Genomic DNA, 57671 nt, shown 5'->3' with positions numbered 1-57671 from the left:
TTTCACTCCCGCAGCACAGGCAATCCACAGGCCCGCCGCCGCTTTCCTGGGTAAGACATTGAGAAAACGCGCGAAAAATACTGCGGCCTTTGCGAATTCCGCGGTTCCCGGCCCGGTTGAAACGCCGGGAAAATCCCGCTCCGCCAATATTCCCTCTTTGCGCCTTATTGTTGCCGGTTTCTCAACAGATCAGCTTAACAAAGAATTAACGCAAGAAGCGGGCAGCAGCAGACGCAGCGGCCAGACAACATTGAGACGGGAGCAACAAAATGGCACTCAATTCGCTTGTTGAGACTTCAGTTGACGCGGATCAACAGGATGATCTGCAGCCGGGCACGACTCTGCTCCACGGCCAGTACACCATCACGCGCTTTCTGAACAACGGCGGCTTCGGCATCACCTATCTTGCCAAGGACAGCCTGGACCGGACGGTGGTGATCAAGGAATGCTTTGCGGATGCTTTCTGCCGCCGGACCAACGCGCTGGTCAGTGCCCGGTCCCGGGCGCATCAGAGCGAGCTGAAGTCGATCATCCGCCACTTCATCCGCGAAGCCCAGAGCCTGTCCAAGCTGAAGCACCCCAACATCGTCGGCGTGCATCAGGTGTTCGAGGACAACGACACCGCCTATATGGCAATCGACTATGTCGACGGCCGCGACCTGCAGGACATCCTGGATGATCAGAAAACCGCACTGACGCCGGAGCAGATCACCAGCATGACCCGCAAGCTGCTGGACGCCATCGGGTATGTGCATGACGCCAACCTGCTGCACCGCGACATTTCCCCCGACAACATCCTGCTGACCGCAGAGGGCGAGCCGGTGCTGATCGATTTCGGCGCCGCCCGCGAAGACACCAGCGAAGACGGCCGCAAGCATTCCGCGCTGCGGGTCGTCAAGGACGGCTACTCGCCGCAGGAATTCTACATTGCCGGCAGCGAACAGGGCCCCTTCAGCGATCTCTATGCGCTGGCAGCCTCCCTCTACCACGTGATCCGCGGCGAGGCGCCGGTGAACGGCCAGGCCCGCCTGGTCGCCATCGCCGAACAGCGCCCGGACCCCTATGAGCCGCTGGCCGGTGCCGTGGACGGCTATGCCGAGGGCTTCCTGGAGGCCATCGACAAGGCGATGAACACCAAGCCCTCCATGCGCCTGCAATCGGCTGAGGAATGGCTGGCGATGCTGGACGGCAAGAAGCCCGCGGCAGCGGCGCCGCAGGCGGCCAACAGCACCGCAGCCCCGGCCCATGAGGAAAAGAAGCGCAGCCGCCTTCCGGCCGTCTCCGTTCTGGCGGTTCTGGCCGGTCTGGGCGCCGCTGGCTACGTCTACTATGGCAACACCCAGGCGGATGCAGCGGCAGAGCAGCCCGCGGCGGCGGTTGAAACCGCGGCAATCGCGGAACCGGCGGCGGATCCGGCCCCGGCAGCCGCTGACCCGGCCCCTGCTGCGGCCGCGGAAGCGGTCAGCGTCGCAGCTGCGCCAGAAACAGAAGCTGCAACCCCTGCCGAACCTGCTCCGCAGGCGGCAGAACCGGTCCCCGCAGACGTTCCTGAGGAAACTGCGGCAGCTGCCGAGCCTGCGCAGCCGGCACCGGCGGCGGCCCCCGCGCCCTTTGCGGGCCACGAGGTCAGCTATGCACTGTGGGATGTCTCGATCCCCTTTGAGTATGAGGAACAGACCGTCCGCAAGGCGCAGGTGGTGTCCATCACCGGCACCGGCGGGAACAACGACCTCAGCAAGACCGGCAGCTGGATTGCCCCGGGCGTGGAAATCCTGACGGTCAACAATCAGCCGCTGACGGCGGGCTCGCCGTTCGCATCGCAGCTGCTGACCGCAATGCAGATCGACCCGGACGGCTACACCCGCGCCTCCATCCGCTACAAGGATGCAGAAAACAAGCGGTTCGAAATGGGGCTGCTGGCAGTTCCGGTGGTGCGCCGGACCGGCCTGAACAGCGGCCTGCAGTTCGAGGCGCGGATGCAGGACGGCGCCTGGGTCACCTCCGTCAGCCAGCAGGCTGCCCAGGGCTCCGCGGATCTGCAGCCCGGCGACGTGCTGCTGCGTGAAACCGCAACCGGCACCGCTCTGACCGGCGCCGAGTCGCTGGCGGAGATCCTGCAGGCCCTGCAGGACAAGGGCGCCGCCGCCGCAACCTTTGACATCCTGCGCGACGGGGCCGCGGCCTCAGCCAGCCTGGAACTGGCGGGAAACAGCTAACCCCCGCCAGCCTTTCCCCAAACACAAGCATCAGGCGGTCAGCCCCACCGGCGGCCGTCCCCGGGAGAGCTCTGCCTCTCTGACCCACGAAGGACAGATTTAATGCGCAATACTGCTAAATTTATGGGGGCTTCCCTGATCGCCATCGCGGCTGCCGGACAGTCTGCCCAGGCTCAGGAAGCCTGCCAGGTGTACGAGGTCAAATCCGGCGACAACCTGCGGGAAATCACCGAGAAGGCCTATGGGCATTCCAGGTTCCGGGTTGTCTACGACGCCAACAGCGCTGTCATCGGCCGCAACCCGAACATCATTGAAATCGGCATGCAGCTGGTCCTGCCCTGCGCCGACGGCAGCCTGCCGGGTGATGTGTCCGCAGCCCAGGAAGCTGAGGCCCCTGCTGCGGAGGTTCAGGAGGCAGCAGCTGCGGAGACCGCTGCCGCAGAAGCCCCGGCAGCAGAGACCGCCGCGGCAGAGGCCGTGCCCGCAGAGACCCCGGCGGCCACAGCCGCACCGGAACCGATGGTTCTGATCACCGGCAATGATTTCCCGCCCTTCACCGGCGAGGACCTGCCCGGCCGCGGCATGTTCACCCAGCTGATCGAAACCGCCGCCCTGCGCGCCGCGCCGGAGACCGAGGTCTCGGTGACCTTTGTCAACGACTGGGAATCGCATCTGGAAACCCTGCTGCCTGCCATGGCGTTCGAAGGCTCCTTCCCCTGGCTGAAGCCCAACTGCGGCGACTATGGCCTGCTGTCCGCCGGCGACAAGTTCCGCTGCGACAACTACCGGTTCTCCGATCCCTTCTATGAAGTGGTCGACGGCTTCTTTGCCGCCACCGGCAGCCCCTATGCCGCCGCTTTTGATTACGGCGCGCTGATGGGCACCCGGATCTGCCGCCCCGAGGGCTATTCCATGGCCCATCTGGATACCGCGGGCCTGACGGAGCAAACCGTGAAATTCTACCGCCCGGTCCAGATCGCGGAGTGCTTTACCGCTCTGGCCGCCGGCGCTGTCGATGTGGTCGCCCTCGATACCCTGGTTGCCAGCGACACGCTCGCCACCATGGGCCTGGCCGGCCAGATCAAGGAGAACCCGAACCTTGGCGAGGTGAAATCCCTGCACGCCATCGTTCACAAGGATCACCCCCGGGCCCAGGAAACCCTGGATCTGCTCAACAGCGGACTGAAGGACATGTCCGTTTCCGGCGAATGGTACGCCATCGTCTCCAAAGCTCTGCAACGCGAAATCAGAACCCTCACCAACTGACCTACCCCCCAACAGCAACCTTGACCCACTGCCAGCAGCCCCCCGCGCAACGGCGGTGCCCCATTGAAAAGGAACTAACTCTCATGTCGATGATCAAATCCCTGGTTCAATACAGCGCAACCACCGTTTCCGCCGCCCTGTTCATCTCCACTTCGGCAGCCGCGCAGGAGGCCTGTGCCCCCTACACCGTGCAGGACGGCGACAGCCTCGGCTCAATCGCCCAGGCCGCCTATGGCTCCTTTGACTATCAGATGATCTTCAACGCCAACCGCAACGCGATTTCCAACCCCAACAGCCTGGAGGCCGGCACCGTCCTGCAGATCCCCTGTGAAGACGGCCGCCTGACCGCCGACAGCAATGTCACCGACATCATCGCGCAGGAAGAGGAAAAACAGGCCAAGCGGGCCAAGTCCAGCATCTATGAGCCGCCGATCAAGATGGTCTCCGGCAACGGCTGGGAACCCTTCACCGGCGAAAGCCTCAAGGGCGGCGGCATGCTGGTGCGCCTGGCCACAACTGCACTGAACCGCGGCGGCAACGACCGTGAATACAACCTCAGCTTCGTGGACGACTGGAAGGCCCATTTCGACACCCTGCTGCCGCTCGGCGCCTTCGACGTGTCGATCGCCTGGTACAAGCCGGCAGATTGCTCCAACCTCGAAAACACCGACGCCGACACCAAGTACCGCTGCACCCAGCTGAACTTCTCGCTGCCGATCTATGAATCGGTGTCCGCCCACTGGACCATGGCCGACAACCCCTATGCCAACATCAAGGATTATGCGGATTACGCCGGCGCCAAGATCTGCCGCCCCGAAGGCTGGTCCCTGGCTGAGCTGTCCGGCGAGGGCCTGGTGGAACCGGTGATCTCCCTGGTGCATCCGTCCTCTGCGGTTGAATGCATCCGCAAGCTGGTGACCGGCGAGGCCGACATGGCGCTGCTGGACCTCGAAGCAGGCGATGCCGCGGTCCGCGAAGTTGCCGAGGCAGAAGGTAAGGTGCAGCTGAACTCCAACCTGTCGCAACTGCAGGCGATCCACTTCGTGACGCATAAGACCAACCCGCGCGGCCGCGTCTATCTGACCCTTCTGAACAAGGGCCTGAACGAGATGCGCGAAAGCGGCGAATGGTACGCGATCATCGCCGACAGCCTGGCCGAGTTCAACAAGATCGGCAGCTGATCCGGGCAACCGCCATGCCCCCGGTAGCGGGGGCATGGCAGGCCGCAGGGGCCGCGGACGGGCGGCTCTCCGCAGATAGGGAAAACCGGGCGCCTGCCGTGACTGCACGGACGCCTGTAACAACCAAAAAAGGCAGACGACATGGGATTTTTCGGAAAACTTATCGGACGGCAGGACCCGCTTTCTGAGCCCGCCCCGATGGAAAGGCTGCAGGTCGCAGACGAGACGATGCAGCAGGAAGTGCTGAAGGCCGTCGCCCAGCACACCCGCTCCGTGGAACTGGATCTGGACCCGCAGGCAGGCCCGGCCGCAGACAGCCAGCCGGACACAGCCGCGCCCGCCGCGGCGGATCCGGCAGCCGGCATCTGGGACCTGGACCCGGCCGCCGCCGCCCCGGCTGCCCCGCCCGCTGGCGCGGCGGCGCAGATGCCCCAGCCCGGCGGCGACCTGCCCGACCTGACCGCGCATGTCAGCGCCGCCCCGGCCCGCAAGCGCCGCGCCAAGACCCGCCTCCTGGGCTTTGACACCTCCGACGGCGATGTCGTCAACCTGTTCGACAGCACCGGCGCCGCTGCCCCGGTCCGCGACACCAAGTTCCCGGTGGGCTGGATCGTGGTCGCTGACGGCCCGGGCTATGGCGAGAGCTTCACGCTCAAGGCCGGCATGTCGGCCATCGGCCGCGGCGAGGATCAGGCGGTTGCGCTGGATTTCGGCGACACCGCGATCTCCCGCAGCAACCATGCCGCCATCGTCTTTGATCCCGAAAGCTCGCAGTTCTACCTGGGCCACGGCGGCAAGAGCAACATCGTGCGCCTGAACGGCCAGCCGGTGATCAGCAACGAGGTTCTGCAAAGCGGCGACCTGATCCGCCTGGGCGAAACCACGCTGCGCTTCATGGCGCTCTGCGGCAAAGACTTCAACTGGACCAGCGCTGGCGGGCAGGAGGCGGACCATGTGGAAATCGCCTGAACCGCGCTTTGACGTTGCCGCCGCCATCTGCCAGGGCGCGCGCGACTACCAGGAAGACGCCATCATCACCGACTTTCCGGCGGGCACCGACATCGGCATGGCCATCCTGGCGGACGGCATGGGCGGCCACGCGGCCGGCGATGTCGCCTCCAAGATGGTGGTGACCGAGGCCTTCAGCAAGCTGAAGTTCGAAAGCGTCAACTTCGCCGAATACGAAAAGCAGATCCCCTATCACCTGACCCACGCCGCGGCAGAGGCCAACACCTGCGTGCAGGAATATGTCCAGGACAATCCCAGCGTCCGCGGCATGGGCGCGACCCTGGTGTCGGTGGTGATGATCGAGGACCGCCTGTACTGGCTGTCGATCGGCGACTCGCCGCTCTATCTGATGCGCGGCGGCAAGCTGCAGCAGCTGAACGAGGACCACTCGATGGCGCCGCAGATCGACATGATGGTCAAGGCGGGCCTCTTGGACGCCGAAGCCGGCCGCGACCATCCCGACCGCAACTGCCTGACCTCTGTGATCCTGGGCGACCGGGTGACCCGCACCGACTGCCCCAAGGCCCCGTTCCGGCTGGAGGTCGGCGATCTGGTGGTTGTCTCCAGCGACGGGCTGCAGTTCCTCGAGGACGCGCGCATCGAGAAGATCCTGCACAAGTACCGCCGCCGCAAGAGCGCGGAAATCGTCGAACGGCTGCTGGCGGCGCTGGATGATCTGGCGGACCCGGATCAGGACAACATTTCCTTTGCGGTGATCAAGCTCAACCACAACAAGCCGGTGACCCGCAAGATGCGCCGCAAGCCGGTTGACCTGGTGGGCGACCAATCGGCCAGCGCAACCCGCGTGGTGGCCATGAACAGCAACTCCTATGACGGGCCGCCCCTGCCGGAGCAGGATGCCAAGGTGGTCCGGTTGGCCGGGAAAGGGCGCTAGGCATGACCCAAGCGGAAACCGCAGCCGCGGCCGCATCGCTGCGGCACGCACTGGCAGAGGGCCGGATCCCGGCCCGCCTGCAGGCCGGCACCGGGACGCTGCTGGAGCGGCTGGAAAAACCGGTGGCCGTCACCCTGTTCGGCCTGTCCGGTTCGGGCAAGTCCAGCGTCGCCAACCTGCTGCTGGGCAGCCAGGTGATCCCGGCGGGTGTTGCTCTGCCCACCCTGCAGATCAGCGGCGGCGGAACCGCGGCCTGTGCTGGGGTGCTGGCGGATGGCAGCCGCTTCAGCCTGCCCGGCTTCGACACCGGCGCGCTGGCCGCCCGGGGTGCGGTCTTTGCCGAGGCGCAGCTGCCCCTGCCCGCCCTGAACCAGATCAGCCTCCTGGAGATTTCCGCTCCGGATGCCGCCGCACTGGAACGCGCAGTGCCCTGGGCCGCGGGGCGGACCGGCATTGCCCTGTGGTGCACCCAGGATTTCACCCCGGCTGAACAGGCCGCCTGGGCGCGCGCGCCGGAACAGATGAAGGACGGCGCTTTCCTTCTGGTGACCAAGGCGGATGCGCTGGCGGCCCAGGACCGGCTGGCCCCCGCAATGGCAGCTGTTCAGGACGCCGCTTCCGAACACTTCAACGGCATCCTGCCGCTGGCCGCGCTGGAGGCACAGGCCGCAAGGGCGCCCGATGGCACGGTGGACCGCGACCGGCTGCGCCGCTCCGGCGGCCAGGCGCTGATCTCCGCCATCATGCATGAGGTGAAGCTGCGGCGGCAGGCGGCGCTGGATCAGGCCGGTGTGCTGCTGGCGAAATACGCCCCCGCGCCCGCAGCCGCCGCTCCGGCAGAGGACACCGCCGCACCGCCCCCCCCGGCGGCACTCCAGGCAGAGCCGGACGCTCCGCTTGCGGCGGAAACACCTGCACCGGACCGCCCTGCCCCGGTGGCAGAGGCGCCCGTGGCGGCCGCAGACTCCGCGGAACTGCAGGACGCGGCGCTCAGCACGGACACCCGGCAGGCCTTTGATCAGGCGCTGGACTACCTGTCCGCGCAGGGGCGCAGCATGGGCCAGGCCCTGCAGGACGGCTCCGGCAGCAGCAGCAGCCAGCTGATCCGCACCGCTCTGAAGTCGGTGCAATGGCTGGACAGCCATTTTGAGGAGTATGGCGGCAACGGCGGCAACGCACTGACAGAGATCCGCGGCGCGGTCTCGGAAGCGGAAGACCTCATTCAGCTGATCCAGGTGGAACAGGACGGCACATCTCTGTTTGATGCCACCAGCATCCTGCTGCAGCTGAAACGGGACATGCAGGCGCAGCTCGCCGCCTGAGGACGGCCAAGCTGCGCGGCAACAGAATGGGTTTTCACCTTACAGGGTGAAAACCCGCTGCCAGATGCCGTGCAGCCCGGCCAGATCCGCCTCGCCATGGGCGAACAGGGCGCATTCGCCATCGGCCCAGACCACGGACACGCATTCGCCGCCGTCCAGAACCGGACCCAGCGAGATCAGCCGCGGCGTTTCCGTCAGCGCTGCATGTTTGGCATAGGACGCCTGGAAACGCTCCCACTGCGCATCGGCAATCTTCTGCAGCGCGGCCAGCACCGCTGCATCCTCGCCGCCGCCCAGCCAGGCACTGCCCGCGTGCAGCAGACAGGCGGAATACATCCCGGCGGCAGCCTCGATGAAAAATTCCATCGGCCGGTCCTGCTCGCCCGGGTCCAGCTCCATCACCTCTTCCAGCATCGCGGCCGGCAGTCCCAGCCCGGCCGGGCTGCTGCCGGGCGCGGCAAAGGCGGTCTCCACCGTCAGCGGGTCTTCGGCCTGCGCCAGCCGCACCATGGCCGCGGCAACCGCTTCCAGCACCTCCGGCTGGTCATGGGACAGGCCCTGGCCGGCCAGATGCTGCACCTCTTCCAGATCGCTGCTGGCAGAGACCAGCGCCATCAGCCGCCGTTCGGACACCACAAAGGACAGCGCGCTGGCCCCGGCGCGGAAGGTCAGCTGCCGCTGCAGCACCGTGGTGCCGATTTCCTGCAGCAGGGCGGGCAGCGGCGGCGGGAACAGCCCGTTGGACAGAACCCGTCTGCCATCCCGGAACACGGTCTGCCGGGCGCCGAGGGCCGCCAGGTTGCCGGCAATTGCGTCGTCGTGAGTCACTTTGAAATTCCCGTTCGAAGGTCGTGGTGCGCCGGTCCGTCAGCCATCTGCGGTGATCCGGGCCAGGCAGTCGCGGGCGGCGGCCTGAAACGCGCCCAGATCCAGATCCGGCGCGGCAAGGCACAGCAGCGCATCGGTCGGCTGTAGGGGCGATTTGAAGGCCAGCATCACCCGGCCCGGCTCCCGCGCCAGCGCAAAGGCAGGCGCCCCGGCCCCAAGGGGCGGCGCGCTGTTTTCACCCAGCAGGCAGCCGGCCTGGGCACAGAGCGCATCCAGCGCATGGCGGTCCAGCGGCGATTGGCTGTTGGCCACCAGCACCATGCCCGCAGCCAGGTCCGCATAGGCCACCGTCCCGCAGGCGGGAAACTGAGCGTGCAGACTGTCCAGTTCTTCCGATACCGTCATAATGCGCCCCTGCCTGATGGGCCGGTTCCGCCCGGCCCGCAGGTCAATTCACAACCGCAACGGGCCCGGGATTACAAGCCTCTTTTTCAGCTCTCCAGCAATTCCCTGCGCAGGGCGGCCAGATCCGCATCCCGGCGCGCATCGGGGCGCGGCGTGCGCTTGGCGCCTTGCGGACGCACCCGGCGCGGCATGACGCGGCCGGGCTGCCCCTCCTGCGGGCTGGCCGCCTGGGGCGTGCCTTGGGCGGCTGGCGCCGGCTCCGCCGCTGCGGGTTGCTGCACCGGCTGCACCAACTGGGCAGCGGCAGCGGGGACGGGTGCTGCCACCGCAGGCGCGCTGCCGTCGCGGGCGGCTGTCACGATGGTCTCCAGCGCCGCGGCAAATCCTTGCGCGCCCGAAGTTTCCCATGCGGCGCTTTCCGGGTCCGCGTCCAGCGCCTGGGTCAGCGAGATCGGGCAGACGCCGGCAAACTGGCCTTCGGTCTCCCGCGACACCCTTGTCTGCACCCGCAGCTTGTCCAGCGGCGTCGTCAGCTTGTCGAACCGGGTGATCAGCAGCAGGCTGCGCTGGCGCACCATCTCCGGCACCAGCCCCCAGGCCGCCGCCTCCGACTGGCGCCAGGCCTGGGTCGCATGGGTGCACCACAGCACGCAGTCCACCTCTGCCAGCATCCGTTCCCAGACCTCGGGCGGCATGTTGGGGTCGGAGATGCCGGGAAAGTCGATCAGGTCGCATTCCTCCAGCACCGGCGCCTCGCAGCTGATCTGCACATAAAGCGTCTCTTCCAGCGGCACCGCTTCCAGCGCCTCCAGCGAGACCGGATGCAGGCTGCCGTCCAGCGCCTTGCGCTCGGGTGGCGCCTCTCCTTCGGTGATCCAGACCGGCGGCAGCCGGGTTGCCGTCACTTTCTCCGGCAGGATGCGCCGCCCCAAGAGCAGGTTCGACAGGGTGCTTTTGCCCGCGCTGAATTCGCCCATGATGGCGACCCGGGGTTTGCGGTCCAATGGCTGCGGGTTCGTCATGCCGCGGCTCCTTTACGTGCTGCCCGGGCCGGTTCTGCGACCGGCTCCGCGTCCTCTGATGCCAGTTCCTTGAGCAGAAGCTCCAACAGCTCCGCCCGCTCCTGCTGGGCATTGATGCCGAACAGGTTATTCAAGTCATTCATGCTGATCCGGGTCTTCTCGGCCACGTCCATCAGCAGCTCCCGCTGCTCGGTGAAGAACGCCATCAGCCGCTCGCGGGCGTCCTGCCGGATCTCCGCCGCCTGCTGTTCCTTCAGCTCGTGGATGATCGGCGCCGTCTCCGCCTTGATCAGGTCGTAATAGCCGCTGGCATAGGCGCGGTATCCGCGGCGGCGCTGCCACCAGCCCTTCCACCAGGAGGTCTGCAGGTCCAGCGCGATGGTGGCGCCGATCGCCACCGGCGGCGGCACCTCGGGCACCGCCGCGGGCGCAATGCGGAAATCGCTGACCTGAATGGAAACCGCCTGCTGATAGGTGTCATGGATCGCCGAGGCCGCATCGCTGTAGACCTGGGTGCAGGCCGCCATCAGGTTCTTGCGCATCACCTGGTAGCTGGAGCGCAGCAGGATCCGCAGCCCGTCCGGCGTATATTGCCAGGTTTCGTTCTCGCCGTAGTTCTCCAGATGCTGCAGCAGGGAGGCCACCGCCCGCTCCAGAAACTTGTTATGCGCCTGGTCCACCCGCGAGGAGAAGGTGGCGAACACCTGGTCCAGCGCGGTATCCATCTGCGCCATGCTCACGGTCTCCAGCCGCCGCAGCAGCTGGCTCAGCGCGGCGGGCTCAATCACCGAAATCCGGTTGCCGTCGATCCGCATCGACGCCACGGTCGAGGCCGCCTTCATGCTGGACACCTGGTTGGCGGCCCGCTGGCGCACCTCGGACAGCAGCCGCGCGCCGGCGCCTTCGGCAATCCGCGCGCCGATGGTTTCGAACAGTTCCGGCACGCCGGACAGCTGCCACATCCGCGCCGCATCGCTCAGCACATCCTGCCCGTCGGCGCCTGCCTCCGGCCCGGCATACTGCCGCAGCACAGCGGCGCTGTCCCCGCTCAGCGGATGGGTGTCCGGCGCCAGCGCCGCATTGGCCCACAACGCGCTGCCGAAAACGATCCTGGGGTTTTCCGGCCCGTTCATCTTTTCCAGCGTCGTCAGGATGCTGTCGCGGATGTCCGGGATCTGGGTCGCGGGGTCCGACAGCTCGTCAATCCGGTTGACGAAGATCACGATCCCCTCCGACCGCACGTTGGAGATCATCCGGATCAGCCCCATATCGACCGAGCTCAGCGCCTGCGAGGCGGACAGCACCACCACACACAGGCGGCTGTTGCGCAGCGACTTGATGGTGATCTGCTCGCGCATCAGGAAGGTATCGTTGACGCCGGGCGTGTCGCGCAGGCACAGCGGCACCGGCAGCGAGGGCAGCGGCAGGAACAGGTCGGCGGATTTGGTGATATCGGCAAAACGGCCCTGCTGGTCGCTGCTGCCCGCCATCTCGAAATCGTCGCCCAGGCAGACATAGCGCTGCATCAGGTCGTCATCCAGATGCCGGTAATCATGCTTCTGGCCCAGCAGCAGCTCAAACCGCCGCCCCAGCCGCTTGCGGGTCTTTTCGCGCATTTCCGCAATCTGCAACTGGATCTTCTGCAGCTCCTCATCGGCGCCCGCCCGCATCGACAGTTCGCCGATCCGGCCGCCGTTGGAGACCAGATGGTCCCACTCGTCACCGTTGAAGAACTGGAAGGAGGCCACCGGGTCGCCCTCCTTGCGCGGGGCATTCAGATGCAGCGAGGTGACAACAGAGGTCCAGGGGTTCACATCAGCAGGCAGCAGCCCGGGCCGGGCCACCATCGCATTGACCAGCGAGGTCTTGCCGGATTTGATCTGCCCGATCATCGTGACGCTGGGCTTGAACTCGTCCAGTTCCTTCAGCTGCCGGGCGATCTGGCTGCGGCTGCCTTTTGCCTCCAGCGCCTGAATGTCCAGCAGCAGGTCCTTCAGCTCCACAATCTCGCCTGCAAGCCCGTCCAGGCTGTCATGGCCGTTACGCAAAAAGGGAAAACGTCCAAGGCCAGCCGGCTGGCAGTCGGGTGTCTCATCCATAGTGGTAATTTCCTTGTCGGTCTGTGCGTGCAACGAATGAATTCGCGGTCAAAGCTGCCTTCTTTGTTTTCTGGTTAACGAACAATCAGCCATCAAAGGCAAAATTGCGGCAGACCGTGGCCGACAACTTGTCTTTGCGTAAAATATTCAGACTTTTTTAACTTTTTACGGGAGTGCCGGGCGGATTATGAGCCTCGCCAGTGTGCTGTGCCGGCCATCCGCAAGGGACGCGGGGCTATTCGCTCCCGCTCCCGCCTTGCTGCACCGATTGCAGGTAGGTGATCAGGCTGCCCAGGGCCTGCGGCACCATCATCGGCTGGCCATTCGGCAGCGCCAGGGCCACATACTGGTTCTCGTCCAGCGACGGGCCGAACACCGGCATGTCGCCATGGGCGGCAACCGGCTGGCGGCCGTCAATCTGCTTGGCCACCGCCTCAACCGGGAATGCGCCGTTGTTGCGCGCCGCCAGCCCGGTCAGATCCGGCGGCTGCAGCGCCATCATTTCCGCCATCGGCCCCTGGCTGGCCGCGTCCTTGCCGTGGCACTCGGCGCAGAAATACAGGAACAGGTCCCGCCCCTCACCGGCCCCGGACTCCTGCGCCCAGATCGGGCCTGCTGCCATTGCAAATGTTACTGCCAGCCGCATCAGCATCGCCGTTCTCCCTTGCTCCGGATCCTCTGCGCCGCCCGGTCCGAATCCGGCACCCGCAGCCCGTGACGTGATGATAGCGGCAAACCGGCGGCGCAGACTTGACCCAGAGCAAGGCGGGCCGTTCCGGACCGGACTAGGCTCTGCAGGTGCCGCAACAGGACGGGAGGCCTTGCCATGACCAAAACTGCCGGTGCGCTGCTGGCTGCGGCTGCCATTCTGCTTGCGGCGGCCGCCGCGTATCTGATCGCCGCGGACAACGGCGCGGGCCTGCCCGATGGTTTCGTTCAGGGCAACGGCCGGATCGAAGCCGAACAGGTTGAGATCGCTGCCGCCCGGGCCGGCCGGGTGGCCAAGGTGCTGGCCGCCGAGGGCAGCCTGGTGGCGGCGGGCGACATTCTGGTCGAAATGGACACGGATGAGCTGGCGGCGGCGCATGACCGGGCCACCGCCGAAGCCGCGCTTGCGCGCCAGACCAAGGCCGAGGCAGAGGCGCTGGTGGTCCAGCGCCAGAGCGAGCACCGCCGCGCAGAGCATGAGCTGGACCGCGCCACTGCCCTGCTGGCCGGGCACAACATTTCCGAAACCCTGTTTGAAGAACGCGACACCGCCCACCAGGTCGCCGAGGCAGTGCTGGGCGCGGCCAAGGCGCGGGTCGCCACAGCGGAGGCCGGGATTGCGGCCGCTGAGGCAGAGGTCCGCCGGATCGCCGCGCAGATCGAGGACAGCACCCTCACCGCGCCGGTGCCGGGCCGGGTGTTGTACCGGCTGGCCGAACCGGGGGAGGTGGTCGGCGCCGGCGGCCCGATCCTGACGCTCCTGAGCCTGGAAAACATCTATATGGAGGTGTTCCTGCCCGCCCGCGAGGCCGGTCTTCTGCCGATCGGCGCCGAGGCCCGCATCGTGCTGGATGCCCTGCCCGATTACGCCATTCCCGCCACCGTCACCTTCGTCTCGCCAGAGGCCCAGTTCACCCCCAAACAGGTGGAAACCCTCAGCGAACGCGAGCAGCTGGTGTTCCGCGTCCGCGTCCGCATCCCGCAGGATCTGGTGGCGGCGCGGATCGAACATGTGAAAACCGGCCTGCGCGGCATCGCCGTGATCCGGCTCGATCCGGACAGCCCCTGGCCCGAAGCGCTGGAGCGGCGCATCCCGCCTGAGCTGTTCGAATGACTGCCGCCGCAGAAACTCCCGGCCTGCGAATCGCAGGCGTCAGCCACCGCTACCGCAAGCACATCGCGCTGGACGGGATCTCCTTGGACCTGCCGCCGGGCCGGCTGGTGGGCTTCATCGGCCCGGACGGGGTTGGCAAGTCGACCCTTCTGGGCCTGATCACCGGCGCCAAGAAGCTGCAGGCAGGCGCCATAGAAGTCCTTGGCGGCCCCATCGGCAATGCCGCGCACCGGCGCCGCATCTGCCCCGCGATTGCCTTCATGCCCCAGGGACTGGGCCGCAACCTCTACCCCGAGCTTTCGGTGCGCGAAAACCTCGAGTTCTTCTCCCGTCTGTTCGGCCAAAGCACGGCAGAGCGCGAGGCACGCATTGCATCACTCCTCTCCGCCACGGGGCTGGCGCCGTTTGAAGACCGGCTGATGGGCAGGCTGTCGGGCGGCATGAAGCAGAAGCTGGGGCTGTGCTGCGCCCTGATCCACGACCCCAAGCTGCTGGTGCTGGATGAGCCGACCACCGGCGTCGACCCGCTGTCGCGCCGCCAGTTCTGGGCGCTGATCAGCGCCATCCGGGAGCAAAGCCCCGGCCTCACCGTGCTGGTCTCCACCGCGTATATGGAGGAGGCGCAGAGCTTTGACTGGATCGTCGCCATGGATGCAGGCCGGGTGCTGTACCAGGGCCCGCCGGAAGAGTTGCGGGGCGGGGCCGGAGACCTCGAGACCGCCTACCGGCAGCTGCGCGCGGAAGGGAAACCGCCGCCGGGGCCGGATCAGCCCGAGGCTGCGCACAGCGGCGAGCCGGTCATCACCGCCCGCGGCCTCACCCGCCGCTTCGGCGATTTCACCGCCGTTGACCACGTCGATTTCAGCATTGCCCGCGGTGAAATCTTCGGTTTTCTCGGCTCCAACGGCTGCGGCAAGTCGACAACCATGAAAATGCTCACTGGCCTCTTGCCCATCACCTCCGGCGAGGCGCAGCTGTTCGGCAGGCCGGTGGACGCCAGGAACCGCGCCATGCGCCGCGAAACCGGCTATATGAGCCAGGCCTTCTCGCTTTATGGCGAATTGACCGTGGAGCAGAACCTGCAGCTGCACGCCCGCATTTTCGGGATCAAGGATCGCGCGGCCCGGGTCGCCGAACTGACCCGGCGCTTCGGCCTTGCGGCGCACAGCGCCTCCCTGGCCGCCGCCCTGCCCCTTGGCATCAAGCAGCGGCTGTCGCTGGCGGTTGCGGTGATCCACCGCCCGCGGGTGCTGATCCTGGACGAACCGACCTCCGGCGTCGATCCGGAGGCCCGCGACATGTTCTGGGCGCTGCTCCTGGAGCTGTCGCGCAGCGAGGGCGTGACGATCTTTGTCTCCACCCATTTCATGGGCGAGGCGGAGCGCTGCGACCGGGTTTCCTTCATGCACGCGGGCAAGGTGCTGGCCGAAGGCACGCCGCAGCAGCTGATGGCATCGCAGGCTGCGGACACGCTGGAGCAGGCCTTTGTCTCCATCCTCAAGGCCGCCGACCCCCCTGCCCCGGTCACGGCCCCGGAAACCGCCGTGCATGCAGGCACCGCCCCGGCAGGCGGCTCCCTCACCCGCGCTTTGGCCTATGCCCGGCGCGAAACGGTGGAGGTGCTGCGCGACCCGGTGCGCCTCGCCTTTGCCTTCCTTGGCTCGGTGATCCTGATGCTGGTGTTCTGTTTTGGCATTTCGCTGGACATTGATGAACTGGACTATGCCGCCCTCGACCTGTCGCAAAGCCCCGAAAGCCGCGCCTACCTGGCGGAGATTTCCGGCTCCCGCTACTTCCGCCCCACCCCGCCCCTGTCCAGCGCCGCCGAAGGCCGCAGCCGCCTGGTCTCGGGCGAGGTCTCGCTGGTGATCGAACTGCCGCCTGACTTTGGCCGCAAGCTGCGCGCGGATGAACCGGCAGAGGTGCTGGCCGTCGTTGACGGCGCCATCCCCTTCAAGGGCGAAACGGTGGAGGGCTACGCCGCCGGGCTGCATCAGTCCTTCCTCAGTGCACAGGCCGCCGCCAGCGGCACCCGCCAGCCCGAACTCGCCCGGATAGAGCCGCGGTTCCGCTACAACCAGAGCTTCGAGAGCATCGCCGCCATGGCGCCGGCAATGCCCGCAATCCTGCTGATCATGCTGCCCGCGGTGCTGATGGCGGTCAGCGTCGCGCGCGAAAAGGAGCTGGGCTCGGTCACCAATTTCTACGTGACGCCCACCACCCGGCTGGAGTTCCTGATCGGCAAGCAGATCCCCTATATCGTGATTGCTTATGTGAACTTCCTGCTGCTCGCGGCGATGACCATCGCGGTCTTCAAGGTGCCGCTCAAGGGAGACCCGCTGCCCTTGGCCCTTGGCGCGCTGCTCTACGTCTGGGCCGCCACCTCCTACGGGCTGCTGATCGCCACCATGACCTCCAGCCAGGTGGCGGCAACCTTTGCCACCACCATCGCCTCGGTGGTGCCGACGATCCAGTTCTCTGGCCTGCTGCAGCCGGTCTCGACACTGGAACCCGGCGCCCAGACCATCGGCGCGCTGTGGCCGTCGTCCTATTTCCTGCACCTGAACGTCGGCGCCTTCACCAAGGGGCTGGGCTGGGAGGCGCTGCTGCCCGACATCCTGGCGCTGGCCTGCTTCGGGCCGGCCCTCACCCTGCTGGCCGCACTGGCCCTGCGGGCGCAGGAGAAATAGATGCGGCGGCTCTCCTGCATATTCTGGCTCGGCCTCAAGGAGATGATGAGCCTGCGCCGCGACTGGGTGATGATGGCGCTTCTGGCCTGGTCCTTCACCCTGGCGCCGGTGATGGAGGCGACCGGGGTCGCCACCTCAGTCAACAACGCCTCGATCGCCTTCGCGGATGAGGACAACTCGCCCCTGTCGCGCACCCTGGCGGAGGCGTTCTTTCCGCCCGAATTCCAGCCTGTTGCCCAGATTGAACCGGGCACCGGGGCGGCCCGGATGGATGCGGGCGATTTCCTTTTCGTGGTCGCCGTGCCGCCCGGGTTCGAAAAAGACCTGCGCGCCGCCCGCGTGCCGGAGATCCAGGTGCTGATCGACGCCACCGCGATGGAACAGGCAGGCATCGGCGCCAGCTACATCACCAGCATCCTCAGCACCGAGATCCGCCGCTTTGCCATCGGCGCCGATCTGGCCGTGCCGCAGCCCCTGAACATCATCATCCGCAGCGCCTTCAACCCCAACCGCGACACCGTCCGCTTTGCCGGTATCAACGCGCTGATCGGCCAGATCATGTGGCTGACCACGATCCTGACCGGCGCCGCGATGATCCGCGAGCGCGAGCACGGCACCATTGAGCACCTGCTGGCGATGCCGCTCTCGCCCTTCGATATCGCTGTGGCCAAGATCTGGGCCAACGCCGCGGTGGTGCTGGTTGCGGCAGCGCTGTCGCTGGGTTTTGTGATGCAGGGCGTGCTGGAGATCACCATCGCCGGGTCCAAGCTGCTGTTCCTCTGCGGCACCGCGCTGTTCCTGTTCACCGCCACCGCGCTGGGAGTGTTCCTGGCCACGGTCGCGCGCTCAATGGCGCAGTTTGCGCTGCTGGTGATGCTGACCATCCTGCCGATGCTGATGCTGTCGGGCGGCGAAACCCCGGTGGAAAGCCAGCCCGCCTGGCTGCAGGCTGCCACCACGCTGCTGCCCTCGCGCCACTACATGGCCGCCAGCCAAGCCATCGTCTTCAAGGGCGCAGGGTTTCAGACCGTCTGGCCCGAATTCCTGTGGATGGCGCTGCTGGGCGCGGCCCTGCTGGCAACCAGCCTGGTGCTGTTCCGCCGCTCAGTCGCGCAGGACGGCTAGCGGAGCACGACAACGGTGCATTTGGCATGGCGCACCACCCGCGCCGCGGTCGAGCCAAGGAAGTAATCCTGCAGGCCCGGCCGGTGCGAGGCGATGACAATGCAGTCGGCGCCATGCGTGTCCGCGTAATCGGTGATCGTGCGCCCGGCATGGCCGGTGACCACATCCGCCTTGACGTCTTTCACCCCGCCCAGATCCGCCTTCAGCTCTGCCAGCATCTCTGCACGGGTGCCTTCCAGCAGACCCTTGGGCAGCTGCTGAACCACATAGCCGGGGATCTCATCGGCCACGGTCAGCGCGGTGATCCTGGCATCGCTGTCCGCCAGCAGGCGGGCAGCCTCCAGCGGCCGGGCCGTATTGGCACCGTGATCCGGGGCAATCGGAACCAGAATATGCTTGTACATCTCAGTCCTCCACTGATGCGGCCCGAGTCTACGCCGGTTCCCGCCCGCCTGCCTTGACACAGGTCCGCCGCCGCTGCGGCAGCGGATTGATCAGGATCATGGCGCCCGCCGGCGCAGGTGATCTACTGGAGAACGCGGCACGCACCCCGCCAGCCGCGAACCCGTTCCCGGAGGCCCGCCATGCAACGCCAAACCTCTCTCTACGTGATTGCCACAGACACCAGCGACGCAACGATCACCGCCGCCGCCGAAGCGGCACAAGCCGAGGACGCCTATCTCGCCTGCCTGCTGCTGGACAGCCTGCCCGCCAGGCCCTACTTCGTGTACAGTGCGACGGGTTTCGGCGCGGCCGCGATGCCTGCGGACTGGGTTGATCATCTGCGGGACGCCCAGCAGGCCGCAAAAACCCGCGCCGCAGAGGTGAACGATCTCCTCACCCGCAACACCTGCTCCGGCGATGTGCACTATGCGGTCAGCGCCGGCGCGGACATCCGGCTGCTGTGCGCCCAGCGGGCCAAAACCTGCGATACCGCGCAGTTTGCCGATGACCTCAGGGACCGCGACGACGTCTTCCGCGAGGCCCTGCACGGGCTGCTCTTCCAGGCGCCGGTTCCGGTCATCGTGAACGGCTCGCCCTTTGCCAGCTGCAACCGCGTCTTCCTGGCCTGGGACAGCAGCCTTGCCGCCTCCCGCGCCGCCCATGCAGCTCTGCCCTATCTGCGCCATGCTGACGAGGTCGTGATCGGCTGCTTTGAAACCAGCGCCTCCGATCAGCGCAACGGCGAGGACCCGGGCACCGATGCTGCCGTCTGGCTCTGCCATCACGGCTGCCATGTGACCGTCTCGCAATTCCCCGGCGGCAGCCAGGACGTCGGCCACGCAATCCTGCAGCGCGCCCGCGAGGCCGGGGCCGGGCTGGTGGTGATGGGGGCCTACGGCCATTCCCGCCTGCGCGAGGCCGTGTTTGGCGGCACCACCCGCACGATGATAGAGCAGACAGAGCTGCCGGTGCTGTTTGCCCACTGATCTCTGACGCTCGAAAACTCAGGAGCCGCCTAATGACCAGCCAGGCCCCCTTTGACGCCTACAAACCCGCCGAAATCGCAAGACTGGTGGAAACTGCCGGAGCCGCCAAGGCCCGCCTGCCCCTGCCGCAGATGTTTGTGCTGGCGATGCTGGCGGGGGCCTTCATCGGCTTCGGCGCGGCGGCCTATACCATGACCCTGACCGGCGCATCCCCCGTCACAGGACCGGTCCGGGTGCTGGGCGGCGCGGTGTTCTCGCTTGGCCTGATCCTGGTGGTGATCGCCGGGGCAGAGCTGTTCACCGGCAATGTGCTGATGGTGATCGCCGCGGTGGACCGCAAGATCCCGCTGCGCCTGCTGCTGCGCAGCTGGGGCATTGTCTATGCCGGCAATCTGGCAGGCGCCGCCGGGCTGGCCGCCGCCTTTGCCCTTACCGGGATATTGGACGGGGCGATGGGGGGCACCGCTGCAGCCCTTGCCGGGGCCAAGGCAGATCTGACGCCGCTTGAGGCCTTCATGCGCGGCGCGCTGTGCAACGCCCTGGTCTGCCTCGCCGTCTGGCTGTCTTTCGCGGCCCGCACCGCCGCCGGCAAGGTTCTGGCCATCCTCTGGCCGATCACCGCCTTCGTGCTCCTGGGGCTCGAGCACTCCATCGCCAACATGTATTTCTTCCCCCAAGCCTGGGCTGCGGGCGCCGGCGTCCCCCTTTCGGCGGCTGCCGCCAACCTGTTCTGGGTCACCCTGGGCAATATCGCAGGCGGCGCAGGGGGCGTCGCCCTGGCCTACTGGTTCGCCTTCCTGGGCGGCAGGCCGCAGCCGGGGCAGGGCGAAAACAGCCAACCTTCAGCAACTGGAGAGAACCCATGAAACCAATTGTCACCCTGGCCGTTCTGGCAAATGCCCGCACCGCGCGCATCGTCGAAAACCACGGGCCGGGCAAGGGCTTCACGGCCTCCGCCGGGCATGCCTTGCAGGCGCCGCCAGCGGTCGAGAATGCCGACCGCGCCGGCAGCCATCCGATCAGCGGCGCGCATGGGGCGGCTGGCTTCGAAGCCACCGATCCGAAAGAGGCCGCAGAGGCGGCCTTTGCGCGCCTGATCGCAGAGGAGCTGGAAAGGCGGCATACCGCTGGAGCATTTGACCGGCTGATCCTGACCGCCGCACCGCATATGCTGGGACAGCTGCGGGCGGCTCTGCCGGAGGCGCTGAAGTCTATGGTGATCGGCGAAGCCGACAAGGACCTGACCCATGCCGCTCTGGACGAAATTGCCAGCCGCCTGAAAGGCATTATCGCTGCCTGAACAGCACGGCGGCCGCGCTAACGCGCCGCCGCCCCGTTGCGGGCGGTTTCCGCCAGGTATTTCCGGCGCCGGTTTGAATTGGTGTCCTCGACCATCCCGAACACCGACCATCTCACCGGCCTGATTCCGCAGAACTTGAGGATATTGCGCTCAAAACTGCGCAGGGAATGAGCAAAGAAAAACCACTTATAGGCAAAGGCGGGCATTCCCATCGTGACGATGACACGCGCTGATTTCCCCTTCAGCCTGGAATGCCAGCCGTGTTTGCTCATGTTGAAGGCAAAACCCTCCCGGAACACCTGTTCCAGCCAGGCCTTCAGCAGCGCCGGCATACTGCCCAGCCACAGTGGATAAATGAAGACGATGTGGTCCGCGGCAGCAATCGCCCGCTGCGCTTCAGCGGCATATTCGGGAAGGCCGCTCTCCCACTCCGCGCGGGAGCGCAGGCAGGTTGCCCCGCTGGCGGCAACATCAATTACGCTGACCTGATGACCGGCTTTTGCTGCTGCCGACTCATAGCTTTGCGCCAGTGCATGGCAGAAATGCTGCCGGGAGTTGTCGGGGTGGCCCTGAACGATCAGTATCCGTTTCATCGCATCAGCTCCGTTCAGACTGGCGGTCCGGCAGCCGGATCTCCTGCAGCACCGCCAGATAGCCCATCAGATCAGACAGGGTGACCACCCCCAGCAGTTGGCGCCCCTCTGCCACCAGGAACTTGCGCCGTCCGGTGGCAGAGATTTTCGCCATCAGCTCCGCGGCAGGCATTTCCGGGCTGACCGTATTATCCGCATCCGCCGCAACATAGACGTCGCCGACAGGGGTTGCCGCCCAGTCCGTGCGCGGTGTCTGCGCCAGCAGGCCGGTATCAGCATAGCCCAGCAGCACATCGCCCAGCACCACCGGCACAAAGCTCATGCGCTCCGCCAGCATCACCTGATCCGCCAGATATTGCAGGCTCACCTCCGGCAGCACGGTGACCGCATCGCGCGTCATCAGCGCGGCAACCGTCTTGCCCTTGAACGCCGCCTCCTGCAGCTGGCGGGCATAGGTGCCCTTGGCCGCCGTCAGCACGAACACCCCGATCAGCACCTGCCAGAGCGACGCAACCGGGTTACCGGAAAACAGCCCGACGACGCCAAAGAGGATCAGCGCATAGGCAAAATAGCTGCTGATCCTCGTGGCTGTGGCCGTGGCCTGCAGCAGGTCGCCGCTGCGGCTCCACAGATAGGCGCGGAAGATGCGCCCGCCATCCAGCGGAAAGGCCGGCGCCAGGTTGAACACCGCCAGCACCATGTTGATCAGCGCCAGGTAGTCCAGCACAGGATTCAGCGCCATCCCCGGCGCAAGCCACCCGCCGATCTGCGCCAGCAGCCAGAAGGCCAAGGCCAGCGCAAAGCTCATCAGCGGGCCGGCAATGGCAATCCAGAACTCGCTGGCGGCGGTTTTCGGCTCCGATCCCAGCTCGGCCACCCCGCCGAAGATGAACAGGGTGATGCCCTTGATCTCCACCCCGTACCGGCGGGCCACCACCGAATGGGACATCTCATGCAGGATCAGCGAGCCGAAAAAACCCAGCATCGCCAGCAGCGCCAGGGTGAGATAGACGCTGCCGCCGGCACCGGGATAGACCATCGGAAAATACTGCGCCGACAGGCTCCAGGTGATCAGCGCGGCAATCAGCGCCCAGCTCGGATCAATCCTGATGTCAAACCCCTGCAGGGTGGCGATTTTGATGGCATTTGAAAACATGGGGCGTCCCTCCGGTCATCAGCTTAGCGCCAAACCGTCCCCGCCCCCTTGATCCGGCTCAAACCCGGAACAGGCTGCCCGCCAGATAGGCCACCGCCGCCGCGCAGGAGCCGATGGCCAGCGTCTCCAGCCCGGATTTCCACCAGGGCGCCAGCGACCAGACGCTCTTGCTGGCGCCGATGCCGAAAAACACCGCCCCGGTGGCCAGTGCCGCCGTCAGGAACGGATCCGGCAGCCGCAGCATGAAGGGCAAGAGCGGCACGATGCCCGCCGCCATGAAGGCGGCAAAGGTGGTCAGCGCCGCCGCCACCGGGTTGGGCTCTGCGGGCGCCAGCCCGTATTCGCTGGTCAGCATCAGCGACACCCATTTTTCCGGATTGGCAGCAACCGACCGCACCGCGCCCTCCAGCACTTCGCCGCTCAGCCCCAGCTCCTGAAAGATCTGGCGCAGCTCCTCGCGCTCGCCCTCCGGGTAGTCGCGGATATGGCGTTTCTCCACCCGGTACAGCCGCCGCCGGTCGTCCAGATCCGCCTTGGTGCCCAGGTAATTGGCCGCCGCCATCGAAAACCCGTCCGCCAGCACGTTGGCAATGCCCAGGGCGATGATCACGCCTTGCGAAAACCCGGCGCCCTCGACGCCCGCAGCAATCGCAAAGGTGGTGACCGCGCCGTCAATGCCGCCGTAGACCGCATCCCGCAGCCGCCCGGTGCCGTTGCTGCCCGCAAGCCGCCGCGCGATGTCCTCCTTGCTGTGCCCGTGATCGCCGTTCATGCCCGCAGGATGGCCCGGAACGGCAAAAACCGCATTGAGGGAGGTCAAGCCGCCGCCGCCCGCCTGGTCCGGCGGGTGGCAAGGTAGCGCAGGGTTTTCAGCCCCTCCGGCACCAGCAAAACCGGCAGCACCAGCAGCGCGATCAGCCCCCAGTGCTCCGCCTGCAGCGGCACCGTGTGCAGCAGCACCTGCAGCGGCGGCCAGTACACCGCCGCCACCTGCGCCCCGATGGTCACCGCCAGCGCCGCCAGCAGCAGCGGATTGCTGAAAAACCCGATCCGCCAGCACGGCAGATGCAGCGAACGGAACGCAAAGACGCTCGCCTTCTCAAAGACCACCATGGCGGTAAAGGCGGCGGTGCGGGCCAGATCCTCGCTGCCGTCCAAGAGATGCAGGAACAGCCACAGGCTGGCCAGCCCGGTATAAAGCCCCAGCGCCAGAATGGTCAGCAGCCCGGCCTTGCCCACAATCGGCGCGTCCTTCCTGCGCGGCGGATGCTCCATCTGGTCCGGCTCGCCCTTCTCCAGCCCCAGCGCCACCGCCGTCACCCCGTCGGTGACCAGGTTCATCCACAGGATCTGCGTCGCCAGAAATATCAGCGGCCCGCCGATCAGGATATTGATCAGCAGCGCAATCACCTCGCCCGCGTTGGAGGACAAGAGGTAGCGCACGAACTTGCGCACATTGGTGAACTGCCGCCGCCCCTCGCCGATGGCCCGCACGATGGTGGCAAAATTATCGTCCAGCAGCACCAGGTCGGAGGCATCCTTGGCCACATCCGTGCCCCGCACCCCCATTGAAACCCCGATGTCGGCCTGCTTCAGGGCCGGCGCATCGTTCACCCCGTCGCCGGTCATCGCCACGATCTGATGCTGCCCCTGCAGGGCCGAGACGATCCGCATCTTGTGGGCGGGCCTTGTGCGGGCAAACAGCACATCCTGCTGCAGGATCCGGTCCAGCTCCGCATCCTCCAGCGCCTCCAGCGCATCGCCGGTCAGGGTCTTGCCGGCAGGCAGCCCCAGCTGGGCCGCAATCACCCCGGCAGTCAGCGGGCTGTCGCCGGTGATCATGATCACCCGGATGCCTGCCGACCGCGCCGCGCCGATGGCCGCCCGCACTTCGGGCCGCGGCGGGTCGATCAGCCCCGCCAGCCCGAGGAAGGTCATGTCCTGCTCACGGATCTCTCCGCCCTGCGCAGCGCCAGATGCCAGCCCGATCACCCGCAGCCCTTCTGCCGCCATCGCCTCATAGGCGTCGGTGATGGCGGCCGCCTCCCCTGCGCCCAGCTTCCGGGGGCCGTCCTGCGTCAGCACTTCTGTGCAGAGGCCCAGAACCTGCTCCGGCGCGCCCTTGGTCAGGACCTTTCCGCCGCCGCCGCTGCGCGCCAGCACGCTCATCCGCTTGCGCTCGCTGCTGAAGGGGATTTCCGCCAGCACCGCATCCGGCGGCGGCAGCGCTGCCCAGCCCTTGTAGCCGAGGGTCACCAGCGCGCCCTCGGTCGGGGCGCCGGTCATCTGCCAGTGATCGCCCTCGCGGTGCAGGGCGGCATGGGTGCAGGTCAGCCCCGCCTCCAGCAACTCTGCCAGCACCGCATCCTCCCGCGCGCCGGTGACCATGCCGTTGCAGGCGATATGACCCGCCGGATCATAGCCGGTGCCAGTCACCTGATAGCTGCGGTCCAGCGTCCAGACCCGCGTCACGGTCATCTTGTTTTCCGTCAGGGTGCCGGTCTTGTCAGTGCAGATGACCGAGGCCGCACCCAGCGTTTCCACCGCCTGCAACCGCCGCGCCAAGGCTTTCTGCCGCACCATCGCCGCCGCCCCCAGCGCCAGGGTGATGGTGACCACCGCGGGCAGCCCCTCCGGCACCATCGCCACCGACAGCGACAGGCCGGTCATGAACATCTCCGCCGCGTCCCGCCCCATATACAGCCCCAGCGTCAGGATCGCGGCAGCAATCGCCAGCGCCGCAACCCCCAGCTGCCGCGCCAAGCGGCCCAATTGCACCTGCAGATTGGTTTTCTTGAGGCCCACCGCCCCGGTCAGCGCCGCGATCTCGCCAAAGGCGGTGCGCGCGCCGGTCGCGGTGACCACTGCCAGTGCGCGGCCCGCCGCCACCACCGTGCCGGCAAACACCTCCGCATTGTCTGTGCCGGGCGCCTTGTCCACCGGAACCGATTCCCCGGTCAGCGCGCTTTCATCCAGCCGCAGCCCGGCGGCTTCCTGCAGGCGCGCGTCAGCAGGCACCCGGGCGCCCGCCTCCAGGATGATCAGATCGCCCGGCACCAGCTCGCGCGCCCCGATCACCTGCTCGCGCCCGTCGCGCACCGCCAGCGCCTGCGGCGACAGCATGCTGCGCAGGCTTTCCAGCGCGGTCTCCGCCCGCCATTCCTGCACAAAGCCCAGCACCCCGTTCAGCCCGATCACCAGCCCGATCGCCAGCGTGTCGGCATATTCGCCCAGCGTGAAGGCGATTATCCCGGCAGCAATCAGGATCAGCACCAGAAGATTGCTGAACTGGCGCAGGAACACCTGCAGCGGCCCGGTCCGTCGGCCCTGCGGCAGTTCGTTCCAGCCATGCGTCCGGCGCGCCGCCTCCGCCTGCTGCCGCGTCAGCCCGCTGAGCCGCCCGCCACTGCTGTCCTGAACCGGGTTTGCCATGCGCTTTGCCCTCCGCAGCCGCCTCCGGCCGCCGTTTCCAGCCTGCCGCAACTTTGGCCCCTCCGGCAACTGCACCAACGCCGCAGGGGGGTATTCCGAATGCGAACCGGAATAGAAACCGGAACTCAAAGCGGAACAGAATCAGCAGCAAGCACCCACGGAACATTTATAACACTATGATAATAATGTTATTTTATCCTGTTTCCCGGCAGCCGGAATCGGGCTATAAAACGGAACTTGAACAGGAACAAACGGGCGTCATACCCCGAAACCGGAACAGGGATATGCATGGCGGCGGACAGGCCAACCAACCTGGCGGATGATGGCGAGCCGATCACCATCGTCGAGCCGCTGATCCCCGAAGAAGCCTCCCGGCACCGCCCTGCCCTCAACGATCTGGCGGTGGAGCTGGCGATGGCCTCCTCCGCCCTGCGCGCCGCGCTGCCAGAGGCGGTCCGCACCCCGCTGGCCGGCCTGGTGCGGTCGATGAACTGCTACTACTCGAACCTGATCGAGGGCCACAACACCCACCCGGTCGACATCGAACGCGCGCTCAATCAGGATTTCAGCCAGGATCAGGCCAAGCGCGATCTGCAGCTGGAGGCGGTTGCCCATATCGCGGTGCAGAAATGGATTGATGAGGGCGGGCTGCCCGGCCACCCGCTCGATCCCGCCGTGCTGCAGGAGATCCACCGCCGGTTCTGCGAGAATCTGCCCGCCAGCCTGCTCGTCACGCGCGGCCCCGACGGCACGGAGACCCGGATCATCCCCGGCGCCTTCCGCACGGATTATGTGCAGGTGGGCAAGCACGTCGCCCCCAGCCCCGGCGCGGTGGCGCGGCTGCTGGCCCATATGCGCAAGATGTATGGCACCCAGGGCCGCAGCGGCGCCATCATCGCCACCGCCTGCGCCCATCACCGGCTGGTCTGGGTGCACCCCTTCCTCGACCTGAACGGGCGGGTGTCGCGCATGGTGGCCCACGCCATGCTGCGCCAGAACGTGAATTCCGAGGGCCTGTGGTCCGCCTCCCGCGGCCTCGCCCGCAAGGAGGCCGAGTACAAACAGCGCCTGATGGCCGCGGATGAGCCCCGCCACGGCGGCGCCGACGGGCGCGGCAACCTGTCGGAGCAGCGGCTGGCAGAATTTGCCGCCTTCTTCCTGGACACCGCGCTGGATCAGGTCCGCTTCATGGAGCAGCTGATGCAGCCGCAGGCCCTGCGCGCCCGGGTTGAGGCCTGGTGCCAGGGTGAAATCCGCGCAGGCCGCCTGCTGACCGGCGCCGAAACGGTGATGCGCGAGGCTCTGACACTGGGCAAACTGGAGCGCGGAAGCGTGCACGGCCTGCTTGGCGTCAGCGACCGCCAGGCCCGCAAGGTGACCGCCGGATTGCTGGCATCCGGCGCCCTCTCCTCGCCAACCCAGCGCGCGCCCCTGCAGCTGGCCTTCCCGGCCACCCTGGCCGGAGACTGGATGCCCGGCCTGTTTCCCAGCCGCTGACGCCGCGCCCGGAACCGCCCAACACTAGAAAATGCTTGCACGAATCCCGCGCTTTGGCCAATAGTCACGGAAAAGAGGCGGCAAACGCCAAATTCCGTGAACACGCCACGCAGCAGACACACGGGTAAAAGGCAGAGCGGCGCAGATGGCAGGCACAAGGGCAGATGGATCATACATACACACCTGAGGATCTCAATGCGGTGATCCGCCAGCATTCCGAATGGATTGCGGCCCAGCTGCACGCGCAGCGCGAAAGCCTGTTCCCGCCGAATGCCTCCAAGACCATGCGCAAATTCACCTCCGGCGAGGCCGCAAGCCTCTTGGGCGTGAATGATTCCTACCTGCGCAAGCTGCATCTGGACGGCAAGGGCCCCTCGCCCGAGCTGACCGCCGGCAACCGCCGCCAGTATTCCGCCGAGGACATCCGCGAACTGCGCGAACTGCTGGAAAAAACCGCCCGCAAGCCCGGCGATTACCTGCCCGGCCGCCGCGACGGCGACCATATGCAGATCATCGGCGTGATGAACTTCAAGGGCGGCTCCGGCAAGACCACCACCTCCGCCCATCTGGCGCAGCGCCTCGCGCTCAAGGGCTACCGGGTGCTGGCGATCGACCTCGACCCGCAGGCATCGCTCACCGCGCTGCACGGCGTCCAGCCGGAGTTCGACCTCAAGGACGGCGGCACGCTGTACGATGCCATCCGCTATGACGACCCGGCGCCGATTTCCTCGGTGATCCGCAAGACATACATCCCGAATCTCGATCTCATTCCCGGCAACCTCGAACTGATGGAGTTTGAGCACGACACCCCCCGCGCCCTCGCGCAGGGCAGCGCCGGGCTGTTCTTTTTCCGGGTCAAAGAGGCTCTGACACAGGTCGATTCCGACTATGACGTGGTGGTGATCGACTGCCCGCCACAGCTTGGCTTCCTGACCATGTCGGCGCTCTCCGCTGCCACCGGCGTGCTGGTCACCATCCACCCGGAAATGCTCGACGTGATGTCGATGTCGCAGTTCCTGCGCATGACCGCCGACCTGATGGACGTGATCGCCCAGTCCGGCGCCGACATGAGCCACGACTGGATGCGCTACCTGCTCACGCGCTACGAGCCGTCGGACGCGCCGCAGAACCGCATCGTTGCCTTCCTGCGCACCATGTACGGCGACAAGGTGCTGAATGCGCCGATGCTGAAATCCACCGCAATCTCCGACGCAGGCCTCACAAAACAGACCCTATACGAGGTCGAACGCAGCGCTTTCACCCGCTCCACCTATGACCGCGCGGTCGAAAGCCTGAACGCGGTGAACGACGAAATCAGCCAGCTCATTCAGGAAACCTGGGGGCGCCCATGACCAGCAAGAAATCCCGCCTCTCGATGCTCGACAGCCTGGCCGCGGCCGGCGCGCCGGTCTCCTCCCCTGCCCCGGCGACGCCGATGATGTCCAGCAACCGCGCCCTGCGCTCGGCCCGCGACGCGGTGGATTCGCACCGCGTCTGGGATCTGGAACCGCATCAGATCGAGGACACCCGCGTCCACGACCGGCTCGACCCCAACGACATCCACGACCTGCGCGACGCGATTGAGGCCAACGGCCAGACCGTGCCGATCCTGGTGCGCCGCCACCCGTCTGAGGCCGACCGCTACCTGCTGGTCTACGGCCGCCGCCGGCTGGAGGCGATCCGCGCCTCCGACAAGGTCACCAAGGTCCGCGCCCTGGTCGCCACTCTGGATGATGACGCCGCCGTGCGTGCGCAGATTTCCGAAAACATGGCGCGCCGCGACCTCTCCTTCATCGAAAAGGCGCTGTTCGCGCAGGAGCTGGTCGAAAACGGTTTCGGCAACCAGTCGCAGGTCGCCGAGGTGCTGACCGTCACCAAATCCTCCGTCTCCATGGCCATCGCCATTGCCGAGGCGGTGGGCCCCGATCTGATCCGCGCCATCGGCCCGGCTCAGGGCATCGGCCGCCCCCGTTGGGACGCGCTGGCCAAGGCAATTGCCGCCAGCGGCACCAGTCAGGAGGGGCTGATTGCCATCGCCCAGAAGGAATACGACGATTTCACCATGCGGGCCGTCAACGGCACCGCCGAGGCTGAACCCGCCGATCCTTCGGTTCTGGCGTTTGAGGCGGTGTTCAGCGCCGCTGGCGCCGCCCCTGCCCCGCAGAAACCGGCCAAACCCGCCAAGGCGCGCACCCTCAGCCAGCCGCTGACCGTGGATGGGCTGCGCAGCGCCACCCTGCGCCGCACCGCCAAGGGCGTCAGCCTGGAACTGCCCGGCGGCGGCTTTGCCGACTGGCTGGAGGCAGAGGCGCAAACACTGATTGAAGAGCTTCACGCACGCTGGCAGTCGCGCGGCGAAGAATAAATGATAACAACAACTTAGGAGGCACAGAGCAGGCAAAAAAGAAGGCCCCGCAGAACCGAAGCTCCACGAGACCAACTTGTTTCTAGCACCCTCAAGTTAGTGGCCGGAGCCTGTAACCGCAAGTCCAAAGCGATTCGCGGGCCGCTGTTTTTTTGTCTTTCGTGATGATGACATGGGATATATGCCCCTCACGCCTTTTGGGCGAACGGTGGATGCTGTCCTGCTGAAACACCAGCAGGCCGCCGCCGCGCCCTCCCCTATGCCCGGCCCTGTCAGCAAATGGGACGCGTTGCGCGAACTGGCAGCCGCCCGCAAGGCCTATGGCCTGAATGACCGCGACCTCTCCGTCCTGCAGGCGCTGATCAGCTTCCTGCCCGGCACCGAGGTGGATCCGCGGCCCGGTGTCACCGTGGTGCATCCGTCCAACCGGGCAATCTGCGAGCGTCTGAACGGGATGCCCAATTCCACCATGCGCCGCCATATGGCCAAGCTGGTGGCCGCGGGCATCCTGATCCGCCGCGACAGCCCCAACGGCAAACGCTACGTGCGCCGCTCTCAGGGTGAACGGGTGGCCTATGGGTTTGACCTGTCTCCCCTCGCCCGCCGTTACGCCGAGTTTTCCGATGCCGCCGAGGCAGAACGCGCCCTGGCGGACCGTATCAAGCAGTTGCGCGAAACCGTCAGCCTGATGCGCCGCGACCTGCTCAACCTTGCCCTTCTGGGCGCCGCAGAACGGCCTGAGATTGCCGTCTGGGACCAGTTCCAGGACCTCGCGCATCTCACCGCCCGCGACCTGCGGCGCAAGCTGGGACTGGCGGAACTGTCAGACATCCAGACCCGCCTCTCCACCGCGCTGGAGGAGGCTGAAGGCCATTTGGAGACCCTTTTTGCAGACGAACCGGGCACCAGCGGCGCCCAAAATGAGCACCACTATCAGAATTCTAAGAAAGACTCTTTTGAATCTGAACAGCCCGTTAAGGCAGCGCACGCACCACAAACGGAATCGCAAGAGGACACCGGCTATGCTGAGAAACCCTCAGAACGAAGGCCCGTGAACCATGAAGCGCCGCACCAAACGCCCAAGGCCCTTGCCCCCAGCGGCCCCAACCTGCCGCTGCGCCTGATCCTGTCGGCCTGCGGCGAAATCCAGAGCTACGCGGACGGCCCCATCCGCCATTGGCCCGACCTCCTGCGGGCGGCTGATACCGTGCGCCCGATGATGGGGATTTCTTCTGCCGTCTGGGAGGAGGCCAAAACCGCCATGGGCACGGCAGAGGCTGCAACCGTGGCCGCCGCCATGCTCGAACGGTTCGCGGATATCCGTTCACCCAGCGGATACCTCCGGCATCTGACCGCCAAGGCTCTGTCGGGAACCTTCACCAGTGCCCCGATGGTCATGGCCCTGGCCCGCAAAGCCGCAGCCTGAAGAGTTCACAGCTGTGAACTCCGGGCCTGGCACCGCGGCTGCCGAAGAGACCAAGACCGCCTCAGCGCAGTGCCCGCAAGGCCTTCGTCAGAAGGACTACCTGGTCAGCTGCCGCCGCTTGGCGGCGCGGATTTCACGGGCCTGCTGCTCTTGGCCGGTCCGGAAGGATTCCTCGACAAAATCCATGTGCCGCCGGGCCGCCGTCTCGGCGCGGTCCGGGTCGCCGTCGATGATCGCCTGGGCAATTTCCTTATGCTGCTTCAGCAACTCGGCGCCGGTGCCATCCATCGTGCGCAGGAATTCGCGGTTGTAGAACACCCCCTGCCGGGTCAAGTCGTAGACCGAGGCCATCATGTGAATCAGCGTGGTGTTCTGGCTGGCGTCGACCACGGCGGTGTGCAGGCGGAAGTCGGCCTCCTGGCTGGCGTCCTGATCGTCCTGCTCCCAGGCTTTCTGCATGTCGGCGATGATCTCTGCCAGCCGGGCCTTGTCGGAGTCGGTGGCGCGGGCGGCGGCCAGGCGGCTGGCAAAGGCCTCCTGCTCGCGGCGGTATTCCAGGTAGTCGTAGAAGGCGCCGCCGTGGCGGGTGTAGAGCGACAGGAGGGCAGGGGACATGGCCCGCCCGGTGAGCGGCGCGATGAAGGTGCCCTCGCCATGGCGGACATTGACCAGGCCGCGGCTTTCCAGCGTTTGCAGCGCCTCGCGCAGTTTGGGTCGCGACACCCCCATGGCCTCTGCCAGCTCCCGCTCGGAGGGCAGTTTGCGGCCCTCCTTGAGGATGCCGTCGACGATCATCGTCTCAATCTGCTCCACCACGGCATCGGCAATCGATTCGTGTCCAACGGGGTCAAACGGGCGGATATCGGTCATGGCGTCCACTTTGATGCAGGGAAACCTCAATCCAGAGGTCATTCCGAAACTTTACCACTGCATCGCAAAACTGCAAGCCGCGGTACCCAGAAATACGGATATCCGGTGTTGAGGCAATGTTATGAAAGAAAACAAACTTTTTAGAATCCCTCTTCAAAGTGCCGGAAATACATGCGGTTTTCCGCGCCTCACGTTCCCAGCACCAACCAGCTAAGTGGTAAATAAAGTTGTTGACTGAATTATGTGGTCAACAATATTTACCAGTCATGCCGCATCAGCGGCTGGAATTGCGGCCGGAGGAGCGGCCGGACTGAACCCGGAGGAGATCCCATGAAAAAGACCCTGACCACGCTGGCCGTGGCCGCATCGCTGCTGGCAGCCCCTGCCGCACATGCCGCCGACAAGCTGCTGCTGAAAACCCCGATTGCGTTTTCGACCGCGCTGCCGGGCCTTGGCACGCCGATCCCGCGGGTGGCGGAGCAGCTGGACCTGATGTCCGGCGGCAGCCTCAAGATGAAGGTCTATGAGCCCGGCAAGCTGGTGCCGCCGTTCGAGATCCTGGATGCGGTGTCCTCGGGCAAGATCAACTCCGGCTACACCACCGCCGGCTACTGGGCGGGCAAGATCCCGGCTGCGCCGCTGTTCTCTGCCGTGCCGTTCGGGCCGGAGGCGGGCGAATACATGGCCTGGCTCTACTATGGCAACGGCATGACCTTGTATCAGGAGATGTACGATCAGGCGGGATACAATGTGAAGGTGCTGCCCTGCGCGGTGATCGCGCCGGAGACCTCTGGCTGGTTCGCCAAGGAGATCAACAGCGCCGAGGACCTGAACGGCCTGAAGATGCGGTTCTTTGGCCTGGGCGGCAAGGTGATGCAGAAGCTGGGCGTGGCCACATCGCTGCTGCCCGGCGGTGAGATCTTCCCGGCGCTGGAGAAGGGCGCGATTGACGCAACCGAATTCTCGATGCCTGCGATCGACGCCCGTTTGGGTTTCCACAAGCTGGTGAAATACAACTACTTCCCCGGCTGGCACCAGCAGGCCACCGTGTTTGAACTGCTGGTCAACAAGGACGTCTGGAACGAGGCCAGCGCCCAGCACAAGGCCATCATCGAAAATGCCTGCAAGGCCTCGATGGCCGACAGCTTTGCCGAAGGCGAGGCGATCCAGCACGCGGCGCTGATCGACAATGTTGAAAACAACGGTGTCCACATCAAGCAGTGGGACGCGCAGATGCTGGAGCTGTTCCGCGCCACCTGGGATGAGGTTGCCGCGGAAGAGGCGACCAACGACCAGTTCTTCGGCCGGGTGCTGCTGGACATGCAGACCTTCCGCGAAGGCTATGCGGTCTGGAAGGAAAACGCATTCCTCCCGCGCAAGTAATCCGCTTGCGCACCTTGGGGCGGCAGCATTTCCGCCGCCCCGCTTTCCCTGATTTTCGTCATTTCCCTGACTGATACGGGCGCTTTCACGTCCGCGCACGCCACGTTCCGGAGGAGGAAACCATGGCTGAGAATCTGCACCTGCAGGACGACCCGATCGAACGCTACGAAGAGATCCTTGAGCATGGCGACGAGGACCGGCAGCAGCTGGCGGTGTGGATCGACAACGCGGTCAAGGGGACCGGCAATCTGGTGATGTGGGCCAACCTGCTGCTTGTGCTGGCCATCGTGTCGCAGGTCGCCTTGCGCTACCTGCTGAACCAGAACTATCCCAAGCTGGACGAGATCCAGTGGCATTTCTACGGGCTGGTGACGATGATCGGCATTTCCTATGCGCTGGTCACCGACAGCCACGTGCGGGTCGATGTGCTGCATATGCAGCTGAGCCGCCGCGCCCGGCGGATCATCGAGGTGATCGGCATCCTGACCCTGCTGGTGCCGTTCATCTATCTGATGATCGATCAGGGCTATGATTATTTCTACGAAAGCTGGCGGGTGAGCGAACGTTCCGACAGCCCCACCGGCCTGCCGGGCCGCTGGGCGCTGAAGGCGGTGATCCCCTTGAGCTTTGTTCTGCTGGCGGCGGCGGCGCTGGCGCGGCTGATCCATGACGGCCACGCGCTGCTGGCGGGCCCGGCAGAGGAGCGCTTGGGCAAAAGCCTGCGGCTGGTGATCTGGGCGCTTGTCGGCTTTGCTGTTGTCGCCACCGCGCTGACCTTCCTGGTGGAGACCACCGAGGAAAAGCTGGTTATTGCCATGTTCCTCACCTTCATTGCGCTGCTGTTCACCGGCTTTCCGGTGGCCTGGACGCTGGCCGGGGTCGGGGTGGCCTATTGCGGGCTGGCCTATCTGTTCGACAACGGCATGATGCACTGGACCGGGCTGGAGGAAACCCTGACCGGGCTGGATTACCTGACCCTGGGCGCGGTGGTGAACCGGGTCTATGCCACCATGTCGAACGCGGTTCTGGTGGCGCTGCCGATGTTCATCTTCATGGGTCTGATGCTGGATGAAAGCGGCGTGGCGGAGCGGCTGATGGGGGCGATGCAGCGGCTGTTCGGCACCGTGCGCGGCGGGCTGGCGATCACTGTCACCATGATCGGCATCATCCTGGCGGCCTCCACCGGCATTATCGGTGCCTCTGTGGTGCTGCTGGGCGTGCTGTCGCTGCCGTCGATGATGGAGCAGAAATACAGCCCCGCGCTGGCGGCGGGCGTGGTCTCGGCCTCCGGCACGCTGGGGATCCTGATCCCGCCTTCGATCATGCTGGTGATCATGGCCGACCAGATGGCGCTGAGCGTGGGTGATCTGTTCATGGCGGCGGTGTTTCCGGGTGTGATCATCGGGGCGCTGTACCTCACCTATATCTTTGTGATCGCCCTGATCAAACGCGACGTGGCACCGGTGCCTGCGGGGGCCAAGCGTCCGGATTGGGCCGCGGTCAAGGACGTGCTGATCGCGGTGCTGCCGACGCTGGGGCTGATTCTGGCCGTGTTAGGCTCTATTTTTGCGGGACTCACCACGCCGACCGAGGCGTCGGGCGTGGGTGCCTTGGGGGCCACCCTGCTGGCGCTTGGCTACCGCAAGCTGACGCTGGCGAAGCTGGTCAATGTGCTCAAGGCGACCTTCAACACCACCGCCTATATCTTTGCGATCTTCCTGGGCGCGACGGTGTTTTCCTATGTGCTGCGGGAGCTGGGCGGCGACGCGCTGATCGAGGAGATGATCCAGGGCACCGGTTTCGGGCCGGAGGGCACCGTCTTCATGATCCTGTTCATCGTGTTCCTGTTGGGGTTTGTGCTGGACTGGATCGAGATCACCCTGATCGTGCTGCCGCTGATGCGCCCGATCGTGAACGGGCTGGGGCTGGATATCCCCGGGTTCGGCGCCATCGATGAGCCGGCGCTGGTGTGGTTCGTGATCCTGGTGGCGGTGACCTTGCAGACCTCCTTCCTGACGCCGCCGGTGGGCTTTGCGCTGTTCTACCTCAAGGGCGTCTGCCCGCCGGAGATCCGTTTGGGGCATATCTACAGGGGCATCATCCCTTTCGTGCTGCTGCAGCTGACCGGGCTGATGTTTGTCTACCTGTGGCCGGCGCTGGCGACCTGGCTGCCATCTGTGGCGTATTGAGCAGGGGAGGGTGGCTGCGATGACTGATGCAGAGCTGATTGCTGCGCTGAAATCCATCTGCGGGCGCCGCCATGTGCTGACCGGCGACCGCGCCACCCGGCGGTTCCGCAAGGGGTTCCGCTCCGGCGAGGGGGAGGCGCTGGCGGTGGTCCGGCCCGCAACCCTGCTGGAGCAGTGGAAGGTGCTGCGGGCCTGTGTCGCGGCGGACAAGATCGTCATCATGCAGGCGGCCAACACCGGCCTGACCGAGGGGTCCACCCCCAAGGGCCGCTATGACCGCGATGTGGTGCTGATCAACACCCGGCGGATGGACCACCTGCAGCTGCTGGACGGGGGCAAGCAGGTGGTCAGCTTCCCGGGCAGCACGCTGTTTGCGCTGGAAAAGCTGCTGGCGCCGCTGGGCCGTCAGCCGCATTCGGTGATCGGCTCTTCTTGCATTGGGGCGTCGATTGTGGGCGGGGTCTGCAACAACTCCGGCGGGTCGCTGGTGGAGCGGGGGCCGTCTTATACCGAGCTGTCGCTGTTTGCCCGCATCACCGGGGACGGCGAGCTGGAGCTGGTCAATCACCTGGGCATCAATCTGGGCAACAGCCCCGAGGAGATCCTGACCCGGCTTCAGACCGGCGATTACCGCCCTGAAGACATCGAGACCGGCAACCGGAAGGCCTCTGACACGTCTTATGCCCGGCGGGTCCGCGATATCGACGCGCCGACCCCGGCGCGGTTCAATGCCGACAAGTCGCGGCTTTATGAGGCGGCGGGCTGTGCGGGCAAGCTGGCGGTGTTTGCGGTGCGGCTGGATACTTATCCGAAGAACACCGAAGAGCTGACCTTTTACGTGGGCAGCCAGACCACCGCGGCGCTGACAGCATTGCGCCGCCGCATCCTGGCGGAGTTTGCCACCCTGCCGGTGAGCGCCGAATACATGCACCGGGATGTCTTTGACCTGTCGGACCGCTATGGCAAGGACACCATGGTGATGATCGACAGGCTGGGCACCGACCGGCTGCCGATGTTCTTTGCGCTGAAAGGCGCGGTGGATGCGCGGCTGGCGGGTATTCCGGGGCTTGGCAATCTGACCGACCACGTGATGCAGATGCTGTCGCGCCTGTGGCCGGATATCCTGCCGCGGCGGATGCGGGCGTTCCGCCGGTCGTATCCGCATCACCTGATCCTCAAGATGCGCGATGGCGGCATCGCCGAGGCCCGCGCCCTGCTGGCGGAAATGGCGGGCAGCGGCGGCCTCAGCTATTTCGAATGCACCCCGCGCGAGGCCAAGATGGCCGGGCTGCACCGCTTTGCCGCGGCCGGCGCTGCGGTGCGCTACATGGCGGTGCACCGCTCGGAGGTGGAGGACATCATCGCGCTGGACATCGCCCTGCGCCGCAACGATCAGGACTGGTTCGAGGAACTGCCGCCGGAGATCGGGGATCAGCTGGCCGGCAGGCTCTATTACGGGCATTTCATGTGCCATGTGCTGCATCAGGATTACATCGTGAAGAAGGGCGCCGACGTGAAGGCGCTGAAGGCGGCGATGCTGGCACAGCTGGATCAGCGCGGGGCCGAATACCCGGCGGAGCACAATGTCGGCCACCTGTATCCGGCCAAGCCGGACCTGGCGGCGTTCTACAAATCGGTGGACCCCACCAACAGCATGAACCCCGGCATCGGCAAGATGTCCCGGAACAAGCATTACGCCTGACCGGCCTGCAGCGTCCCCGGGACCGAAAAGTTGCGTTAAACCAGCCGCCTGGGCCGCCGCCCGGGCGGTTTGCCGTCATGCAAAGGTTGCCGTGGCGGCGCGGTTCTGCAACCGTGGCAGCCATTGGTTACCGGACTATGTGGTAAAAAACGGGGCAGGGCAGGCGGCAGCGGCACAGACCGGCGGCGTCCGCCCGGCACGGAGCAGCCTGCCGGACGGCGTCCCGGGGCTGCACAGCCAGAAAGGTGCAGCATGACCAGTGACACCCGACCGCTTTCGCTGAATGTTCCAGAGCCGGGCTGCCGCCCGGGCAATACGCCGGATTTTTCCGGTTTTGAAATTCCGCGCGCGGGCGCGGTGCCGCGGCCGCCGGTGGATGTGGACCCGGATGCGATCCGGGACATGGCGTTTTCCATCGTGCGGGTGCTGAACAAGGACGGCGCGGCAGTGGGGGACTGGGCGGGCGCGCTGAGCACCGAAGAGCTGCACGAGGGGCTGCGCCACATGCTGCTGCTGCGCACGTTTGATGCGCGGATGCTGAACGCGCAGCGGCAGGGCAAGACCAGTTTCTATATGCAGCATCTGGGCGAGGAGGCGGTCAGCTGCGCCTTCAGCCGGGCGCTGGAGCCGGGCGACATGAACTTTCCGACTTACCGGCAGGCCGGGCTGCTGATCGCCAGCGGCTATCCGATGGTCACGATGATGAACCAGATCTACTCCAACGCCGAGGACCCGCTGCACGGGCGGCAGCTGCCGATCATGTATTCCTCCAAGGAACACGGGTTTTTCACGATTTCCGGCAACCTGGGCACCCAGTTCGTGCAGTCGGTTGGCTGGGCGATGGCCTCAGCCATTTCCGGCGATACGCGGATTGCGGCGGGCTGGATCGGCGACGGCTCCACCGCGGAGAACGATTTCCATGCGGCGATGGTGTTTGCCTCGACCTACACCGCGCCGGTGGTGCTGAATATCGTCAACAACCAATGGGCCATCTCGACCTTCCAGGGCATTGCCCGCGGCGGGGTCGGCACCTTTGCCGCGCGCGGCCACGGGTTCGGCATCGCCTCTGTCCGGGTGGATGGCAACGACTATCTGGCAGTGCATGCGGTGGCGAAATGGGCCTGTGAACGCGCCCGGCGGGGGCATGGGCCAACCCTGATCGAACATGTGACCTACCGCGCGGGCGGCCATTCCACCAGCGATGATCCGTCCGCCTACCGGTCCCGGCGCGAGGCGGCGGCCTGGCCGCTGGGCGACCCGGTGGAGCGGCTGAAGAAGCACCTGATCGCCATCGGGGAATGGAGCGAGGAGCGCCACGCCCAGGCCGAGGCAGAGGTGCTGGACACGGTGCGGGCGGCGCAGAAGGAGGCGGAGGCCATCGGCACGCTGAGCGCCGGCAAGGTCCCCAGCCCGCGCGACATGTTCGAAGGCGTCTATGAAACCATGCCGCCGCATCTGATCCGGCAGCGCCAGGAAGCGGGGTTCTGAGATGGCGCGGATGACCATGATCGAAGCCATCCGCGAGGCCCATGACGTGGCGATGGCGGCGGACGAGCGGGTGGTTGTTTTCGGCGAAGATGTGGGGTTTTTCGGTGGTGTCTTCCGCTGCACCGCCGGGCTGCAGCAGAAATACGGCAAATCCCGCTGCTTTGACGCGCCGATCAATGAATCCGGCATCGTCGGCACCGCCATTGGCATGGCGGCCTATGGGCTGAAGCCGGTGATCGAGATCCAGTTCGCGGATTACGTCTATCCGGCCTATGACCAGATCGTTTCCGAAGCGGCGCGGCTGCGGCATCGCTCGAACGCGGATTTCACCTGCCCGCTGGTGATCCGGATGCCGACCGGCGGCGGCATCTTCGGCGGCCAGACCCATAGCCAGAGCCCGGAGGCGCTGTTTACCCATGTGTCGGGGCTGAAGGTGGTGATGCCCTCCAACCCGCGCGACGCCAAGGGGCTGCTGCTGGCGGCGATCGCCGACCCGGACCCGGTGATCTTTTTCGAGCCCAAGCGGCTCTATAACGGGCCGTTTGACGGCCATCACGACAAGCCGGTGGAAAGCTGGAAGTCCCATCCGCTGGGCGAGGTGCCGGACGGGGACGGGATTGTGCCCTTGGGCAAGGCGGCGGTGCGGCGCGAGGGCGCGGAGGTGACGGTGCTGGCCTATGGCACCATGGTGTTTGTGGCCGAGGCGGCGGCGGAGGAGACCGGGGTGGACGCCGAGGTGATCGACCTGCGCAGCCTGATGCCGCTGGACTTGGAGGCCATCGTGGCCTCGGTGCAGAAGACCGGGCGCTGCGTGATCGTGCATGAGGCGACCCGCACCTCCGGTTTCGGGGCGGAGCTGATGGCGCTGGTGCAGGAGCATTGCTTCTATCACCTGGAGGCGCCGGTGATCCGGGTGACGGGCTGGGACACGCCCTATCCGCATGCGCAGGAGTGGGAGTATTTTCCGGGGCCTGGCCGGGTCGGCGAGGCGCTGAAGAAAGTCATGGAGGACTGATCCGTGGGCGTGTTTGAAATCCGGCTGCCCGATGTGGGCGAGGGCGTCGCCGAGGCGGAGCTGATTGAGTGGCATGTGAAGCCGGGTGATATCGTTCAGGAGGATGACATCCTGGCCGCGGTGATGACCGACAAAGCTGCGGTGGAGGTGCCGTCCTCGGCGGACGGCACGGTGCTGGAGCTGGGCGGCGAGATCGGCGCGATGATCCCGGTCGGCGGGGTTCTGGTGCGGCTGGAGGTCGAGGGCGCGGGCAATGCCGCTGCACCCGCCCCCGCGCCCGCGCGGGAGGAGACGCCTGCGCCGGAGCCGGAGACGGCACCGCCGCTGGCAGCGAAGAAAGCGGGACGCCGGATGCCGCCGCCGGAGGGGGCCAAGCCGCTGGCCGCGCCCTCGGTGCGGGCGCGGGCGCGGGCCGAGGGGGTGAACCTGCGTCAGGTGCCCGGCAGCGGCCCTGCGGGGCGCATCAGCCATGAGGACCTGGACAACTGGATTGCCTCGGGCGGCATTAAACAGGGCGGCGTCACCCGCGGCCGCAACACCGGGGTTGAGGAGATCCGGGTGGTCGGCATGCGCCGCAAGATCGCCGAGAAGATGGCGCAGGCAAAACGGCAGATCCCACATATCACCATCGTCGAGGAGGTGGAGATGGGGGCGCTGGAGGATCTGCGGGCGGCGCTGAATAAGAAACACGCGGGCAGCCGCCCCAAGCTGACGCTGCTGCCCTTCCTGCTGAGGGCCATTGTCGAGGCGGTGCGCGAGCAGCCCGGGCTGAACGCCCGCTTCGATGACGAAGACGGCGTGATCCATCGCCACGGCGGCGTGCATGCGGGTATTGCCACCCAGACAGAGCAGGGGCTGACGGTGCCGGTGGTGCACCATGCCGAGGCGGGCAGCCTGTGGGACAATGCAGCGGAAATCCAGCGGCTGGCAGAGGCCGCCCGCGACGGCTCGATCAAGCGGGAGGAACTGAGCGGCGGCACCATCACCATCACCTCGCTTGGGCCCTTGGGCGCGATCGCCACCACCCCGATCGTGAATTACCCGGAGGTGGCCATTGTCGGCGTCAACAAGATGCAGATCCGCCCGGTCTGGGACGGCCAGCAGTTCCGGCCGCGCAAGATGATGAACCTGTCCTGCTCCTTTGATCACCGGGTGGTCGATGGCTGGGACGCGGCGGTCTTTGTGCAGAAACTGAAATCCCTGCTGGAAACCCCAGCGATGCTGTTTGTCGAGGGCTGAATGTCTGATCTGAAATGCAAACTGCTGATCATCGGCGCCGGCCCCGGCGGCTATGTCTGTGCCATCCGCGCGGGCCAGCTGGGCATCGACACGATTGTGGTGGACGAGGGCAGGGCGGGCGGCACCTGCCTCAATGTGGGCTGCATCCCGTCGAAGGCGCTGATCCATGCGGCGGAGGAATTTCACCGCATTGCAAGCGCGCCGCAGGGTGTGCTGGGGATCAGCTGCCGCGCGCCTGAAATAGATTTTGCCAAAACGGTGGCCTGGAAGGATGGCATCGTGCAGCGGCTGAACAGCGGAGTCACGGCGCTGATGAAAAAGGCCAGTGTGCGGTTTGTCGAGGGCCGCGCCCGGTTTCTGGATGGCAAGACAGTGTCGGTGAACGGCAGCGGCGACGGCCAAGTGATCCATGCGCAGCATATCGTGATCGCCTCCGGCTCTGCCCCGGTGGAGCTGCCGGATCTGCCGTTCGGCGGTCCTATCCTGTCCTCGACCGAAGCGATGGAGCTGACGCAGGTGCCGGACAGCCTGGCGGTGGTCGGCGGCGGCTATATCGGGCTGGAGCTGGGCACCGCCTTTGCCAAGCTGGGCGCCAAGGTCACGGTGGTCGAGGCGGAGGAGCGCATTCTACCGCTTTACGATGCGGAGCTGACCCGCCCGGTTGCGGCGCGGCTGGAGGCGCTGGGGGTTGCGATGAAGACCGGCACAAGGGCGGAGGGCTATGAGACCGGCAGGCTGCTGACCAGTCAGGGCGATGTGGCGGCGGAGAAGGTGCTGGTGACGGTGGGGCGGCGGCCCCGCACAGCAGGGATCGGCATCGAGGAGCTGGCGCTGACCCAGGACGGGCCGTTTGTCAAAACCGACAGCCATTGCCAGTCGTCGATGCGCGGCATCTATGCCATCGGGGATGTGACCGGCGAGCCGATGCTGGCCCACCGGGCCATGGCACAGGGCGAAATGGTGGCCGAGCATATCGCGGGCCATGCGGTGCAGTGGGACAAGCGGGCCATTCCGGCGGTGTGCTTTACCGATCCGGAGGTGGTGGCCTGCGGCGCCCTGCCGGGTGAGGTTGAGGGCACCGCCGCCACGGTTTTTCCGCTGCAGGCCAACGGACGCGCGCTGGCCGCGGAGCGCGAGGACGGCTTTATCCGGGTGGTCTGGCGCCAGAGCGACCATGCGGTGATGGGCCTGCAGGCGGTTGGGGCAGGGGTGGCGGAACTCTCTGCCGCCTTTGCGCTGGCCATCGAGATGGGCGCATGCCTGGAAGACATCGGCGCGACGATCCACGCCCATCCGACCCAGTCGGAAGCCCTGCAGGAGGCCTGCCTCAGAGCACTGGGGCACGCGCTGCATATCTAGCGTCAGGACCCCCGGGTCCTGACGCTTGGGTCAGCCGGATGTGCTGACCGGGCCGTCCCTGGCCGGGGCCGTGCTGAACACAACCGGCGCGCCGCCGGGCGTCTGCAGCAAAAAGCAAGAGGACTGCGTGCCGGGCAATACGGCTTCGCCTGCAAACCGGGCTCCCAGTGCTTCGGCGGCCAGACGCGCGCCTGAGGCAGAGGCGGTTTTGATGTTGGGCACCCAGGCAGGGCGGGGAAGCGGCGGCAAGACCTGCGTCAGGTGCCAGCCGGCAAGTCTGTTCGAAGGCCCGCGGATGGGGACTGCTGCCTGTGCCTGTGCCTGAGCCGCCTGCAGCTGCCAGCCGCAGACCGCGGCATAGAACTCTGCAGGGAAGCCCGCGCCGTTTGACAGGTAGATTTCAGGGCCGAATTGCCGGGCCGGGGCAGGGAAGCTGTGGCGTGAGAGTGAAATGCCAAGCAGCGCCCCCAAGGGATCGCGCAGCAGCGCGTTGCGCCCGACGCCGGGCACCTCGAACGGGGGGCGGAGAATGTCTCCGCCCAGATCTTCGGCCTGTGCCGCGGCGGCATCGACATCGGCAACTTCGGCATAGGGGATCCAGCCGTCCGGCAGGCCGGGCGGGGTTTCCGCGAACCCCGCCCCTGCCTCGCCGTCCAGCAGTGCCAGGACAAACGCCTTTTCACCGCCGCCCCAGGCGAAATCGGTGGCCTGTTCGGTCTGGTAGCGCCAGCCCGCGGCCTGCCGGTAGAAGCCCATCGCGCGGGTCCGGTCCGGGGTGAACAGGTCATGCCAGACGATCTGGCCGGTTTTCAAAGCCTGCATCACGCTACCTCCGCTTGTCTTTGATTTTCATGGCGCCGCGGACCATCTTGCCAAAGGCCTTGCCGCGGGCGCGGCGCTCCGCGAGGCTGGCGGAGTTGAAGGCGTCCTCGGCCATCAGCTTGCGCCAGCGGTCCAGCTGGGCCTGTTCGATCTCCCCCTGTGCGACGGCCTGCAGGACGGCGCAGCCCGGTTCGCTGTCGTGGCGGCAATTGCTGAAGCGGCAGCCCGCGGCGCGGTCTGTGATGTTTGCAAACAGGCTGCTGATGCCGTCCGCCGCCCCGGTCAGCTGCAATTCCCGCATGCCGGGGGTGTCGAGGATCAGGCAGCCGTTAGGGGCCATGTGCAGCTCGCGGCGGGTGGTGGTGTGGCGGCCCTTGGCGTCGTCCTCGCGGATCTCTTGCGTGGCGATGGAGCGGGTGCCGAGCAGCGCATTGGCCAGCGTCGATTTGCCAACCCCGGAGGAGCCGAGGAAGGCCACCGTCCGCCCGGGTTTGCACCAGGGCGCAAGCGCCGCCTGCACGCCGCTGCCGCGGGCGTCGAGCGCCACAACCTCAGCCCTGTCCGAGATGGCGCGGGCGGCCTGAACATAACCCTGCGGATCGTCAGCCAGGTCAGCCTTGGTCAGCACGATCACCGGGGTGATCTGCGCCTCCAGCATCAGCGCCAGGTAGCGTTCCAGCCGGGCGGTGTTGAAATCCTGGTTGCAGGAGGTGACGGCGAAACCGGTGTCGATGTTGGCCGCGATCAGCTGGTCCTGGCGGCCGGTGCCGGGTGCCCGCCGCCGGATCAGGCTGGCGCGCTGCAGCAGCCGGCTGTTCTGCGGCTGTGCGCGGTCCAGCATCAGCCAGTCGCCGACGGTTGCATCCGGGCGCGGCGGCAGGGTGGTTTCAAACCCGCCGCCGGCGGCGTGCAGCGCGCTGCGGTGCACCGCGGTGATGCGGACGGGCGGGGCGGCGGCCATCTCCTCGGTGCTGACCTGCTGTGCGAAATGCGGCTGCCAGCCCAGGGCCTGCAGCGGGGAGAGGGAAGGTTTCTGTGTGCCCGGCGGGCTGGAGAAGAACTGGGAATAGTCCCGTGTCATGGGGGTGTCTTTCATGTCATTGCCGCGGGGCGGGCCCGGGCGCAGGGGTAAGGGAAAAGCACGTGCACAAAAGCCTTGCCGCTCTCCGGCGGGAGGCGGGCGGGTCAATCGGCTGCTGTGCACCGGGAGGCCTGCTGCCTCCCATCCTTACCAGGACATAAAATCTCCATTTCCGGTGCGTGCAATATAGGCCGCCGGTGCGCGGGGAACAACCGCCAAGCGGAGAACAGTCTGCTGCAGCTGCTGCGGAGGCGGGTCAGTGCATCAGGCTGTTGGCCCCGATCAGGAGCGAGGCGGCCACGAACACCGTCAGGGCAATCGACAGCAGCCCGGCGCAGGCACCGGCCAGCACGATCACCCCGTCCCGCTCCACCAGCCCGATGCTGGTGATGAACAAAGCGATGGCGGGAAACCAGCCGCTGAGGGGCAGGGGAATGAACAGCGCCAGCGAGACCAGGAACAGCAGGCCCCCGGTCAGCTGCTCGCGCCGCGGCTGGAACATTACCCCAAGGCGCGGGCGGGCAATCCGCTCCAGCCGCCGCGACACCGGGCGCAGGCGCAGCACGATCCGGCGCATCGCCGCGCCGGAGATCCGGATCCGGGCGATTCTGCGCGGCAGCCGGACATTGGCAAAGCCAAGCCCCATCTGGGCGCAGAAGAACAGCAGCGGCAGGGCGGTGACAAGCGTGGCCCCCGGCGGCAGCGGCAGCAGGTTGATCAGGCAGGAGAGCAGGATGGCCCAGCCGAAGGACCGGTCGCCAAGCTGCTCCAGAAAGGCGCCGAGGGAAATGTCATCGTCGCTTTGGTGGCCGCGGATCACCCGCAGCAGCATGAAGGACAAGGACCGCTTTCTGACCAGGGTTGCGGCGGCGGAACCGGGGCATCCAGAAACAGCTTTCACTCTCGCCTCGCAACTCCAACTGCGCCGCTGCCTGCTTAGCCGCTTCCTGCTGCTGCGGCAACCGTTTAAGGCGCGCTGCCGGCAGCCGGCGGCGGTCCGGCGCCGGGCGGGCGAAAGCGGGCCGGGCCGCAAGCCGCAGCGGCGGAGCGCGCAAGGTTCGCCGCGGGCGCGTGTCTTTGCGGTGCCGGATGTCCGGGCAGACTGCCTGAAAATCCGGCACCCGCAGGGTATCCGGGCTTGCGCCGTGCCCGTGTCCTTTACAGCCGGCCGCAGCGCTCTGCATGTTCTGCGCATGCCGGATACCCTGTCCATTGCCGTTGTTGAAACCGACCGTGACCGCGCCCTCATGATTGTGGAGGGGCTGCGGGAGGCCGGGGATTTTGACATTCAGGTGATCCCGGAACCATCGGGGCTTGCGCGCCAGATACAGTTGCGCGACCCGGATGTGGTGCTGATCGATATCGCCAACCCCTCCCGCGATGTGCTGGAGGAGCTGACGCTGGCCTCCGGCCCCAAGGACCGGCCGGTGGCGATTTTTGCCGATCGCAGCGCGGAGGGGCTGTCTGCCGCCGCGGTGGAGGCGGGAGTGTCGGCCTATGTGGTTGACGGGCTGCATCCGGCCCGGCTGCAACCGGTTCTGGAGGCCGCCATTGCCCGGTTCCGGCTGTTTCAGCGGATGCGGACGGAGCTGGCCGGGGCCAAGCGCGCGCTGGAGGAGCGCAAGGTGATCGACCGCGCCAAGGGGATGGTGATGAAGGCCCGCGGCATCAGCGAGGACGAAGCCTATGCGCTGCTGCGCAAGGCGGCGATGGATCAGAACAAGCGGGTGGCCGAGGTGGCGCAGGCGCTGGTCACGGCGGCGGGGCTGCTGGCATGAGCCTGACGCGGATCCCGGCCGGTTATGTCCCGCTGACTGATGCGGCGCCGCTGATTGCGGCGCAGGAAATAGGGTTTGCCGCCGAGGAGAAGCTGGCGCTGGACCTGCGCCGCGCGCCCTCCTGGTCGTCGCTGCGGGACATGCTGGCCTTTGGCCAGGTGGATGCGGCCCAGATGCTGGCGCCGGTGCCGGTTGCGGCGGCGCTTGGCCTGGGCGGCGCCAGCGCGCCTCTGTCGGTGCTGTCGGTGCTGTCCGTCAACGGCACGGTGATCGGGGTCAGCGGCAGCCTGGCCCGCAGGATGGCCGATGCGGGGCATGGATTTTCCTTTGACGATGCCTTGTCTGCTGGACTGGCGCTGACCGCTGCGGGCGGCGCAAGCTTGCGGATCGGCGTCCCGTTCCCCTTTTCCATGCACGCTGAACTGCTGACCTATTGGCTGAAGGGGCTGGGGGCGGACACGCCCCCGGACATCGGCATCCGCACGGTGCCGCCGCCGCAGATGGTGGAGGCCATCCGCAGCGGCGAGATCGACGCTTTCTGCGTTGGCGAGCCCTGGGGGTCGCTGGCGGTGGAGCAGGGGGCCGGGGCGCTGCTGCTGCCCGGGCGTGCGATCTGGTCCTTTGCGCCGGAGAAGGTGCTGGCGGTCCGCAGCGCCTGGGCGGATGCGGAACCCGGCCTGGCCAGCCGCCTGATCCGGGCGCTGTGGCGCGCAGGCCGCTGGCTGGCCGATCCGGCCTCGCACGGGCTGGCGGCGGAAATCCTGTCGGCGCGGCGATACCTTGATCTGCCCGCTGAAATCATCGAGCGCGCACTGTCGGGGACGTTCACAGTGACGCCGCAGGGGCTGCAGCGCGAAGCGCCCGGTTTCATCGGCTTCCACGATGGCGCGGCGGGGTTTCCCTGGCGCAGTCAGGCGCAGTGGATTGCCGGGCAGCTGGCCCGGCGCAACGGGCTGGACCAGCAGACGGCGATGGAAACAGCAGGGACCGTCTTCCGCAGCGATCTGTACCGTGCCGCCCTGCAGGGCACTGGCGCGGAATTGCCGGGCGCCGCCGCGAAACCGGAGGGCGGTTTTGGCGCGCTGCACACGGCTGGCGGAGAATCGGAACCGGTCGGCCTGCTGCAAAACCGGTTTTTCGATGGCCGTGTTTTTGATCCCCTGGCTGCGGACTGATGAAAAAGCAGGCAGCTTTCCAGCCTGCCACGCTGCAACGCAGAATTTCTTGCTGCATGAGCAAAGAAACCTTTGGCGCGGGCCGGGCCTTGCGGCAATCTGAGGTCAGACAGGCAACGGTGCCTGACTGAGAATTTTCCCGAAGACCGGGGTTCACTGAGCAAAGCCGCTCGACCCACCGCCACTCCTCCCGGCGGTGCGTGTCAGCGGCTTTTTTCTGTTCCGGCGCCTGCCGCCGGGCACAGCTAGGAAAAGGAACCAACCCGATGAAACGACTGATCATGGCGCTTGCGGCCTCAACTGCACTGACCGGGCCGGCGCTGGCGGCCACTCTGGAGCTGGAAAAGGATGTGCTGACCTTCGGCTTTATCAAGCTGACGGATATGGCGCCGCTGGCGGTGGCCTATGAGCAGGGTTTTTTCGATGACGAGGGGCTGTTTGTGACGCTGGAGGCGCAGGCGAACTGGAAGGTTCTGCTGGATGGGGTGATCAGCGGCACGCTGGACGGCGCCCATATGCTGGCAGGCCAGCCGCTGGCCGCGACCATCGGCTATGGCACCGAGGCGCATATCGTCACGCCGTTTTCGATGGATCTGAACGGCAACGGCATCACCCTGTCCAATGAAGTGTGGGAGATGATGAAGCCGGCGCTGCCCAGGGACGCGGACGGCAGGATCGCGCATCCGGTCTCCGCTTCCCATCTGAAGCCGGTGATCGAGGCGTTCAACGCCAAGGGGAAGCCCTTCAACATGGGCATGGTGTTCCCGGTGTCCACCCATAACTACGAGCTGCGCTACTGGCTGGCGGCAGGCGGCATCAGCCCCGGCTACTATTCGCCCGAGAATGTGACCGGGCAGATCGGCGCCGAGGCGTTCCTGTCGGTGACGCCGCCTCCGCAGATGCCCGCGACGCTGGAGGCCGGCACCATCTCCGGCTACTGCGTGGGGGAGCCGTGGAACCAGCAGGCGGTGTTCAAGGGCATCGGGGTGCCGGTGATCACCGATTTCGAGCTGTGGAAGAACAACCCGGAGAAGGTGTTCGGCATCACCGCGGAATTTGCCGAGGAAAACCCGAACACCACGCTGGCGGTGGTCAAGGCGCTGATCCGCGCGGCCCAGTGGCTGGATGAAAACGGCAACGCCAACCGCCCCGAAGCGGTGGAGATCCTGTCGCGGCCCGAGTACGTCGGCGCCGATTACGAGGTGATCGCCAATTCGATGACCGGCACCTTCGAGTATGAGAAGGGCGACAAGCGCGACGTCCCGGATTTCAACGTGTTCTTCCGCTACAACGCGACCTATCCGTTCTATTCGGATGCGGTCTGGTACCTGACGCAGATGCGCCGCTGGGGGCAGATTGCCGAGCCCAAGCCGGACAGCTGGTATGACGAGGTTGCCCGCTCTGTCTACAAGCCGGAGATCTACCTGGAAGCCGCACAGATGCTGGTGGATGAGGGGCTTGCCAGCCCCGGGGACTTCCCCTGGGACAGTGACGGCTACAAGGCCCCGACGCCCGCAGAGGACATCATCGACGGCATCCCCTTCGATGGCAAAGCGCCCAACGCCTATATCGACAGCCTGCCGATCGGACTGAAGTCCGGCCAGACCGTCGTTGGCAGCGCCATTCAGGGCTGACCCCGGACAGGAGGGCAGGGGGGCGGTGCGCCCGCAGGAGCGGGCGGCGTTCCCTGTCCTCAGCAATTCCCAGAGGACGACACCATGACGATTGCCGACCCCGACACGCTGCGCCCCGCCAGTGACCAGAAGGAGGCCCGCCGCGCGCGGCTTTTCACCCGCATCAGCAAGCTGGACGGCTGGTTCCAGGTCTTTGGACTGGCCTGGCTCACCCCGGTGCTGAAAGCCGCCGCCGGGGACAATCCCAGGGCGCAGATCAGGGAAATCTGGCGGCTGCTGGCGGTTCCCGTCATCGCCATCGCCGCGTTCCTGATGCTGTGGGCCGTGCTGGCGCCCAAGGTGCAGACCTCGCTGGGCGCCATCCCCGGCCCTGCTGCAGTCTGGGCCGAGGCGGTGAACCTGCACCAGGATGCGCAGGCCAAGGCCGCCAAGGAGCGCGCCCACGCCGAGAAGGTGGAGGCCCGCAACCAGCGGTTCATCGACCGCGGCCAGCCGGAGCGGGTGAAGGATATCCCCTTTACCGGCGCGCCGTCTTATTACCAGCAGATCGGGACCTCGATCCTGACGGTCTTCTTCGGGTTCCTGATTGCCGCCGCCGTGGCGATCCCGCTGGGCATCCTGGCCGGGCTGTCACCGGCTGCAAACGCGGCCATCAACCCGCTGGTGCAGATCTTCAAGCCGGTGTCGCCGCTGGCCTGGCTGCCGATCGTGACCATGGTGGTCTCGGCGCTTTATGCCAGCAACGACGGGCTGTTCGCAAAATCCTTTCTGGTCTCTGCCATCACGGTCACCCTGTGCTCGCTGTGGCCTGCGCTGATCAATACCGCGCTGGGGGTGGCCTCCATCGACAAGGACCTGGTGAATGTCTCCAAGGTTCTGAAAATGAACACCTGGACCAAGATCACCAAGCTGGTGCTGCCGTCGGCGCTGCCGCTGATCTTCACCGGGCTGCGGCTGTCGCTGGGGGTCGGCTGGATGGTGCTGATCGCGGCTGAGATGCTGGCGCAGAACCCGGGCCTTGGCAAATTCGTCTGGGACGAGTTTCAGAACGGCTCCAGCCAGTCGCTGGCCCGGATCATTGTTGCGGTGCTGACCATCGGTATCATCGGCTTCCTCCTGGACCGGGTGATGTACGCGCTGCAGTCGCTGTTTACCTTCACGAACAACCGGTGAGCCGCCATGAGCATTCTTGAATTCAAACATGTCTCCAAGAGCTATGGCGAGGGCACCCGCCGCACGCAGGTTCTGAACGGCATCAATCTGGAGGTGCAGGAGGGCGAGTTCCTGGTGCTCCTGGGCTTTTCCGGCACCGGCAAGACAACCCTGATCAACCTGATGGCCGGGCTGGAGCAGCCGTCGCAAGGATCGGTTACCTGCCGGGGTAAAGCCATCACCGGCCCCGGTCCTGAGCGCGGCGTGGTTTTTCAGACCTATTCGCTGATGCCGTGGCTGACGGTGAACGGCAATATCGGCCTTGCGGTGGACACCGTGTTTCCCGGCCTGCCCAAGGCGGAGAAGCAAGCAAAGGTCGATCACTATGTGAAAATGGTCGGCCTCAGCCACGCTGCGCACCGCCGCCCGGCAGAGCTGTCGGGGGGGATGCGCCAGCGGGTTAACGTGGCGCGGGCGCTGGCGATGGACCCGGAGATGCTCTTGCTGGATGAGCCGCTGTCGGCGCTGGATGCGCTGACGCGGGCCAATCTGGCGGATGAGATCGAAGCCATCTGGGAGGCGGACAAGAAGACCTGCGTGCTGATCACCAACGACGTGGACGAGGCCATTCTGCTGGCCGACCGCATCCTCGTGCTGAACCCGGGCGGCAGCCTGGGGGAAGAGTTCACCGTCGCCCTTCCCCGCCCGCGCGACCGCTCCGCGATGAACACGGACGAGAGCTTCAAGCATCTGCGGGCGGCGGTCACCTCCTGCCTGATGGACGTTGGCATCAAGGCGCGGGCCGAGGGGTCGAAGACCCTGCCGGATGTGACACCGATTCACGGGCTGCCGGCGGCTGTGGCGGAGGCCGCGAAGTCGATCACCGGGGAGCGGTTTCTGGATTTCTCGCAGCTGCACAAGATCTATCCGACCCCCAAGGGGCCGCTGACGGTGGTCGAGGATTTCAACCTCAAGATCAGCAAGGGCGAGTTCATCTCGCTGATCGGCCATTCCGGCTGCGGCAAGTCCACGGTGCTGACCATGGCCGCCGGGCTGAACCCGATTTCAAAGGGGGCGATCAAGCTGGACCGCCGCCATGTGGAGGGTGCCGACCCGGAACGCGCGGTGGTGTTCCAGTCGCCCAACCTGTTCCCCTGGCTGACCGCGCGGGAGAATTGCGCCATTGGGGTCGACAAGGTCTATCCCAAGTCCAGCCAGGCGGAACGGCAGGACGTGGTCGAATATTACCTGGAGCGCGTCGGCCTGGCGGATGCGATGGACAAGCCCGCACATGCGATGTCGAACGGCATGCAGCAGCGGGTCGGCATCGCCCGCGCCTTTGCCTTGTCGCCCAAGCTTCTGCTGCTGGATGAACCCTTCGGCATGCTCGACAGCCTGACCCGCTGGGAGCTGCAGGAGGTGCTGATGGAGGTCTGGAGCCGCACCAGGGTGACCGCCATCTGCGTCACCCATGATGTCGATGAGGCGATCCTGCTGGCTGACCGGGTGGTGATGATGACCAACGGGCCGCAGGCCACCATCGGCAAGATCACCGACGTGGACCTGCCGCGCCCGCGCAGCCGCAAGGCGCTGCTGGAACACCCGGATTACTACACCTACCGGCAGGAGGTGCTCGATTTTCTGGAGGAATACGAGCACGGGGCAAAACCCAAGCCCAAACCTGCCGCAGACAAGATTGCAGCGGAGTGAGAGCATGACCCAGAAACTCGTCATTATCGGGGCCGGCATGGCCTCTGGCCGGGTGATCGAGCATCTGCTCGACGCGGATCCCGGCGCCTATGATATCACCCTGTTCAACGCCGAGCCGCGCGGCAATTACAACCGCATCATGCTGAGCCCGGTGCTGTCGGGCGAAAAGACCTATGAGGAGATCGTCACCCATTCGGACGACTGGTACGCGGAGCGCGGCGTCACCTGCCGCTTCGGCGAGCATGTGGTGAAAATCGACCCCGAGATGAAAGTGGTCGAGGGCGAAAACGGCCATGTGCCTTTTGACAAGCTGGTGATCGCCACCGGCTCTGCCCCCTTTGTCATCCCGGTGCCGGGCCACGACCTGCCGGGGGTGATTTCCTACCGCGACCTGGATGACACCAACGCGATGATCGAAGCCGCCGCCAAGGGCGGCAAGGCGGTGGTGATCGGCGGCGGCCTTTTGGGGCTGGAGGCTGCCGCAGGGCTCAAGGAGCGCGGCATGGATGTGACCGTGCTGCACCTGACGGGCCACCTGATGGAGCGCCAGCTGGATGAGGCCGCGGGGTATCTGCTGCGCAAGGATCTGGAGGCGCGCGGCATCACCGTGAAAACCCAGGCCGCGACCAAGGCGATCCTGGGCGAGGACCGGGCGCAAGCGGTGCTGCTGGAAAGCGGCGAGACGCTGGGCGCTGACCTGGTGGTGATGGCGGTGGGCATCCGCCCGGAAACCCGGCTGGCCACTGACGCGCAGCTGGATGTGGCGCGCGGGATCGAGGTGAACGCGCAGATGCAGACCTCCGACCCGGATATCTATGCCGTGGGGGAATGCGTGGAGTTCGGCGGCCATCTGTTCGGCCTCGTCGCGCCGCTCTACGATCAGGCCAGGGTGCTGGCGGACAGCCTGCTGGACCAGCCCAACGCCTTTGCCGTCAAGGAACTGGCGACCAAGCTCAAGGTCACCGGCTGCGACCTGTTCAGCGCCGGGGATTTTGCCGAGGGCGAGGGGCGCGAGGACATCGTGTTCCGCGACCCGGCGCGCGGCATCTACAAGCGGCTGGTGATCGAGGACGGCCGGCTGGTCGGCGCGGTCATGTACGGCGACACCGCAGACGGCAGCTGGTTCTTTGGCTTGATCAAGGACGGCACCGGTATCGAGGAGATGCGCGGGACGCTGATCTTTGGACCGGCCTTTCAGGGGGGCGCCTCCGCGGACCCTCTGTCAGCCGTTGCAGCCTTGCCGCCTGAGGCGGAGATCTGCGGCTGCAACGGCGTCTGCAAGGGACAGATCACCCGCGCCATCGAAGGCGGCGCAACAGACCTTGGCGCGATCCGCGCCACGACCAAGGCCAGCGCCTCCTGCGGCACCTGCACCGGGCTGGTGGAACAGCTGCTGGCGGTGACACTGGGCGATGGCTACGCGGCGCCGCAGGCGCAGCCGGTCTGCGGCTGCACCAGCCACACCCACGAGGACGTGCGCCGCCTGATCAAGTCGCAGGAGCTGAAAAGCCAGGCCGCGGTCTGGCAGGAGCTGGGCTGGACCACCCCGAACGGCTGCCATGTCTGCCGCCCGGCGGTGAACTATTACCTGCTGGCGGACTGGCCGCTGGAATACCGCGACGATCCGCAAAGCCGTTTCGTGAACGAGCGCAAGCACGCCAACATCCAGAAGGACGGCACCTTCTCGGTGGTGCCGCGGATGTGGGGCGGCCTCACCACCCCGGATGAGCTGCGCGCCATTGCTGATGCTGCCGACAAATACGCGGTGCCGACGGTCAAGGTGACAGGCGGCCAGCGCATCGACCTTTTGGGTGTCCGGGGCGAGGACCTGCCTGCGATCTGGGGTGATCTGAACCGGGCCGGGCTGGTCTCGGGCCATGCCTATTCCAAGGGGCTGCGCACGGTGAAGACCTGCGTCGGCACCGATCATTGCCGGTTCGGCACGCAGGATTCGACCGGGCTGGGCATCAAGCTGGAGCAACACCTGTGGGGTTCCTGGACCCCGCATAAGCTGAAGCTGGCGGTCTCCGGCTGCCCGCGCAACTGCGCCGAGGCGACCTGCAAGGACATCGGCGTGGTCTGCGTCGACAGCGGCTATGAAATCCATGTGGGCGGCGCCGCGGGGATGGAGATCAAGGGCACCGAGCTGCTGTGCAAGGTAGCCACCGAAGACGAGGCGATCGAGGTGATTTCGGCGATGACCCAGATCTACCGCGAAAACGCCCGGTACCTGGACCGCATTTACAAATGGCTGGACCGGGTCGGGCTCGACTGGGTGAAGGCGCAGATCGTGGACGACACGGAGAACCGCAGGGCGCTGGCGGAGCGGTTTCAGCTGTCGCAATCGGTCTACCGCAGGGACCCCTGGGCGGAACATGCGCAGGACAGCGCCACAAGGGCGCAATACGCGCCGCTTGCCAATCTCACACTGGAGGCCGCGGAATGAACTGGATCGACATCGGCCATATCGAAGACATCCCGCTGCATGGCGCGCGGGTGGTGAAAACCCCGGCGGGCTGCGTTGCCCTGTTCCGCACCGGCGCGGCGGAAGTATTTGCCGCCGACGACCGCTGCCCGCACAAGGGCGGGCCGCTGTCCGAGGGCATCGTGCACGGCCAAAGCGTGACCTGCCCGCTGCACAACTGGGTGTTCGATCTGAACACCGGCGCGGCGCAGGGCGCGGATGAGGGCCGGATCGGCACCTACCCGGTCCGGGTGGACGGCGGCCGCCTGCTGATCGACGGCGATGCCGTCGGCAAGCGGAGCGCGGCGTGATGGCGGGAACGGCTTGCCAGGAGGTCCGCTCGGCCTGCCCCTATTGCGGCACCGGCTGCGGCGTGCTCTTGCGCCCGGACGGGCAGGGCGGGCTGGCGGTGCGCGGCGATCCGGAGCATCCGGCCAACCGGGGGCGGCTGTGCTCCAAGGGGCTGGCATTGGGGGAAACCCTGGGGCTAGAGGGCCGCTTGCTGGCGCCGCGGGTGCAGGGCCGCGAAACCGATTGGGACAGCGCGCTGGACCTGGTCGCGGCCAGGTTCCGGCAGGCGGTGGAGCAGCACGGCCCGGACAGTGTCGGCTTCTATCTGTCGGGCCAGATGCTGACCGAGGATTACTATGTCGCCAACAAGCTGATGAAGGGCTTTCTCGGCTCCGCCAATATCGACACCAATTCGCGCCTGTGCATGGCCTCCACCGTGGCGGGCCACAAACGCGCCTTTGGCACCGACACAGTGCCCGGCACCTATGAGGACCTGGACGAGGCCGATCTGATTGTTCTCGTCGGCTCCAACCTGGCCTGGTGCCACCCGGTTCTGCATCAGCGCATTCTGGCGGCCCGCGCGGCGCGCGGCACCAAACTGGTGGTGATCGACCCGCGCCGCACCGCCAGCTGCGATCAGGCGGACCTGCATCTGAAACTGCGGGCCGGCAGCGATGTGGCGCTGTTCAACCGGCTGCTGGCGGCGCTTCACCAAGGCGGCGCGCTGGATGCGGAGTATCTGCAGCATGTGAATGGGCTGGGCGCGGCGCTGGCCGCTGCCGCTGCGGAGGATGCCTCTGTGACCGGGTTGCCGGAGGGAGAACTCAAGGCGTTCTGCGATCTGTGGATGCGCACCGGAAAGGTGGTGACGGTGTTCAGCCAGGGGGTGAACCAGTCTACCTCCGGCGCGGACAAGGTGAACGCCATCCTGAATTGCCATCTGGCCGCGGGCCGGATTGGCAAGCCGGGCTGCGGGCCGTTCTCGGTGACCGGCCAGCCCAATGCGATGGGCGGGCGCGAGGTTGGCGGGCTGGCCAATATGCTGGCCTGCCACATGGATCTGGACAACAGAAGCCACCGGGCTGCGGTGCAGGCGTTCTGGGGGGCGCCTGCGATGCCTGACCGCGCCGGCCTGAAGGCGGTCGACCTGTTCCGCGCCGCGGGCGACGGGCGGCTCAAGGCGCTGTGGATCATCCACACCAACCCTGCAGTGACCATGCCGGAGGCCGATGCTGTATCGGCCGCCATCAAGGCCTGCAAGTTCACCGTGGTCAGCGACATCACCGCCGCAACCGACACCGCGCGGCTGGCGGATGTGCTGCTGCCAGCCGCCGCCTGGGCCGAGAAGGACGGCACCGTTACCAATTCGGACCGCACCATCAGCCGTCAGCGCGCTGTCCTGCCGCCGCCGGGCGAGGCCCGCCCCGACTGGGATATTCTGGCCGATGCGGGCCGGCGCATGGGCTGGGGCGCGGTGTTTGATTACCAGTCTCCGGCGCAGGTCTTCCGTGAGCATGCGGCCTTGTCCGGGCTGGCGGGCAGTTTCGGGCTGGATTTCGATATCTCTGGCCTCAGCACCCTGTCCGATGCAGGCTATGACGGGCTGGCCCCGGTGCGCTGGCCGGTCAGCCGGACCCGCCAGGGCGGGCGGTTCTTTGCGGACGGGCGGTTCTTTCACCCGGACGGCAAGGCCCGCATGCTGGCGGTCCGGCACCGGCCCCCGGAGGCCGCCCCGGACCGCCAGTACCCGTTCCGCCTGAACACCGGCCGCATCCGTGACCAGTGGCACACGATGACCCGCACCGGCAAGGCGCCGCGCCTGTCGGGCCACCTGGCCGAGCCTTTTGCGGATATCCACCCGGAGGACGCCCGGCGGCTGGGTGTGCAGCCTGCGGAGCTGCTGCGGCTCAGCAGCCCGCAGGGGCAAGCTATCCTGCGCGCCCGGATCACTGCGGACGTGCAGCCCGGCGACCTGTTTGTGCCGATCCACTGGACCGGCGAAACCGCCCCTGCGGCGCGCATCGGTGCCCTTGTCGCAGCGGCGGTTGATCCGGTCTCGGGCCAGCCCGAAAGCAAGGCTGCCGTTGTTGCGGCGGAACGCTGGCAGCCCGCCTGGTACGGCTTTGCGGTTTCCTTGCGGCCGATGCGCCCGCGGGCGGAGTACTGGGCCGTGGCACGCACCGGCACCGGGTACCGGGCGGAACTGGCCGGGCTGGCCCCGCTTGCGGATCCGGAGGTGGTTGCGCGGGATCTGTTTGCGCTGCCGCAGGCAGATGTGCAGGTGATGACAGACCGCCGCAAGGGCATTGCCCGGCTGGCCCTGCATCAGGAAGGCAAGGTCATGGCCGCCCTGTTCACCGCGCCGGAGCCGGTGGCGGTTCGCCGGGACCACCTGGCTGGGCTGCCGGGCACCAATGCCCAGGATATCCTCACCGGCGTTCCCGCATCGGGCCGGCCCGACCCCGGCCCGGTGGTCTGCGCGTGTTTCAGCGTCGGAGCCAATACGATTGTGCACGCCATCGAAAGAGGCGGGCTGATGAGCGTTGCGGAGGTCGGCGCGGCCTTGCAGGCGGGCACAAACTGCGGCTCCTGCCGCCCCGACATTGCAGAGCTGCTGGCACGGCGCGCGTTCCGGCAGGCGGCGGAATAGGACGGGCGCAGATGCGTTATGCCTTTCACCCCTTGCGGTGTCAGGGATCCGTGTCTGGCGCTGGCCGGTCAGCGGCTTTTCCCGCAGTGGCCAAAAACCGGCGGGCAGCCCAAGGGCGCCCGCCGCAGTCTTCGGGACGTCAGCTCACAGCAGCCAGGTTTTCACCAGCGCGCCATCGTACATCATGCCGCCGCCCTCGCCGCGCACCATAAGGCCCATCTCGCGGTAGAGCGCGGTGCGCTTGGCGGTGTCGAGCTCGCCCTTGGCCTGCAGCAGCAGCGCGTCGAAATCCTGCCGTTTGAACCGGGTGTCGTTCCAGCCGGCATCGGATTTGCAGGCGGTGGAGAACATCTGGTCCTGCACCGGGCGCCCGCCACAGTCGGAGGCGCAGAAGGGGGCATTGTTCCAGACCTCGGACCAGCAGCCGTCGCTGGGCACGCGTTCGATCTGCAGCGGGATGCCGGCCTTGGCCGCGCTTTGCTGAAACAGTGCCGCGGCATCCACCGCGCCGGGGGAGGCATTGCCGGGCACTTTCAGGACAACCGGGCCGTCATGGCCGGACTTCTGATAGTGATGGCGGGCCTGATCCAA

At 66.5% G+C, this 57671-nt stretch carries 46 protein-coding genes and 1 pseudogene (1 of these 47 running past the window's edge); 32 read left to right on the top strand and 15 right to left on the bottom strand.

Annotation, left to right across the window (positions count from 1 at the left end):
* The 7 genes from K3725_RS22025 to K3725_RS21995 form a co-directional block, all read left to right on the top strand.
* Positions 1 to 292 carry the 3' portion of a hypothetical protein gene (locus K3725_RS22025; protein ID WP_260019079.1) on the top strand. The gene continues 89 nt to the left of window position 1, outside the view, so 292 of the gene's 381 nt are visible here — the last part of the coding sequence; its start codon lies beyond the left edge, outside the window; the stop codon is at positions 290 to 292.
* Positions 270 to 2216: a serine/threonine-protein kinase gene (locus K3725_RS22020; protein WP_260019078.1), complete on the top strand. Its 1947-nt coding sequence runs from the start codon at positions 270 to 272 to the stop codon at positions 2214 to 2216. The genes K3725_RS22025 and K3725_RS22020 overlap by 23 nt, the downstream gene beginning before the upstream one ends.
* A 102-nt stretch (positions 2217 to 2318) precedes the next feature.
* Complete coding sequence (locus K3725_RS22015) at positions 2319 to 3482, top strand: transporter substrate-binding domain-containing protein (protein WP_260019077.1); 1164 nt, start codon at positions 2319 to 2321, stop codon at positions 3480 to 3482.
* A gap of 83 nt (positions 3483 to 3565) precedes the next feature.
* Positions 3566 to 4663, top strand: a complete 1098-nt coding sequence (locus K3725_RS22010; RefSeq protein WP_260019076.1) for a LysM peptidoglycan-binding domain-containing protein — start codon at positions 3566 to 3568, stop codon at positions 4661 to 4663.
* Positions 4664 to 4804: 141 nt separating this feature from the next.
* Entirely contained in the window at positions 4805 to 5632 is an 828-nt protein-coding gene (locus tag K3725_RS22005; RefSeq protein WP_260019075.1) for an FHA domain-containing protein, read from the top strand.
* Positions 5616 to 6566 (top strand): PP2C family serine/threonine-protein phosphatase, encoded by a 951-nt coding sequence (locus K3725_RS22000; RefSeq protein ID WP_260019074.1) that lies wholly within the window; start codon positions 5616 to 5618, stop codon positions 6564 to 6566. The genes K3725_RS22005 and K3725_RS22000 overlap by 17 nt, the downstream gene beginning before the upstream one ends.
* 2 nt (positions 6567 to 6568) lie before the next feature.
* A complete protein-coding gene (locus K3725_RS21995; RefSeq protein WP_260019073.1) occupies positions 6569 to 7888 on the top strand; it encodes a hypothetical protein in 1320 nt (439 codons plus the stop codon).
* 39 nt (positions 7889 to 7927) lie between these two features.
* Here the strand turns inward: K3725_RS21995 and K3725_RS21990 are convergent, their stop codons facing one another.
* The 5 genes from K3725_RS21990 to K3725_RS21970 form a co-directional block, all read right to left on the bottom strand.
* On the bottom strand, positions 7928 to 8716 hold the full coding sequence (locus K3725_RS21990) for a hypothetical protein (RefSeq protein ID WP_260019118.1): 789 nt from the start codon (positions 8714 to 8716) through the stop codon (positions 7928 to 7930).
* Positions 8717 to 8755: 39 nt separating this feature from the next.
* Entirely contained in the window at positions 8756 to 9121 is a 366-nt protein-coding gene (locus tag K3725_RS21985; protein ID WP_260019072.1) for a hypothetical protein, read from the bottom strand.
* 86 nt (positions 9122 to 9207) lie between these two features.
* A complete protein-coding gene (locus tag K3725_RS21980) occupies positions 9208 to 10143 on the bottom strand; it encodes a dynamin family protein (protein ID WP_260019071.1) in 936 nt (311 codons plus the stop codon).
* Positions 10140 to 12242, bottom strand: a complete 2103-nt coding sequence (locus K3725_RS21975) for a dynamin family protein (RefSeq protein WP_260019070.1) — start codon at positions 12240 to 12242, stop codon at positions 10140 to 10142. Before K3725_RS21975 ends, K3725_RS21980 begins: the two co-directional genes overlap by 4 nt.
* A gap of 235 nt (positions 12243 to 12477) precedes the next feature.
* The gene (locus tag K3725_RS21970) at positions 12478 to 12894 is read right to left on the bottom strand and encodes a cytochrome c (protein ID WP_260019069.1); all 417 of its coding nucleotides are present in this window, start codon (positions 12892 to 12894) and stop codon (positions 12478 to 12480) included.
* Positions 12895 to 13068: 174 nt separating this feature from the next.
* On the opposite strand from K3725_RS21970, the gene K3725_RS21965 reads away from it, so the two are divergent.
* From K3725_RS21965 to K3725_RS21955, 3 genes are read left to right on the top strand one after another with little or no spacing between them, the layout of a single operon-like run.
* Positions 13069 to 14064: an HlyD family secretion protein gene (locus K3725_RS21965; RefSeq protein WP_260019068.1), complete on the top strand. Its 996-nt coding sequence runs from the start codon at positions 13069 to 13071 to the stop codon at positions 14062 to 14064.
* On the top strand, positions 14061 to 16754 hold the full coding sequence (rbbA, locus tag K3725_RS21960; RefSeq protein WP_260019067.1) for a ribosome-associated ATPase/putative transporter RbbA: 2694 nt from the start codon (positions 14061 to 14063) through the stop codon (positions 16752 to 16754). Before K3725_RS21965 ends, rbbA begins: the two co-directional genes overlap by 4 nt.
* On the top strand, positions 16755 to 17879 hold the full coding sequence (locus K3725_RS21955; RefSeq protein ID WP_260019066.1) for an ABC transporter permease: 1125 nt from the start codon (positions 16755 to 16757) through the stop codon (positions 17877 to 17879).
* Here the strand turns inward: K3725_RS21955 and K3725_RS21950 are convergent.
* A complete protein-coding gene (locus K3725_RS21950; RefSeq protein ID WP_260019065.1) occupies positions 17876 to 18283 on the bottom strand; it encodes a universal stress protein in 408 nt (135 codons plus the stop codon). The genes K3725_RS21955 and K3725_RS21950 overlap by 4 nt on opposite strands.
* 180 nt (positions 18284 to 18463) lie before the next feature.
* On the opposite strand from K3725_RS21950, the gene K3725_RS21945 reads away from it, so the two are divergent.
* From K3725_RS21945 to K3725_RS21935, 3 genes are read left to right on the top strand one after another with little or no spacing between them, the layout of a single operon-like run.
* Positions 18464 to 19309, top strand: coding sequence for a universal stress protein (locus K3725_RS21945; RefSeq protein ID WP_260019064.1), 846 nt, complete (start codon positions 18464 to 18466; stop codon positions 19307 to 19309).
* A 32-nt stretch (positions 19310 to 19341) separates the two neighbouring features.
* Complete coding sequence (locus K3725_RS21940) at positions 19342 to 20175, top strand: formate/nitrite transporter family protein (protein ID WP_260019063.1); 834 nt, start codon at positions 19342 to 19344, stop codon at positions 20173 to 20175.
* Positions 20172 to 20609 (top strand): host attachment protein, encoded by a 438-nt coding sequence (locus K3725_RS21935; RefSeq protein WP_260019062.1) that lies wholly within the window; start codon positions 20172 to 20174, stop codon positions 20607 to 20609. The genes K3725_RS21940 and K3725_RS21935 overlap by 4 nt, the downstream gene beginning before the upstream one ends.
* Before the next feature lie 17 nt (positions 20610 to 20626).
* On the opposite strand, the gene K3725_RS21930 is transcribed toward K3725_RS21935, so the two are convergent.
* The 4 genes from K3725_RS21930 to K3725_RS21915 are packed head-to-tail and all read right to left on the bottom strand — an operon-like array spanning position 20627 to position 25790.
* Complete coding sequence (locus K3725_RS21930; RefSeq protein WP_260019061.1) at positions 20627 to 21202, bottom strand: NAD(P)H-dependent oxidoreductase; 576 nt, start codon at positions 21200 to 21202, stop codon at positions 20627 to 20629.
* Positions 21203 to 21206: 4 nt separating this feature from the next.
* Complete coding sequence (locus tag K3725_RS21925; RefSeq protein ID WP_260019115.1) at positions 21207 to 22358, bottom strand: site-2 protease family protein; 1152 nt, start codon at positions 22356 to 22358, stop codon at positions 21207 to 21209.
* A 58-nt stretch (positions 22359 to 22416) separates the two neighbouring features.
* Positions 22417 to 23130: a VIT1/CCC1 transporter family protein gene (locus K3725_RS21920; protein WP_260019114.1), complete on the bottom strand. Its 714-nt coding sequence runs from the start codon at positions 23128 to 23130 to the stop codon at positions 22417 to 22419.
* Positions 23131 to 23174: 44 nt separating this feature from the next.
* Positions 23175 to 25790, bottom strand: coding sequence for a cation-transporting P-type ATPase (locus K3725_RS21915; protein WP_260019113.1), 2616 nt, complete (start codon positions 25788 to 25790; stop codon positions 23175 to 23177).
* Positions 25791 to 26078: 288 nt separating this feature from the next.
* Here K3725_RS21915 and K3725_RS21910 point away from each other — a divergent pair, with 288 nt between their 5' ends.
* The 4 genes from K3725_RS21910 (at position 26079) to repC (ending at position 31078) form a co-directional block, all read left to right on the top strand.
* Positions 26079 to 27287: a Fic family protein gene (locus K3725_RS21910; protein ID WP_260019112.1), complete on the top strand. Its 1209-nt coding sequence runs from the start codon at positions 26079 to 26081 to the stop codon at positions 27285 to 27287.
* Between the two features lie 164 nt (positions 27288 to 27451).
* Positions 27452 to 28639: a plasmid partitioning protein RepA gene (repA, locus tag K3725_RS21905; protein ID WP_260019111.1), complete on the top strand. Its 1188-nt coding sequence runs from the start codon at positions 27452 to 27454 to the stop codon at positions 28637 to 28639.
* The gene (gene repB, locus K3725_RS21900) at positions 28636 to 29652 is read left to right on the top strand and encodes a plasmid partitioning protein RepB (RefSeq protein ID WP_260019110.1); all 1017 of its coding nucleotides are present in this window, start codon (positions 28636 to 28638) and stop codon (positions 29650 to 29652) included. The genes repA and repB overlap by 4 nt, the downstream gene beginning before the upstream one ends.
* Before the next feature lie 172 nt (positions 29653 to 29824).
* Positions 29825 to 31078 (top strand): plasmid replication protein RepC, encoded by a 1254-nt coding sequence (gene repC / locus K3725_RS21895; RefSeq protein WP_260019109.1) that lies wholly within the window; start codon positions 29825 to 29827, stop codon positions 31076 to 31078.
* Between the two features lie 96 nt (positions 31079 to 31174).
* On the opposite strand, the gene K3725_RS21890 is transcribed toward repC, so the two are convergent.
* Complete coding sequence (locus K3725_RS21890) at positions 31175 to 31948, bottom strand: FadR/GntR family transcriptional regulator (RefSeq protein WP_260019108.1); 774 nt, start codon at positions 31946 to 31948, stop codon at positions 31175 to 31177.
* A gap of 330 nt (positions 31949 to 32278) precedes the next feature.
* Between K3725_RS21890 and K3725_RS21885 the strand changes: the two genes are divergently transcribed.
* The 7 genes from K3725_RS21885 to lpdA all read left to right on the top strand — a co-directional run bounded on the left by K3725_RS21885 (position 32279) and on the right by lpdA (position 42323).
* Entirely contained in the window at positions 32279 to 33331 is a 1053-nt protein-coding gene (locus tag K3725_RS21885) for a TRAP transporter substrate-binding protein (protein WP_260019107.1), read from the top strand.
* Positions 33332 to 33453: 122 nt separating this feature from the next.
* A complete protein-coding gene (locus K3725_RS21880) occupies positions 33454 to 35520 on the top strand; it encodes a TRAP transporter large permease subunit (protein ID WP_260019106.1) in 2067 nt (688 codons plus the stop codon).
* 19 nt (positions 35521 to 35539) lie between these two features.
* The gene (dld, locus tag K3725_RS21875) at positions 35540 to 37222 is read left to right on the top strand and encodes a D-lactate dehydrogenase (protein WP_260019105.1); all 1683 of its coding nucleotides are present in this window, start codon (positions 35540 to 35542) and stop codon (positions 37220 to 37222) included.
* A 252-nt stretch (positions 37223 to 37474) separates the two neighbouring features.
* On the top strand, positions 37475 to 38710 hold the full coding sequence (locus K3725_RS21870; protein ID WP_260019104.1) for a 3-methyl-2-oxobutanoate dehydrogenase (2-methylpropanoyl-transferring) subunit alpha: 1236 nt from the start codon (positions 37475 to 37477) through the stop codon (positions 38708 to 38710).
* Position 38711: 1 nt separating this feature from the next.
* Complete coding sequence (locus tag K3725_RS21865; RefSeq protein ID WP_260019103.1) at positions 38712 to 39725, top strand: alpha-ketoacid dehydrogenase subunit beta; 1014 nt, start codon at positions 38712 to 38714, stop codon at positions 39723 to 39725.
* Positions 39726 to 39728: 3 nt separating this feature from the next.
* A complete protein-coding gene (locus K3725_RS21860) occupies positions 39729 to 40964 on the top strand; it encodes a dihydrolipoamide acetyltransferase family protein (protein ID WP_260019102.1) in 1236 nt (411 codons plus the stop codon).
* Positions 40965 to 42323 carry a dihydrolipoyl dehydrogenase gene (gene lpdA / locus K3725_RS21855; RefSeq protein WP_260019101.1) on the top strand — a complete coding sequence of 453 codons (1359 nt, stop codon included), beginning with the start codon at positions 40965 to 40967 and terminating at the stop codon, positions 42321 to 42323. It begins immediately after the preceding gene.
* A gap of 30 nt (positions 42324 to 42353) precedes the next feature.
* Here the strand turns inward: lpdA and K3725_RS21850 are convergent, their stop codons facing one another.
* The 3 genes from K3725_RS21850 to K3725_RS21840 form a co-directional block, all read right to left on the bottom strand.
* Positions 42354 to 43145, bottom strand: coding sequence for a VOC family protein (locus K3725_RS21850; protein WP_260019100.1), 792 nt, complete (start codon positions 43143 to 43145; stop codon positions 42354 to 42356).
* A 4-nt stretch (positions 43146 to 43149) separates the two neighbouring features.
* Positions 43150 to 44226 (bottom strand): ribosome small subunit-dependent GTPase A, encoded by a 1077-nt coding sequence (gene rsgA, locus K3725_RS21845; RefSeq protein ID WP_260019117.1) that lies wholly within the window; start codon positions 44224 to 44226, stop codon positions 43150 to 43152.
* 256 nt (positions 44227 to 44482) lie between these two features.
* Positions 44483 to 45058 carry an exopolysaccharide biosynthesis protein gene (locus tag K3725_RS21840; RefSeq protein WP_260019116.1) on the bottom strand — a complete coding sequence of 192 codons (576 nt, stop codon included), beginning with the start codon at positions 45056 to 45058 and terminating at the stop codon, positions 44483 to 44485.
* 361 nt (positions 45059 to 45419) lie between these two features.
* Here K3725_RS21840 and K3725_RS21835 point away from each other — a divergent pair, with 361 nt between their 5' ends.
* From K3725_RS21835 to K3725_RS21800, 8 genes are all read left to right on the top strand, one after another.
* Positions 45420 to 46004, top strand: a complete 585-nt coding sequence (locus K3725_RS21835) for an ANTAR domain-containing response regulator (protein ID WP_260019099.1) — start codon at positions 45420 to 45422, stop codon at positions 46002 to 46004.
* Positions 46001 to 47179, top strand: a complete 1179-nt coding sequence (locus K3725_RS21830; protein ID WP_260019098.1) for a CmpA/NrtA family ABC transporter substrate-binding protein — start codon at positions 46001 to 46003, stop codon at positions 47177 to 47179. Before K3725_RS21835 ends, K3725_RS21830 begins: the two co-directional genes overlap by 4 nt.
* A 266-nt stretch (positions 47180 to 47445) precedes the next feature.
* Complete coding sequence (locus K3725_RS21825) at positions 47446 to 48813, top strand: CmpA/NrtA family ABC transporter substrate-binding protein (protein WP_260019097.1); 1368 nt, start codon at positions 47446 to 47448, stop codon at positions 48811 to 48813.
* An 84-nt stretch (positions 48814 to 48897) separates the two neighbouring features.
* Positions 48898 to 49986: an ABC transporter permease gene (locus K3725_RS21820; RefSeq protein ID WP_260019096.1), complete on the top strand. Its 1089-nt coding sequence runs from the start codon at positions 48898 to 48900 to the stop codon at positions 49984 to 49986.
* 6 nt (positions 49987 to 49992) lie between these two features.
* On the top strand, positions 49993 to 51675 hold the full coding sequence (locus tag K3725_RS21815) for an ABC transporter ATP-binding protein (protein ID WP_260019095.1): 1683 nt from the start codon (positions 49993 to 49995) through the stop codon (positions 51673 to 51675).
* A 4-nt stretch (positions 51676 to 51679) separates the two neighbouring features.
* A complete protein-coding gene (gene nirB / locus K3725_RS21810) occupies positions 51680 to 54121 on the top strand; it encodes a nitrite reductase large subunit NirB (RefSeq protein ID WP_260019094.1) in 2442 nt (813 codons plus the stop codon).
* The gene (gene nirD, locus K3725_RS21805; protein WP_260019093.1) at positions 54118 to 54450 is read left to right on the top strand and encodes a nitrite reductase small subunit NirD; all 333 of its coding nucleotides are present in this window, start codon (positions 54118 to 54120) and stop codon (positions 54448 to 54450) included. Before nirB ends, nirD begins: the two co-directional genes overlap by 4 nt.
* The gene (locus tag K3725_RS21800; protein ID WP_260019092.1) at positions 54450 to 57080 is read left to right on the top strand and encodes a nitrate reductase; all 2631 of its coding nucleotides are present in this window, start codon (positions 54450 to 54452) and stop codon (positions 57078 to 57080) included. The genes nirD and K3725_RS21800 overlap by 1 nt, the downstream gene beginning before the upstream one ends.
* 144 nt (positions 57081 to 57224) lie before the next feature.
* On the opposite strand, the pseudogene K3725_RS21795 reads toward K3725_RS21800, so the two are convergent.
* A pseudogene (locus tag K3725_RS21795) lies at positions 57225 to 57665 on the bottom strand (peptide ABC transporter substrate-binding protein); the annotation flags it as partial.
* Between the last annotated feature and the right edge of the window lie 6 nt (positions 57666 to 57671).

Origin of the sequence: Leisingera sp. S132 (genome assembly GCF_025144465.1) — a bacterium.
Taxonomy (GTDB): domain Bacteria; phylum Pseudomonadota; class Alphaproteobacteria; order Rhodobacterales; family Rhodobacteraceae; genus Leisingera.
Note: the sequence above shows the minus strand (reverse complement) of the source record. Positions and strands in the feature narration are given on the sequence as shown.

Bases quoted from the DNA above. Each gene is read 5' to 3' on its own strand.
- nirB (WP_260019094.1), top strand. From the start codon at position 51,680: ATGACCCAGAAACTCGTCATTATCGGGGCCGGCATGGCCTCTGGCCGG.
- K3725_RS22020 (WP_260019078.1), top strand. From the start codon at position 270: ATGGCACTCAATTCGCTTGTTGAGACTTCAGTTGACGCGGATCAACAG.
- K3725_RS22015 (WP_260019077.1), top strand. From the start codon at position 2,319: ATGCGCAATACTGCTAAATTTATGGGGGCTTCCCTGATCGCCATCGCG.
- dld (WP_260019105.1), top strand. From the start codon at position 35,540: ATGACTGATGCAGAGCTGATTGCTGCGCTGAAATCCATCTGCGGGCGC.
- K3725_RS21890 (WP_260019108.1), bottom strand. From the start codon at position 31,948: ATGACCGATATCCGCCCGTTTGACCCCGTTGGACACGAATCGATTGCC.
- K3725_RS21930 (WP_260019061.1), bottom strand. From the start codon at position 21,202: ATGAAACGGATACTGATCGTTCAGGGCCACCCCGACAACTCCCGGCAG.
- K3725_RS21975 (WP_260019070.1), bottom strand. From the start codon at position 12,242: ATGGATGAGACACCCGACTGCCAGCCGGCTGGCCTTGGACGTTTTCCC.
- K3725_RS21880 (WP_260019106.1), top strand. From the start codon at position 33,454: ATGGCTGAGAATCTGCACCTGCAGGACGACCCGATCGAACGCTACGAA.
- K3725_RS21835 (WP_260019099.1), top strand. From the start codon at position 45,420: ATGCCGGATACCCTGTCCATTGCCGTTGTTGAAACCGACCGTGACCGC.
- lpdA (WP_260019101.1), top strand. From the start codon at position 40,965: ATGTCTGATCTGAAATGCAAACTGCTGATCATCGGCGCCGGCCCCGGC.
- K3725_RS21915 (WP_260019113.1), bottom strand. From the start codon at position 25,790: ATGGCAAACCCGGTTCAGGACAGCAGTGGCGGGCGGCTCAGCGGGCTG.
- rbbA (WP_260019067.1), top strand. From the start codon at position 14,061: ATGACTGCCGCCGCAGAAACTCCCGGCCTGCGAATCGCAGGCGTCAGC.
- K3725_RS22010 (WP_260019076.1), top strand. From the start codon at position 3,566: ATGTCGATGATCAAATCCCTGGTTCAATACAGCGCAACCACCGTTTCC.
- K3725_RS21850 (WP_260019100.1), bottom strand. From the start codon at position 43,145: ATGCAGGCTTTGAAAACCGGCCAGATCGTCTGGCATGACCTGTTCACC.
- K3725_RS21830 (WP_260019098.1), top strand. From the start codon at position 46,001: ATGAGCCTGACGCGGATCCCGGCCGGTTATGTCCCGCTGACTGATGCG.
- K3725_RS21965 (WP_260019068.1), top strand. From the start codon at position 13,069: ATGACCAAAACTGCCGGTGCGCTGCTGGCTGCGGCTGCCATTCTGCTT.
- K3725_RS21870 (WP_260019104.1), top strand. From the start codon at position 37,475: ATGACCAGTGACACCCGACCGCTTTCGCTGAATGTTCCAGAGCCGGGC.
- K3725_RS21985 (WP_260019072.1), bottom strand. From the start codon at position 9,121: ATGACGGTATCGGAAGAACTGGACAGTCTGCACGCTCAGTTTCCCGCC.
- K3725_RS21945 (WP_260019064.1), top strand. From the start codon at position 18,464: ATGCAACGCCAAACCTCTCTCTACGTGATTGCCACAGACACCAGCGAC.
- K3725_RS21950 (WP_260019065.1), bottom strand. From the start codon at position 18,283: ATGTACAAGCATATTCTGGTTCCGATTGCCCCGGATCACGGTGCCAAT.
- K3725_RS21955 (WP_260019066.1), top strand. From the start codon at position 16,755: ATGCGGCGGCTCTCCTGCATATTCTGGCTCGGCCTCAAGGAGATGATG.
- K3725_RS22000 (WP_260019074.1), top strand. From the start codon at position 5,616: ATGTGGAAATCGCCTGAACCGCGCTTTGACGTTGCCGCCGCCATCTGC.
- K3725_RS21820 (WP_260019096.1), top strand. From the start codon at position 48,898: ATGACGATTGCCGACCCCGACACGCTGCGCCCCGCCAGTGACCAGAAG.
- K3725_RS21925 (WP_260019115.1), bottom strand. From the start codon at position 22,358: ATGTTTTCAAATGCCATCAAAATCGCCACCCTGCAGGGGTTTGACATC.
- K3725_RS22005 (WP_260019075.1), top strand. From the start codon at position 4,805: ATGGGATTTTTCGGAAAACTTATCGGACGGCAGGACCCGCTTTCTGAG.
- K3725_RS21995 (WP_260019073.1), top strand. From the start codon at position 6,569: ATGACCCAAGCGGAAACCGCAGCCGCGGCCGCATCGCTGCGGCACGCA.
- K3725_RS21800 (WP_260019092.1), top strand. From the start codon at position 54,450: ATGGCGGGAACGGCTTGCCAGGAGGTCCGCTCGGCCTGCCCCTATTGC.
- K3725_RS21910 (WP_260019112.1), top strand. From the start codon at position 26,079: ATGGCGGCGGACAGGCCAACCAACCTGGCGGATGATGGCGAGCCGATC.
- rsgA (WP_260019117.1), bottom strand. From the start codon at position 44,226: ATGACACGGGACTATTCCCAGTTCTTCTCCAGCCCGCCGGGCACACAG.
- K3725_RS21980 (WP_260019071.1), bottom strand. From the start codon at position 10,143: ATGACGAACCCGCAGCCATTGGACCGCAAACCCCGGGTCGCCATCATG.
- K3725_RS21865 (WP_260019103.1), top strand. From the start codon at position 38,712: ATGGCGCGGATGACCATGATCGAAGCCATCCGCGAGGCCCATGACGTG.
- K3725_RS21970 (WP_260019069.1), bottom strand. From the start codon at position 12,894: ATGCTGATGCGGCTGGCAGTAACATTTGCAATGGCAGCAGGCCCGATC.
- repB (WP_260019110.1), top strand. From the start codon at position 28,636: ATGACCAGCAAGAAATCCCGCCTCTCGATGCTCGACAGCCTGGCCGCG.
- repC (WP_260019109.1), top strand. From the start codon at position 29,825: ATGGGATATATGCCCCTCACGCCTTTTGGGCGAACGGTGGATGCTGTC.
- K3725_RS21840 (WP_260019116.1), bottom strand. From the start codon at position 45,058: ATGCTGCTGCGGGTGATCCGCGGCCACCAAAGCGACGATGACATTTCC.
- K3725_RS21825 (WP_260019097.1), top strand. From the start codon at position 47,446: ATGAAACGACTGATCATGGCGCTTGCGGCCTCAACTGCACTGACCGGG.
- K3725_RS21815 (WP_260019095.1), top strand. From the start codon at position 49,993: ATGAGCATTCTTGAATTCAAACATGTCTCCAAGAGCTATGGCGAGGGC.
- K3725_RS21920 (WP_260019114.1), bottom strand. From the start codon at position 23,130: ATGAACGGCGATCACGGGCACAGCAAGGAGGACATCGCGCGGCGGCTT.
- K3725_RS21940 (WP_260019063.1), top strand. From the start codon at position 19,342: ATGACCAGCCAGGCCCCCTTTGACGCCTACAAACCCGCCGAAATCGCA.
- nirD (WP_260019093.1), top strand. From the start codon at position 54,118: ATGAACTGGATCGACATCGGCCATATCGAAGACATCCCGCTGCATGGC.
- K3725_RS21935 (WP_260019062.1), top strand. From the start codon at position 20,172: ATGAAACCAATTGTCACCCTGGCCGTTCTGGCAAATGCCCGCACCGCG.
- K3725_RS21885 (WP_260019107.1), top strand. From the start codon at position 32,279: ATGAAAAAGACCCTGACCACGCTGGCCGTGGCCGCATCGCTGCTGGCA.
- repA (WP_260019111.1), top strand. From the start codon at position 27,452: ATGGATCATACATACACACCTGAGGATCTCAATGCGGTGATCCGCCAG.